Raw genomic sequence first — 57,671 nt, forward strand, 5'->3', positions numbered from 1 at the left:
ATTGTATTTTACATTAAAGTTATACGTTTTTAAAGATATGAATCGAATTATTTTTAATATTAATAAATTAATGTTCGTGTTTTATGATTTTAAACATAAAAAAAGAAGCTAAATAGCTTCTTTTTTGTTTTATATTTTTCCATCAGCGATTTGTTCAAGTAAATCACGTGAAGGTATAAAGAATAATTGTCCAGACAAAACATCTGAGAACGAAAGTAAGAAGTCCGCTGTATCAAGCATTTGTTGTAACATCAACTTCGTTACCGACCAATGTCTTGCGTAACCCATGAAGTATGTCCCTGTATTAGCTGATGCCGGCTCTGAATAAGGAACATTCATACGAATAATCTTTTGTTCTTCGCCATCAATTTCTACTTTAGAACTAACATTATGAGCATTATGGTATTTATCTTCATCATCTAATTCAATATCTGTGAATTTCTCACGACCAACTGCTTTTTCTTGTTCTTCGGTCTTCATGTTTTCCCAAAATGCCATATTATGCTTCCATTTTTGAGCAAAAGCATATGAACCATTAATGAAAAATGGATCTTCATCACCAATAATTGCATAGTCAGCAGCATCTTCAACTGCAGGAGCTTCTGTCCCATCGATGAAACCAATAATTGCGCGTCCTTCAAAATAACGGAATCCTTTAGTTTCATCAACTACTGTTGTGTAATCACTTAAAAAGCGCATAAATTGTGTTTGAGCTTCATAAACAACAGCTTCATTACTGGCTCTTATATGAAAGAAAATATCTCCTTCTGTTGCCGGCATGACATGTTCATCACTCTTCATTTCAGTAAATGTTTCTAATTCTTTAGGCTTCATAGCTGTTGGGAATAAATAATCCCAAGCCTTGTTACTAAAACCAATAGCAACTTTTAATCCTGACTCCGCAGCTAAATGTGAATCACGAATTCTTAACGAGCGAATAATCGCTTGTGATTTGTCCGCAAATTCAGCAATTGCATCACGTTCGCTATCAAAATTTTCACGGTTGAGTTTTAGTACAGTGAATTGTACGTGTTCCCCAACGTCTTTCCAAACATCTTGCGCCTTACTTGGGTCAATTGTTAACATCTTTCTATATACCTCCTAAAGTCCCTCAATTACTCTAGTTATTTAGAATGATTATTAATTAGTTCATCCTACTCATATAATATCATAACTTGGTTATGGAGTTGTCCCTTATTGCATAATAAAAAGTCAGCTAATTAGCTGACTTTTTATTTTAAATATTGGCGCAAAATTTCTCGCGCTCGACTTGTACTATATTTTTTCCCACTTAGGCTAACAGTCTTACCCTTGTCGTTAAAAAACTCTCCTGACATTTGGCTTAATTCATCATCTGTAACAATATCAGCCACAACTTCAACCTTATTATTCTTTACTTTTTTATTCCAAGTAGATAAGTCGGATTGAATATCCCCAGGGAAAAATGAGTTCACCGTTGTATTTTGTTCAAATAGTTCATCTGCTAACAACTTCATTAATAATGTTTTGTGCGTTAATAACCACATGCCACGTTGTGGTTTGGTTAATTGCTTCTCACTAATTGGCACTAATTTGATTGGTAAGGGCTTACCTGTAACAATAAATACTTGTCCACCATCCACAAGAGACCCTTTAAGATTCTCAGTTAACCAATAATGGCTTCTTAAATTAACATTAATATTATCTTTAGCTGTCTTAGGAATAATTCCAGCACAGTGAACCAACACATCTAGTTTTTGATGATCTGCCAAGAATTCTTCAGATAATTTCTTATTGTCTTCTTGATTGGATAAATCACCAATAAGATATGAAATATTATCATTTCCAGTTTCATGCATAATTTCCATCAGCGCAGTATTTGCCTTAGTATCATTTCTGCCAATAATAATGACCTTATCCCCTAATTTAGCAAAACTCTTAGCAACTGCTTTTCCAACTCCAGAAGTTCCTCCAGAAATCAGAACCGTTCGTTGTTTATTATTCATAAAAACCTCTCTTTAGTAATAATTTTAACACAAAACCTCTGTGTTCTCGGTAATCTATACTAAAGCCTGTCTAAACAAAGGAGATTCTACATGAAAATAACCATCGATTTACCAAATAACTTAATTAGTTCTATCAACAAACTCAATCCTTCAAAGAATGAAGATTTAGAGACCTTCATCATTAATTCAGTCACTGATCAAATAATTGATCTGCAAGATATCGAAGATATGTATAAAGACTTCAACAAAAAAGCCAACTAAATAGTTAGCTTTTAAATTATGATTCCATCACAGTGATCAACTTCATGTTGAATAATCTGTGCCGTGAATCCATTAAATTTTTGATTATGTACATTGAATTTGTCATCAAAGAAAGTTACTGTGATTTCTTCATAACGTGTGGTTGGACGTTGTCCATCTAATGACAAGCAGCCTTCATCTGTTTCAAAAGGTTTTTGCTTATTACTAATTGTCGGATTATACATAACAACAGACATAATACCCATATCAACAATAATAATCCGCTTATTAATGCCTATCATGTTGGCAGCCATACCTACACAATGATCCTCATGTTCTTTTAATGTATCTCTTAAGTCCTGTCCAACACTAATATCTGCTGGGGTTGCCGGCTTTGATTTTTGGTTCAGTTGCAAAACATTTCTATTAATATCTTTAATCATTACTATCTTCTTTTCTTTGATCTAAGTTACTTCTTAACAAACCTTCTAATACCCAGCTAATGCTATACACTGTTAGCGCTATACCGAACATCAAGAACCCCAATCCCATAACTCCTGGTGCATCACTTTCTTGAGCAAAGTTATAAAACATTGGCAAAATTCCAATCGAAAATATTGTAATAAACAATAAATTAGTAGAAATACGTTTCATCTTTGTTAACGAATCTTCGCTAACTAATTGCCCATGATTAATTAAGTTCAACAACTTATACAGAGTGATTCCTGTGCTTAGAGCCAAAATATCAATCAAGTACACCATCACTAATGTTAAATATACTGAATTTTTCCACATAATATCTGGGTTGCCGAGAACTACAATCATCGTAAAGACTGCTCCCATAATAAAGAATCCTAAAGTTGCTAGAATCACAACTATTTTTAGTAGATTAACTCGTTTTCTCACTTGTGATACGTCCTTCCCGCATCAATCATAAATGCGCGATAGATTTGTTCTGCTAATACTAATCTCATTAATTGATGAGGTAAAGTGAATCTTCCAAAAGATATTTCTGCATCCGCACGCTTTGATAATTCTTGACTAGTTCCTAATGATCCACCAATAACAAACGTAATATCACTTTTACCATAGGTAGTAAGATTAGAAATTCTCTCGGATAACTCTTCAGACGAAAGTTGTTCACCTTTAATCGCAAGTAAGAATACATACTCTTTGTCTTTTATCTTTTCTAGTATTCGTTGTCCTTCTGTTTGTTTGATTTTTTCCATTTCAGTTGTGCTTAGAGACTCTGGAGCTTTCTCATCAGAAACTTCAATTATTTCGAATTTCCCAAAAGCAGAAAGTCGCTTAGCATATTCAGCAATTCCTTGTTTTAAATACTTCTCTTTTAACTTTCCAACGCCGATTATTTTGATATTCATAGTGTCTCTTTTCCACAGGTCATTAATAAAAAGCGGAGAACAAATTAGTTTTTCTCACTAACTTTTCAAAAATATCTATATGTTGTGTACAAATTTTATTTGTAATACCAAATATTCTATCAGAAAAAAAATCAAAAAAATATACCACTTTTTTATCCACATTTAACATAGTTTGTTGACAACTTATGTGAAACGCACGTTAACGTTGATATAACAACATTCAGAACGTATGTTTTGTTTGTGAAATCGGCACTTATCCACAAACCAATATCTTGTGTGCAAAACTTTCTATAAAATAAGCATTATATCCACAGTGTTCACAGGGTTATCCACAATCAGTGCATAAATAACGACCTCTTATTAACAACTTGACAAAAATTTAAAAACTATACTTCCATAAAAAAACGTGAAACAGTTTCGCTTCACATTTTTTTATGCTGGAACATCTCTAATATCCCAACGAATTTGACCGCCGTATGAATCAGCTCGTGCTCCATTTATTATTTTCATATAAAGACCGGCATTTCCACCCCAATTGTTAGATACCGAATAATTGTTATCCACATTCTTATGTTTTTCCACAATCGTTGATGTGTCGTTCAACTGAAAATCACCAATCGCTGACTTATAATGCAATGCATCCTCTAAGACGTGATTGGTAGCAGAACCGGTTAACTCTTTTATTACAGTGACTCCTAATTGCCAATTTTGTTTTGAAGCTCTTGAATCAGTAATAGTTAACGAACCAGTTACGCTTTGTATAGGGAATGTTTTTTCGGTATAAGGAATTACTAAGTCATTACCAAAATTTATTTCAGTCGGCACTTCAGTTATTGAAAGACCACCTTTTTCAACATACTTTGTTGCGAATCTTTGTACTTTTGCTGCGGACAATGCTGTTGCCACTTCAGGTGGATCACTGCTCCATTTGTTAGTAATTTTACTATTAATTTTTTTGACATTAGAAAAACTAGCAGTTGGATTATTATCATTATCAATATCAGAGCCCCAGTAAGCTACATCTGTATTCTCAATAGTAAAATCAGTAGCAATTCCTATTGTAGTAATAAACGCTTTGTAATTAGCTCTTCTATTCTTTAAATCTACCAACTTAGGTCGATTTGCATAGAATTTATTAGTCCCTCCATCAAACGCCATTGCTCCATAGATTCCGTCTGAAGTTGCCTTTAGGGTTGCTCCCGGTTCCATAGTAATAGAGTTAATTCCAGTATCCATATTAATAGCAGGATAATCATGGTGATCAGTATTATCTAAGTCCATTGTTGATCCAGCTTTCAAAAGAATGGTTAATCCTAATGGATATTCTCCAAATGTTACTGCTGTATCACCATTTGCTCGAATAATATCAATCCCCCATTTAACTTTGAAGTTAGCATTGACTCCAATTGTTATTGCCTTATAAAAGCCCCAAATTGCTGGCCATCCTGCCTTACCGTCGGCATTTTTAGTTGTTGTGAATTCAACATTAGCACCATCGTCTACCAAGAAATGTCGCTTAAAAGCTGTATCTGTTATTAAGCTAGCAGTCGTATAATCAATTACTGCCCAATCCGTTCCATAGATATTCCCTATATACGTTGCATCTTTGGCAACAGTAAACTGTCCAAGTTCAAAATTCTCATAATATGTTGAAATATTATTAATTCCACTCATAGTCACTGCGCATTTATGAGCTTGAGCCACTCGAGAAACAGAATCTTTTTCTGCTGTAATATTACTAAACTCTAAGTCCCACTTACCTTCTCCTATGGTCGCAACATCAACAAAACCTTCTCCATATCGGCTATTATTAATATTTGCATTACTCAGCTTAAATGTATGGCTATTCACTAATATCCCCGCAAAACCTAACGAAATAACCTGTGCACCAATGTTCAGTTTATGATTATTGGCATTAATCGAAAGATCTCTATTAAGAGAATTAATTCGTTTACTACTTGTACCTATTCCATTAATATCAGCGACTATTTCAACTTGATTAACATTATCATTATTCATTGCATCAACAAATTCATCATATGTTGATACAGTTGCTATCGTTTGTTGATTTGGTTCTTCTACTTTTAATTCGTTTTCTTCAACATTATTTGTTTCTTCTGAAATTTTCTTTGGAATTTCAGACTCTGGTAACGCTTGGTCCACATCAATTGGTGAATCTTTTACTTCAGTAGATATAACTGGTATAGGAGATGAAAAAAAGAAGATAAAGTTCATCAAAACAATTCCTAAACTAGCAAATAATTGTTTTTTCATAACTTTATCCTCCTAATAATTAAGCTGGGGTGTCACTTAGTGACCAAACTAATGATCCTGTATATGCTTTAGCTTGTGCTGCTCCTGAAGGAACATATAATTGCACTCCCTTATTCTCATTGGCAGTGCCTGAGCCGTCGTCAGTTATTGCTCCATATTTTTGAATCCAAGTTAAGTATCCCTGACCACTTACAGCGGTCATAACTGGGACATCACTACCAGGTGTTAAATCTAATTTGCCAGTAAATCCAGTCGGAGCTACTTCTGCACTTGGAGATACAATTGATTGATCTTGAATACTAATAATTGCTCCTGTTAAGTCATCAGCTCCGGATTTTAACTGGGCCTCTTGCTTCACTGATAACTTCCATCCTAATCTTCCACCACGTTTGTCAGTAACTTGTACATAGTGTGGAACTTCTTTGTCTAAGTCCCCTTCACTCTTAACTACCATTGGTTTAGCAAATATCGTTTGATTAGCACCAGCTTCAAGCATGGTAGTTCCGAAATCAATACTGATTGGTGCTACATCTAAACTTAAGACTCCCCCTGTTCCTGGACGTCCTGGGTCAACTGGTTTTGTTGGATCGGTCGGGTCTAATGGCGTGTTTTCTGATGTATCTTCAATAAAAGTTGCGCTCAAGTTAGTATCTAAACTACCAACTTCTGCGGCGATTGCTGATGATGTTCCCATCAAAGCAACTCCGGTTAATAATACGAGTGAACTTAATTTTACTATCGTCATGATCTTATCCTCACCTTCATTTGTTAGACATACTCTAACTATTAACCTAATGATATCAATCAGAAATATATTATGCAATTTATAACACTATTATTATGAATAACAAAAAAAGCGATGATATTAATTTATCATCGCTTCTTTGTTATTTAATTAGATTCAACTTCTGTTAGAGTAAGTTCGGTAGTAGCCTGCTTCCCATCACGGTAATAAGTTACCGTTACCTTATCACCTATGTCATGACTATAAATAATAGAATGTAAGGTTGCTATGCTATCGACTTTTTTGTCATCAATCTTAGTAATGACATCATACTTCTTCAATCCTGCTTTACTTGCGGGCGCATTATCTGTTACAGATCCGATAAGAATTCCACCTGTAATACTACTTGGTAACTTAAAAGTATCACTTTGATCTTGCTTAGAAATTTGATCAAGTGTTAGTGCTCCGATCCCTAAAGATGGCCGCTTCACTTCACCATTCTCAACTAAATCATTAATAATCTTTACCACCTCATTACTTGGAATAGCAAATCCCATACCTTCTACTGAAGTTCCATCGTCGCTAGATGCTAACTTCATTGAATTGATTCCAATAATTTGCCCGCTTGAGTTTACTAATGGACCTCCAGAATTACCCGGATTAATTGCAGCATCAGTTTGTATAACTGTTGCTTGACCAATATCTTGACCAGTTGTTTGATCTTGAGTCGTTATAGTCCTACTTTTAGAAGATATAATACCTTCGGTAACTGAAGTTGCATAATCACTACCTAAAGGTGAACCAATAGCAATTACAGGATCACCTTCGGTAATTTTGTCAGAATCACCAAATTCTGCCGTTGCCGGAACTTCATCTCCTGATATTTCTATAACGGCTAAGTCAGTAACTTCATCAGTACCAATTAGTTTTCCTTCTGTTTTAGAACCATCCTTAAATATGATTTCTAACTTATCAGCATCGCTAACTACGTGATTATTAGTGACAATATATCCTTTACCGTCTTTATTTGAGTATATAGCTCCAGATCCTTCACCATATTTCTCTAACGAATCACTACTTTGAGAACTAGAACTACTTCCTCCGAATAGTTCGGCTAGACTATCACTAGCAGAGCTTGTTTTCTTTTGATAGTTGATAACAGACACTACCGCACTTGATACACTCTTAAAAGCTGCTCCCATTTGCGTTTTTGATTTTGTAGTCTCTACTGTTTCTGTTGTACCAGCTTTTTGAGTATTATTTATTGTACTCATATTTCTACTTACGATAACTCCTGATGCTGCACCTCCAAATAGTGCAGCTACAATGGCAATAATAATTGTTTTTCCAGTTGAATTAATTTTTCCCATTATATAAATTCTCCCTTTTGCATGATTACTAATTGTAAGTTTAAAACTTATAGCTTAAATTTACCTTAAAAAAGCTAAATTTGAAATTTATGAGATTAAAAAAACATTAGATCAAATATCTAATGTTTTTAAATTCCGTATAGTGGTTGCGCTTGTTCTGGGTCAGTATCACTAATATGAAAATCATGTTCCACACCTAAATCATGTTTCATCATGTCTTCAGCTACCGTACGATGAGCTAAATCTTTAAGATTATTATCTGGACTTAAATGTCCTAAAAATATTTGTTTGGTGTTATTGCCAATTATTTCTTCTAAAGTATTAGCTCCATCAAGGTTAGACAAATGACCTTGATCGCTCAAGATTCGTTGTTTCAACGACCAAGCGTAGTCACCGTTTCTTAGCATATCTAAATCATGGTTACATTCCATCAAATAAGCATCCGCAGATTTAATCGTATTTTTAATACGTTCAGATACATATCCTGTATCAGTCAAAACAGCAAAACTCTTGTTATCATAATGGACTTGATAAAACTGTGGTTCTGCTGCGTCATGCGACACCCCAAAACTCTCAATATCCAAATCACCAATTGTTAGTGTGCTTCCCATACCAAAAACATACTTGTTTTCACTGGGAACTTTCCCAATTTTAGAATTCATAGCATTCCAGGTACCCTCATTAGCATAAATTTGCATATCATACTTACGAGCTAATACACCAACACCTTGAATATGATCACTATGCTCATGTGTTACCAAAATTGAGTCCACTTCACTTAGATCTCTATCTATACTCTTCATAGCATTCTCAATTTTTTTACCCGATAAACCAGCATCAATCAATATTTTACTATTGGGTGTTTCTATATAAGTAGAATTCCCTTTACTACTGCTCGCTAATACACTTATTTTAAAATCTGAGGTCACTGTATGTCTTCTTTCTGCTGGTTTTTAATAATCGTCCCATTAAAAGCATTAACTAATTTTACGGTTTTGGCATTAGTATTTTTGTTCTCGATTTGAATATACCAAATCGGAATATAAATAGCACTCCCCTTCGCCGTCAATAATCTTCCATAATTTAATTTTGCATCACTTATTTTTGAATTATCAGGTATTTCTGACGCTGTGTAGAGATAATTAACTGCGTCTTTTTGCGAAATAGCATCTTGTTCTTCGCGCAAAACAGACGTCTTCTTTGTATATGTTTGACGATATGACGTAATTTGATTCCCTTTTTTATAAAAAGTTATCTGTGCAGCATCATCATATAGTTGTCCATATTGAATTTTTTGGGAAAAAACATAGTTTGTACTATTCGATAAAATCTCATTATATCTATATGATTTTTCAAAAAGTACATTCCCAGGAGTAGCAACAAAATTTTCCAATACTTCTACTGTATCTTTACCTTTAACATTAATAGGATTATTTAAAACGCTAGTGACAACATTATTGGATACATTTGCTTTTTGGTCTTTCAGTGTTTCAATACGTTGCTCCATTCCTTGATCGCTTTTCCCTGCTAAATAGTAGCCTTTTTTATCTTTAGAACTTAATTTTTCTGTAGTAATATTTGAGTTTTTCATTTCGGCCGCTATAGAGGTCTCATCAGCCTTACTGCTGCTAACAACAACACTTTGAGCTTGGCTAAAAGAAGTAAACAGGAAAACATCAAGGGCAATAAATACAACCAAAAAGATCATTTCAATTCTTCGAAAATCCATATCTAACTGCCCCCTATTCTATCAGATACACCAACCAATTCACTTAATGTGCTCCATTTATTCCCAATTCTAATAAAGTAACTTGGAGATAAATCAACAACATCAGAATTATCTTTATCAATCGTCCACTCATAACCTAAATCAATATCTTCAATCTTATCTATTGTATAGCCACCGTTTTTTAAATCTTCTATGATTTCTGCAGTGTTCTTCAATGTTACTGGTTTTTGATCAGATGGTATCGGAACTTGAATTACTTTATTCGAAAATTGCGCTATAGTTCCGGAATCTTGAAAACTGACTTTAACCGCACCTATGTCACTCTTCTTAAACGTTGGAAATCCTTCTACATATTCTCGATATACTAAAACTCTGTTCTTCCAATCAACATAAGCTAACTTAGCATTAGATAGCGGACTATTAATTTTGTTGATTAACTTATAACCGTTATTTAGCATTTCAGTTTTTGACTTAGGTAAATCATCTTTTGAATAGTCATAATAAGTTAACTGATTCTTCTTACTATCAGATACCAACCGTTGATATGAATTAGCACTATAAGTTGAAGTATCACCGCTTTGGCGAGTTGAAATATTGTTAGATCCTAGTAAGTTAGAAACATAATTGTTATCTTCTTGCTTGGTTACTAAATAACTATATGTGTTCATAACTACATGATCAACATAGTCAACACTTACAGTCTTATCTCTAACTACTAAATTGATCTTCAAAGAAATATCCGTATTCTTTAGCAGTTTTACAATTTCTTCTGAACTTCCAGAATTAACACTTAACTTATAAACAGTATGATTTCGGTCATTACCTAAATATATATTCTTATCTTTGTGATCGAAGTGAAATAACACCCGATTAAACATATACTTATCTTCTTTACTTAAATTATCTTGTTTAAGTAAATCACCATAATAGCTTACCGACATTTGTAAAGGATAAAACAACTGCAATGAATCTTTCGAATTAACAAATTTCTTGTATTTTTCAGTGTTATTTTTGGATAAGACTGATACTTTACCAAACTTCCAAGTGCTCATATCTTTTTGTACTGACTTAACAACATTATGTTTATTATTATAAACTAAGCGCTGATCTGTCCCATCATTCCAGATAATTTGCGATGGTGAATAGAGTTCTTCTTTTTGGACGACATTTTGTTTACTACTCTTTTTTTCTGCTACATCGGTTTTGGGCTGCATTTGGTAACGAGAATTATTAGTCAAAATTAAAAATGACAGCACAAAACTAATAGCAATTGCTACTACTACTAGTGTCTGAACAATTAAACGACTAATCTTCATCCCATTCACCTATCCCCTCGTTAGCATCATATGGTAATGATATATAAAATGTTGAGCCTTTGCCCTCAGATGAGTTAACCCAAACTTTACCTTTGTGTTCTTCTACTACTTCTTTTGAAATAGATAGTCCTAATCCTGTACCGCCTTGTTTTCTTGAACGAGCTTTATCAACTCGATAGAAACGGTCAAAAATCTTAATCTGATCATTACGTGGAATTCCCAATCCCTGATCATTAATACTGATAATAACGTGCTTATTAGTCTCTAACAACCGACAAGTAATAACCCCACCATCCGGTGAGTACTTAATAGCATTATTAACGATATTATCAATAACTTGCGTCATCTTATCCGTATCGATCTCAACCCACAAATCGTGTTTAGTAAATACACGCTTAATTGTGTAATCTTTAATTTTTGTACCATTTTCTTTTGCGTGTTCTTTATCTTTTGTTAGCATCATGTCAAAACGATTAAGAATGTAGTTGAAGAATTCATTGAAATTAACATATTCTAATTCCAGCTTAGAAGTCCCTTGATCCATTCGTGACAAACTAAGCAAATCATTAATCATACGAATCATTCGCTCTGTTTCTTCAACCGTTACTTTTAAGAACTTCGGTGCTAATTCCTTATCTTCCCATGCTCCATCGTTTAATGTCTCAACATAACTTCTAATACTTGTTAATGGTGTTCTTAATTCGTGAGAAACGTTAGAAACGAACTCTTTTCTTTCGCGGTCTACTCGTTGTTGTTCAGTGACATCATGTAATACCACAACTACACCACTTACAAACCCACTATCTCTTTGAATTAATGAGAATTCAGTATTTAAAATCAAATCATTATTATTGTTAGGAGCCTCAACCAAGATAGAATCTTGATCTTCCAAAATATCTTGGAAGGAGAATTCATCTTGAATCCCTAACACATCAACGATTGGCCTTTGAATAACTTCTTGGTCATCTTCAATATTCAAAAATTCCATCGCCATTTCATTGATAACGGTAATGTTTCCCCGACGATTAGTAGCAATAACTCCATCTGACATCTGTGAAAGCACAGAATCTAATCGACGACGTTCAGACTCCGAGTTTTCTGTTTCTTCTTCAACTTTAATGGATAAGTTATTAACAGCAAGAGCTAACTGCCCTAGTTCATCCTCACTATATACACGAACTTGTCCAGAATAATCTCCTTGAGACATCTGAATAGCTTGTTGTTTCATTTCATCAATTGGTCGTGTGATAGCTCGTGAAATAAAAATAGCAATCAATGCTCCCACTAATCCGGCAACTAACGAAGCCGATAAGAAGATAATAATTATATTGTTAATGTTCTTATATACTTGTTCCATGTTAGCTTGAACGTAAATAGCCCCGATAACATTACTCGAATCATTAACGGTTTTGACAAGCGGTTGTACCATGATGTAAGTACTACCAGTATCTTTGTCATAGACAATTTGCGTCAGCTTCTGATTGTTGTACATGGCAGTATTAGCAATCGCATCAGACTTCTTACCAATAGTTGATTGCTTATTTGCATCTGAGTTAGCAACTGTTGTTCCATCTTTATCCACCACCTGTATTTCAGATATGGATGAATTATCAATATCTCTTAAAGAGCTTTGAATCTTATCACCCATATCACTTTTGTGATTGTATAATTCAGTGGCAATTTGCGTTGATATTCCTTGGGGGATTTGAATAGACGATTCAAATGTTTGTACGTTTTGATGTTCAATTTGACGTACAAAATAAGCCCCAATGATTTCGATTGTGGCAAACAAAATCAAGATGAACGCAAAGGGAATTTTAAAATGGATTGAATGCATAAATTTTATTTTTTTATTCACGATTTTTCCTTATAAAAAAAGCCTACAAAACATTTGCAGGCTAGTCTTGGTCGCTTTCGATATTTTTTAAGTAATAACCAACACCACGACGTGTCATTAGCCAGTCTGGTTGACTAGGGTTATCTTCAATCTTTTCACGCAATCTACGGACAGTAACATCAACTGTTCGTACATCACCGAAATAATCATAACCCCATACTGTTTGTAATAAATGTTCACGCTTCATTACTTGACCCATGTGTTGTGCTAAATAATGTAACAATTCAAATTCACGATGAGTTAATTCAACTTCTTTACCATTCTTCTTAACTACATAAGCTTCTGGCAAAATTGTTAAATCACCAATTGTAATATCATTATTCTCTTCATCTTCAGCATCGGCACTAACTTGAGCAGAATTTTGACGACGCAAGGTTGCTTTAACACGGGCAACTAATTCACGATTGGAGAATGGTTTAGTTACATAATCATCAGCACCTAATTCAAGACCAATAACCTTATCAATCTCAGCATCTTTGGCTGTAATCATAATAATGGGTGTGTCACGAGTTTTGCGTATTTCACGCGCAACTTCTAAGCCATCCATAACTGGAAGCATTAAGTCTAACAAGATGATGTCAGGTTCAACTTCTTCTACTTGATCAACAGCTTCTTGTCCATCAAAGGCAGTAAACACTTCATAGCCTTCTTTTTCCATATTGTATTTAATAATGTCTGAAATCGGTTTTTCGTCATCAACAACTAAAACTTTTTTCGCCATAAAATCACACTCCTTAAGTGTTATCACTACTCATTATACTAATAATGAATGGATAAAACAAAAATCATAATGTATTTGTTAAAAAATATTGCGCAAAATGGCGTCGCTGTGGTAGTATATCTATTGTTGTATTACTGATAATATTTGGGTGGTTAGCTCAGCTGGCAGAGCAACGGACTCTTAATCCGTGGGTCCAGGGTTCGATCCCCTGACCACCCATATAAGTACTTTTAAAGGTTGTTATATCATGTTAAGGCATTGATATAACAGCCTTTTTCTCAACTTTGATAAATTTGATTGATTTTTATACTATGGGTAGTCAAAAAATTACACTGTTTCAGAATTAAACGTACTAAAATGAAGACTTTTGGGGCAAACAATATCATAGAATATAAAAAAGGAAAATCATTATCTGATTTTCCTTTTTTAATACTCACCTTCATAAGCATCTCTTTCATTATCAAAAATTCATAGAAACATTAATATACAAAATTCAGAATCGTGGATTATTTAAAGAGACTTTTTGATAAGAAGTATCCATATATATAGCTTAAAATTGAAATTATAAAACTAATGTAATTCATATACTTAATCAGTTTATAATGGCCATTCCCTTTATTATTAACTTTTAAAATATAAATAGGGCCTATTAGATCAATAACTGGAATTATTGCACAAACAGCTGTCATAACTAATAATAGCGTGCTGTTATTTTTGTATGATTTTTCAACGTTGGCCTCGTTTTCTAAAAGGACATCTAGTGACACATGATAAATCTTACTAAGTTCCTTAAGATTTTCGATACTTGGAGTTATCGTCCCATGTTCCCACTTCGAAATGGACTGTCTAGATATGTGCATGATATTAGAAACATCTGTTTGACTTAAGCCGTTCTTAATTCGGTAAGCTCTTAATTGCTCTGATAGATTCATAGAAAATCCTTCTTTTTTTAATATGTAAACAATTTGGTAACAGATTTAAACTCATTGTCCCTCCTATATTTCATTATAATGTCTCAGAATAAGTTTGCACTAAAAAATAATTAAAGGAGTACACTATGAAGAAATTTAAGGTTGTTACGTTATTCTTTACATTCATTATTTCAATTAGTTTCCTTGTACCAAGTGCTACAGCTCTTGCCAATGCAAAACAAACAAATACTGAAAGTAATCCTGCAATTATCTACAGCCAGAAAAAAAAAACACCATTACTGTAGATAGAAAGTTTAAAGATAAGTATGGAATGACTGAGTCTCAAGAAAGAATGCTTCAATCAAAGTTTAATGCATTACCACAAGATCAAAAAAATAAAATTTTACAAAATAATAAAGACCCGAAAATTGCACCTATAATTCTCTGGGCTATGAAAGTTCTAGCAGCTGCAGGACTAAGTTGGCTAGCATCTAAGTTGCTCAATTGGGGAGCACATAAATTTTGCAAAGCGTATAGAAATTCAAACTCAGTTACAAAATGGGTTTGCAGTGTCATTGACTAATGAAAATGAAAAATAAAGTTATCTTAGCAGTAGTACCACTATTAACAATAATATTAATCTTACTTAAGAGCATACCAGTAATAAAACAACAAATTTATATTTATGAAACAAGTAAACTTACTCCAATTAATAGTATTACGGCAAGAACTAACAAGACTATTTTTATTGGAAGAAAAACCTGTCCTTCTTGTCAAAAATTTATGTTAAGTAATTTTTTTGATAATAAACTCAGTAAGAAAACCTATTACATGAATACAGAGATGCTAAATTCAAAAAACAAAATTAATTTAATACTTAAGTGCAAAATTACTACAGTTCCCAGTCTTGTTAAGATTAAATCCGGAAAAATAATTTCTGTAAAACATAATTATTCAGAATTGAGGTAGTACAATGAAGTTATTTTTACAATATTTAATTGCGTTTATATTGATGAGCGCAATATTAAAAGTTGAATGGTTCAAAGAAAGATATATATTGCTTTTAATTATATTCATAGTAATTAACTATATTTTACATGTGCTGCTACGAATAGATAAATTTACATAGTATCGATTAATAATCAGACTCATTGCGTTGTCATGATATTAGATTGTATGCATCTTTTTATGCTAATAGAGAGAAGGTGATTAACTAAAAATATGCTTCTATAAATCAAATTTTTCAGTCGGTTATTTTTTAAAGAAGGGGAAAATATTATGAAAAAAAATAAAATTATTACGTCTGTGTTGATATCAGCATCACTGCTAGGAACAACTATACCTAGTTCTGTTGCATTAGCAAGTGTTAATCAAAATGACTTACCTGCTATGACAACCAAAGCAAACAATCAAGCAGTCAACAGTTTAGATAAATTTGTTGGCGTCAAAAATAATCAATACATTCTCGAGATTCCATCAGATTACAGAGTGAGTTCCGATACTTTAAAACAAGCAAAAAATCTCATAACGGATGCAAACAAACGAATTAGAGAAAATAATCTCATACTTAATGAGAAAACTAAAACTGCAGATAAAATCATTAATGTTCAAAGCTTTGGAAAGAACGGAATTTCAATTCACTGGAATTATGTACGAATTTATTTAAATAGAAATGTTGTCAGAGCAGCGGCTAATGGTGCAGGAAATGCTGTAGGGGCAGCTATTGGTGCTGCATTAGCTGCAAACGGTCTATCGGCTATGTTTGCAACTGCCGTGGGAGCTTTTATCGGATCAGCACTTGGTTCCTGGGCAAGTTCTAAAATTAAAAATGGAGCTTACTTTGATGTAAACTATTACTTTGGAATTAACAACTGGGGATGGCAATAATTTATAATAATGAAAAAAAACACAATTAATATTATATTAGATACTACTGTAATGATAATTTTTTATATTGTTTTTACAAAATTAGTAAATAAAAATACTTCAATCATTGAATTAGTAGTTTCTTCAACCACTATACTTATTGTTTATCCCTTAGTATCAATCTTATTAGGTAAATATTTAAGTAAAAAAGGAAAATCAGATAAATGATTTTCCTTTTTTAACTAATTAATTGGATAATATAATATAAATCCTAGGGCTCCGCCACTAACCACAACTATTATAAATATATAAAGCTCTGGTAAACTTAAATATTTATCTAAAATTGGATTCACAATTGAAACGTACACTACTACAATCATACATATTATCAAATTAATAAGTCTGTCTTTTTTCATCAAATAAACATTCTTTATCTTCGTATAACCAATGTAAATATATCAACTTAATTATACATCCATATATCTCTTGTTCAATAAATCATTAACATCAAAACAAAAACCTCTGAAACTAATCAGAGGTTTTTTATTATACTAAATCACATTCAAGCATATCTTAATTTAATCTCTTATTTCTAAATACCCAATAAGATGCGGATAACAATACTAGAACTCCTGCTACGGAAGCACTATTGCCAATTACGCTTGATTCACCCGTTTGAGGTAAAGTTTTTTCTGATTGTTTGCTTACATTTGATGAAGAAGGTTTAGATTGTGCTGATTTACCTGGCACTTCTGGAACATCATTATTAGACATATTGTCATTCACGGCCTCTGAATCATCAGTTTCTGTCTCTGGATTATTAGGTTCAATCGGATCAACTGGAATGTTTGGTTCTATTGGATCAATTGGCTCACTAGGTTCTACCGGATTAGTATCAGACTGAGTTTTTTTGTAAACATACGTCACAGTTTGTGAATCTGTTGTGTACACCCCGTTAATATTCCCTTCAACATGATCAAAAGTATAATCTTTTACAAACAATTGATTAGTTTTATAACTTTCGCCATTTAGTCCCGTAAAAGTTACATCATCATAAAGTCTATTTCCATTCTCATCAACGTACTTAACGGTAACTGTTCCCGCATTTTCATCTTTATCATATTGAAAAATAATTTTTGTATCCTCATATCCCAATGTTCCCTTTAATTCACCAGAAACAGCAACAAGATGATAACCTAAAATATCTTTTTGAAAATTAGTAGCATCATATATAGCTCCGACTCTACCAGGAATAGTTAAACTAGGTGTTATGTCATTACCCGACATATCCTGAAAAGCTATTATTAGTGAAGTCGTTTGGAATTCATTATTTTTAATATCTAAAGTATCAACATTTTTTATTGTTAAATCTCCTTGCTGATTATCTGCGGCATGTGCTGTACCGATTCCACTTGAAAGTAACATTGTTAATATCATTGCACTATATGTAATTTTTTTCATATTATTCCCCCTGAAATTCATTTACTATAACATCGTACCTGATGAATAAATAAATAAAAACAGACCTGTGAAACCATCTACAACGTTAAAAATCCAAATAAAAAACCGCTGAGTTTCCTCAGTGGTTTTTACCTCTATTTCCTATATAAAATGAGCTATTGTCCCTGATTCAATCATTATGTAAATTCCTAACAGAATGTACACAATCGCAGTTATCCACCTACCATAATCTTCTAAAATATCAGCAACCTTGGGAAGTTTAACCAATGTATAACCAATCCAGCAAAATAATGACAACATAACAAAGAATGTAATTAACACAATTATCACTTGTGCCGCATTCAATGTTACAAAGTATGGCACATAGATTCCAATATTATCCGCTCCACATGTCGCAATCGTTATTATTGCAACATTTAACATCAAACTTCTATCTTTGCCTAATGCTTTTTCAACAATTTCATCGTCATCTTCTTCACCTTTTATAAGAAGTTTAATCCCCATAAATATAGGTATTATTCCTAACAATCCTAAAATCCATTCATCAGGGACAAATTTCAATACAAAAGCCATTATTAATGACGTTGTAACTAAAATTGCTGTCCCTATGATGTCTCCAAAGTATACTGCCCATCTTTGTTTGCTAGTTTTTGCAGTTCCAAATACCAACATTAAGATAATCAAATAATCGATACTTGTCGAAATATATGCAGTTATGCTTGAAAGTACTATTGCTCCCATTGTTAATCTCCTAGTCTACATTACTAATACATTCTTCTTCCGTGCTCTCATTCCAGCCAATATCATTTCCAACTTGATCAATAACTTCTAATAGATGAAAAATCTTCTTACTTGTTAAAGAATATATGACATATTTCCCATCTTTTTTTGAAGTAATTAATCCACAGTCTTTCAGACAAGCTAATTGTTGTGAAATATTAGATTGTTTCGTTACTAACTTGTCAGTAATTTCCGATACTGACATATCTTTACTTTCTAACAATTCCAATATATTAACTCGCACTTCATTATTAAGCGCATGAACAACTTTTTTTCTAAATATCTCATTCATTCTTTATTTCCTCTTTATATTAATAAACATTAATATGTTAATCGTTAAAAGTCAAATAATTAAAAAAAAGATAGAGCAGACTGCTCTATCTTTTAATTTGTAAAATGTAATTCAGTTAGTTCACCAAGGTTAGTCGTGCCTACTAAATTTAACTTTTTAAAATAATCATCTTCTTGAAATAGCCGCTTACCTCTCCCCAAAAGATAAGGAGCGATTTGAATTCGCCATTCATCTATTAAGTCAGCTTTTAGTAGTGACGTCACTATACTTCCGCCACCAACTATCCAAATGTCCCCGCCCTCTTGTTCACGCAATTCTGTAACAAATTCAATTAAATCATTACTTATAGCTTTTGCTTGATCAAAAATTTTATTTTTGTCATGTGTTAATACAAACTTTTCATGATTAGGATATAAAGCCTGTCCATTCATTAGTTTAGTAGTTTCTTCATATGTAACTCGACCCATAATGATTGTATCAACTGTAGAAATGAATTCTTCATAAGTTGATTTCCCATCTAAATTAGCATCAAATAGCCATTGTAAATTATCATTACTATCAGATAGAAATCCATCTAAACTAATTGCACCATAAAACATTATTTTTCGCATTGATGAAAACCTCCAGTGAAGATAGTATATATTAACATCTTATTTTTTTACAAATATAAGCTAATAGGTACATGAATATTTCGTTACTAAATACGAGGTTAAGCATCATTGATTGCATACTTCTACTTATTATATGCTATTACAAATACCCAACTAAGGATTACAAATTATGAAGAAAATATTCAAAATAATACTTGCGGTGATTGTTGCATTACTAATCGGTGCCGGCATTTATGGTGTGGTTGTCTACCATGATGTAAAAAACACAAGTGATAAAATCTACCAAACTAAAGGAAAAGTTACAAATAAACGCTATGTTAATGTTAGTTTAGACGACAAGCAACCCTTCTCTGTACTACTAATGGGTACAGATACTGGAGATTTTGGTCGTCACGAAAAAGGGAGAACAGATACCATGATTCTAGCTACTGTAAATCCCGAAGAGAAGCAAACTAACATGTTAAGTATTCCACGTGATACTTTGGTAACTCTACCTAAATATGGTGGCAGTAAAATAAACGCCGCCTATACCTACGGCGGTATTCCTTTAGCCGTTGATACCATTCAAAAAGAATTCGACATACCTGTTGATTATTACGTACTTATCAATATGCGCGGTCTAAAGCAGTTAGTAAATGCTGTTGATGGCATTACCGTTAATAACAAACTTGATTTTAAATTTGGTGGTCATCATTTTAAAAAAGGTAAAATTAAACTTAATGGTGATGAGGCTCTTAAGTACTCACGTATGCGTCATGATGATCCACGCGGAGACTTTGGTCGTCAACTCCGTCAACAACAAGTAATTGAAGCAATTTTACAAAAAGCCATGTCAATTCGCATGTTAACTAAATATAATTCTTTCCTAAAAGTAATCGGTGACAACATGAAAACCAACTTAACGTTGCAAGACATGAATAAAATTCAAAACAATTATCGTAGTGCCAATCATTTCAAGAATAACCAAATAGAATCTGAGGAACAAAGAATTAATAACCTCTTATTCCAGGTGATTTCTGATGCTACTTTTAAACAAACTTCAGATGAACTTAAAGCTCAACTCTTTATTGAATAGTAGTTATTAAAATATCTCGTCAATACTTTTATCGATTTCTGAATCAACTTTTTTTAGTAGTTCTTTACCGTGTTCTGTTATTTCAACTTTGATCTTTCTCGTATCATTAAATTCGCTTGATAATCTAGATATCAAGCTTTTTTTATGTAAAACTTTCAACGAACGTGAAACTGACGAAATAGCAACTTGTAGTTCATTAGCTAATTCCGAAGGTGTTTCATATTCATTTTCATTAATGGATACCAACATACAATATTGCATAAATCCCAATCCATATTTGTTTGTTGGTTTAGACATTTTGTTTATCACTCTGGTATTTTCTAAATACCAGTTTCTAGCCTCGGTATGATCCTTTATCATAATTATTTCCCTTTCTTATCAGTAAACTATTTCTGAATATTCATAATTGCAAACTCTAATTTTTTAATTGAGTTATCAATAGTAATATTATCGATAGAGATAATAGATGCATCATCTGCTACTCGTTGTTTAACACCTTTGTAGCTCTTCTCATCAACAACAACAATATCCATATTTTGAATATCATATTCATTACTATTGAATGAAATTCTTTTGTCTAAATGCTCAGTTATCTTATTTCGCACTAAATACTGGTGAGTAATATCTGAGCTGTAAAAGAATCCAATTGTAATTGGTTTCTCATATTTCATTATCGGAATATTGGCTTTCAATATTGGGATAATGCTTGCTAAAGTCCTATCTAATTCTGATTCTGTTAAATTTAAGTATCTTTGTTTAAGCAATTCTTTTTCCATGAAAGTGTAAAAATTAGGTGCGTTTTTAACTTCATCATGTAAATACTTTTGTATTTTTTCATTGCTTCCTTGATGTGTAAATTTCCTCTGAGAAATGATAATCCCCGTCAATAGATATGTTAGTTGACTACTCATTATTTGATATTCATTTTGATACTTGTTAATGAGACTTCTTTGTAAGTTTCGAACAAAATTATATTCACTTACTTTATTAGTTTTAAAGAAAAGAAGTTCTTGCCTAATTGCCTCTTCATCTCTTGTTCCTAACATTGATGTGATAATCAAGAAGCACAAATATTTTGATTCTGTATCAATAATTTCTTTGTCTATAAGCTTAAACTGATTTGACACAAATCCATAAACTTCAAAATAGAACGGATGATTAACAATCCATTGATAATCTTGAAATTCATCATCTATGTATTTATGCTGCCGCATTCGAATAACGAAATATGCACACATAAATCTCCATGAGATATCTATCAATAAAATTAACGTTGGCATTGATTGCTTGATTCAAATCTTCAACTCGATGCTCAATATTTTTTTGACTGATATTTTCCATCGGCCATTGGTAATTGCCATAGACATTTTTTAGTAATTCAAAATAGAATTGTCTAACTCGCAATTCGCTTCCAATTAATCTTCCTTTATTGATATTAATTTTCAAATCAAAGGTATTTAATATCGGCAAAATTCGTTGGATTTTTCTATTTAATGTAGCAATACTAATATAGTTATCAATACAAAAACCAACAATTGTTAGCTCTGAATTAAATAGTATTTCTTTAATAAATAGAAAAGATAAAGAACGTTCATAATAAAATATTTCTAGTTTCTTCCAGGTGTCCGGAATTTCTTCTAAACAATATCCGCGTCCACTAGTACTTTTAATAACATACTCATTGTCGTAAACATTCTTCAAATCTTCATTAATTGTTTTTATTAATGAAGTTATTTTTTTTGTACTGAAATTAGTCATTTCTGCCAGTTCTTCACCGTTGACCCATTGATCAACGGATTGGCTTAGAAATTTTATTATTTCTAGTCTAATTGAGTCATCTTTTTCTAAAAAAGAATTCATTTTTCTCCTTTCTAACACTTTGGATAAGTGTATTTAAAATTAAGACCTAATATTTTTTTCAACAACTAACCTTCTTCATCAGAGTAAATAATCTCTTCTAATGAATTGACAAGAAATTTTGGAAACCAAAATTTAACGTCTTGATGGTGTGTATACCCCTGTACATCAGTAGTCATTGATATATTATTATCGGTTAAATCATTAAGCAAATACTTTATATGATCTTCATAGGTATGTTCGTTTTTTGAGTAATTAAGATATACTTTTTGATTATTCATCTTATTCTTTACTAGATTTGGGAGAATATAATTCAATTTTTTAATGCTTTCTGTGGAGTCATCTCCCATGATTGACAACAGAATTGGATTTTTTATTGGATTATCAGTTAAGTAATCACCTAAGTAATACTGGGGTGCTCCGGCAATAATATAATCTGCGTCAATTAAACTGCCAAACATTAATGCCGCATAACCACCTTTGCTAGATCCAACACAAATTACTTTTTCGAATTTTTTGTTTGAAGTAATCTTACTTATCAGATGTAATACTGATTCTTGAACATTACGTTCACCGTTCTCACCTAAGTAATAACAACCACGCTTTTGATATCCAAAATTATCTAAAATATATAGTTTGTTAGCTTTGATATCTTTTAAAGTTCGCAGGTAGTTATATGTTGCTTCATAACCTGTTCTTGGAAAAGCACTGAAGATAACTATTAATGTTGAACTCTTTTTGTTTTGCTCAAAAATATAATTCAACTTCGTATGTTTAAACTCAATCTGCTTACTCTTTAAGCGGAAATATAATTTAAGTAGTTTCTTTCTTATCATACTGATCCTCATTTAAAAATTGCTTTCTATTCAAAATAATTGCAGCGGCTAAGCCAAAGGCAATCCATACCGTACGCATTTCGAAAATACTACTACTTCCAACCGACACAGAGATAAATCCAACTAGTGTCAGTAATGGATAACAAAATATATATTCAGTACGCTTAAAGTAGAGTCTAATTGAATGAAATCCCATATATATTAGAACTACTAAAAACCCAAACAATCCAACAAAACCGGTATCAAACAATATGGCTAATAAAAAATTATGCATTCCCATACTTTGACTAGCCGCAGGTGGTAAGTTCATATATCCATTCAGTAAATAAAAAACATCTTTTTGCGAACTACCAACACCCACACCTAGTGGATGCTTGATAATTGAATCAAGCGCGTAGCGATAAATTTTTAACCGTTCAGCTGTTGAATCCATTTTTCCGTGGAATGTCGATTCAACACGTACAATTAATTCTTTGATATCCAATACACTGTAAGCATCTTGTTGAAAAATCCATGCCAAGGTCATTATCGTAATAACAATAATTCCATTCTGTAATTTAATATATTTAATTACTAACAGGAGTAAGATGACAATAAATGCGACGAATCCAGTTCTTGAATTAGTCTGGATAATTAACAAAAGATTAACTACTAGTACTATAGGAATAGTTATAATTAAACCAATCTTTCCCTTAATCGTCTTATCGTCAAATGCTAGTAATAAGACTACTAAATACATACTAATAAAAGCCGCAAAGTCATTGGTATTAACAAACATCCCTGTTGGTCTCGTATCATAACCACTTAGATATGCCGTTGAAAACTTTAAATGAACGTTCATAAAATATTCGCCAATTAATGAATAGCATAAGATCAAAAAGTAATTTAACGATAACAACTTAGCTACCTGGCGAATTTTTACTTCACTATTGAAATAGTAAATTGCAAACATAATGAAATAAGTTATTTCAAATTCAAAGTACAACGCACTCAAACTATTAACTGGATAATCTGACCAAAAGATAGAAATCGTAGAAAACAATATCCAAATTCCTAATCCTAAAATCACATACCGTAATTCCTTATTAACTGTCATCTTATTTTTACCAAATAAGAACAATAATAAATGAAGCGGTAAGAGTAGTCTGAATAAGAACAGTGATGACAGCCCTGGAATTGCTAGATATGGTCCCCAAAAGGCTGCAACCAAAACAACTAAGAATAAGTAATAATCCAAGTTATGTTTATAGGTTAAGTAAAATATTCCCGTCAATATTGCTACGACAATAATCATTCCAACTTGCTTTGGTGCTATTCCGGCAACTATACAAACTATATACAGCATTACACTTGGATATAATTCTTTGACTAGGCTAGCCATCAAAAACAACTCCTAGTAAACTACTTGATTGTGCTTGAATTAACTTCTTGAATTTATTTAAGTTTTCTTTCTTTTCAGCATTAGATTGAGTTACTAAAATCACATCGTCAGCACATTGATACAGTACTTCAGATAAGAATGAGTCACGCTCCTCAGATGTATTAATTACAATCAAGTCATAGACTGATTTATAAACATCAATTATTGTTTTTAAATTTGAAAACTTTAGAATAAATTGATTTTCATCGGTGACTGATCCAGCAGTTAATATTTGTAACTGGGGTTCAATATCATTAATCGCATCCATCACATGATCTTCGTTATCTAAAATATTAGTCAAACCAACAGTATTTTTATTGAACTGAAAACTCTTAGTTAGGCTTTGTTCTTTAAAATCACAATCAATAATAAGTGTGTTTTTTCCTAAACTGCTATTAGCTTTCCCAATATTTCTGGTGAAAGTCATTCCATTGTTTTTCTTATTATTAGAACAAACCAGTAAAACTTTACTTGTTGGTTTTTCAAAAAATAAATCCAAAATCCGTAAAAGATTACTTTTATCATCTAGCTGATTTGTTGAAAAACCAAGATTGTATCTTCGAGAACTATTTTGGTCTTTAAAGTTTGATTCACCATTCTTATTTTTACCAAATATAAAACTCACAATTACCACCTCACAACAAATTTATTTTTAACTCGTCCCAAATATCTAACACCTAGTTTGTTTAACTCTTCAGGAGAATCTATTTGTTGATCCCTAAGTGTTACTAAAAGTAAATAAGAAACACTAATAACAAACCAAACTACAATATCTAATATGTACTTAATCAGCACAGAATCTTTAGTTGGTGTATCAGGTTTTGCCAAGATTGACACTTCAATATTAGGGAAGAGCCGTGGTAATTCAGTTTTTATTTCTTGTGATAACACCTTCATTACCTTGCTAACTAATTCTTTGTTGGTATCAGAATAGTTAACTTTGATAATCAGAGAATTGTTATCAGAAGAAACATTTAAATTTGACTCTATTTCTTTTAACTTACTATGAGGTAACTTCAATTTTTTGTTTATTTTTGTCATCATTTGATTACTCTTGATAACTTCAGAATAAGTATTCATTAATTGAATATTAGTCTTCATATCTTCACTTTGAACCGCACTGTTTTTTTCATTTTTCATATTAACCAAGACACGCATATCAGATGAATAAGTGTCTTTAGAAACGAAAGTTCCATATACGTATGTTGTTCCAAGTATTAAAACAAAAAACACAATCAATAAAGTCACACTATTACGAAGATTTTTTATAAACTTTTTTATTGTTAAGTTCTCTGAATTAATCATTATTGTTAACCTTATTCTCGTATGATTGAATCAATTTTTTTTCTTCAATTTTCCAATTGTATTTATTTTTAAAAGCTTCTATTCCATTTTGTCCCATTTGTTTGCGACGTTTTTCATTCTTCATTAAGTATTTAACTTGATCTACCATCAAGTCGACATCCTTGGGGTTATAATCAACTCCACAATCGTCTTCAACACAAATTTCATGAAAGGCTGGAAAATCACTAGCTATAAATGGAAGTCCGGCTGCCATATATTCTAAAATCTTGGTCGATAGTGAATTGATATTATTGGGTGTTGGTTGCAATAAACATAACCCAACATCAGAATTTCGATAGATATCCCAGATCTTTGAATATGGCATTCTTCCTAAGAAATGAACGGCATTTTGTAAATTTGATTTCTCAACGTACTCTTTAACAACATCTTTATTCTCATTAATAGGGCCAACTAAGTTGAGCTGCACATCTAGATGGTGAACATTAATTATCTCTGCCATCAAATCTAACATCTCATATAAGCCACGTTGTCTAATCAAAGCTCCGACATATACCAGAGTAAAAGGTTGATCACTCTTGCTTTGGGATACGGTAAATTCCTCAGGTTCATACTTGGGATAGTTCAAAACATCAATACTATCAAGATTCAAATCCTTGTAATTATTTTTGTAAGATAGTTCAGCAAAAATCACTTTGTCACAATAACGCATTAATTTTTTTTCTGTATGAGCAACTCTTTTTGATAGCCAGCTTCTCATGAATTGTGGAATCCAAGGCTTAGTTAAAACAGCCGCTGGTAAATGCTCATGCATATCATACGTAATAAAAACTTGATTCTTTAGTTTTCGTTTAATTGCACGTGCAACATATAACAACTCCGGATCTTGAATATGTAAGAAATAGTCCGAGCTATTGATGAATTGTCGATAGAATTTAATCCAATAAATCCAGCGTGTAAGTCGGGATCGTCTTTTTAAATAATTTAATTTTAAATTATCAGTTTTTAACAACCCCAAACTCTTATTTTCACCATCAGCAATAGCATAAAAATCAACCTTGAATCCATCGTTTGCTAATGACATAGCTTCTTTAAAAAAAATTCTTGTATCTAACCATACATGTACCGAACTTATCATCATCACGCGTTTAGTATTACGTCTTTTTTTATTCAACGTTTTGACCTTCTTCTTCAATACATGTTTGTAGCAATTGTTCAGCCAATAATTGTGAGTTAAACTCTAACTCAACTTTTTGGCGCGCTGCCAATCCTATTGATTCTAAGATTGCTTCATTTTGGTACATTTCCCTGATAATTTTGACAGCCGTCTTAACATCACCTTCATCTACCAACCAACCATTCTCATTATCATCAATCAGCTCTGGTATCCCACTATGTCGCGTTGCTAACACTGGAATACCTGTGGCCATCGCTTCCATCAAGACTACTGGGATACCTTCGGTATCACCATTAGCACTTGTTTGACTCATCATAATAAAGAAATCACTAGTATATAGATGTCTTAGGACCTCACGTTGAGTTCTAGAACCTAATAATGTAACTCTTTCTTCTAAAGATTCATCAGCAATTTGTTGTTTCAACTCTTCTTCTAATGGACCACTACCAACAATGTTTAATTGCACATCAATTCCTAAATCCACGAGCCATCTAACAATTTTGATAGTGTTATTAAATCCTTTTTTTTCAACCAATCGTCCTACACTTAACAGACGTAACTGTTCGACTCTTGAACGTTTGATATAATCAAACATTTCTAAATCTACACCCATATGGTGAACAGAAACCCGATTACTATTTGCTCCATCAACAATTAGTTTTCTTTCGAACAGTTCACTAATTGCCAGAATTTTGCTCTGTGAAGCAAATAGTTGTTTATAAGGAAGTAACCCATTTTTCTTTACGAAGGCTGTTATATCAAACCCATGAAAGAAAGTGATTAATTCGACTTTAGGAGCAACTCCAATGCTTTGTAAGTTTGCAAACGCAGCTCCGTTAGGACCATAGTGAGCAATTACTGAATCAAAACTTTGAATCATAGAAACCTTATTTAAAAGTTCCAAACTTCGTAAGCTAGATACTCGATCGAATTTTTTCTTATTCCAAAGACGAGCGGCCTTAATTGGATGAAATAAAATAGTTTTTAAAATCTTTAATCCTCGTATCATCTTATTATTTGTTGGATTCAAGTATGTTACTTTGTCCAATAAGCGATATTTGGTAACTAGCCTATGTACTTCACTCATATCAGCCTTTTTGTAGGCGATTATTCGTACGTCTACTCCAAGGTCAATTAAGTTAGTTATCTGCGATAGAATAAATGTTTCTGATATTTTGGGAAATGATGATAATAAAAAGACGACTTTCATTTATCTTCCTCTTTACTTCTTTTGTATAATTTTGTGAATTCTTCATAACTCATCAGCACTAATTCAACTTCATTGTTGGAAACAATAAAGAGTGGATGGTTTAAAGATTTTTTTCGAACATCTCCCCATTTACGTTGTACATTGGTAGTCGTCGTTATGTATTTGGGATTTATCTTTAAGTTAATGATCCTTCACCCCTTCATTCCAAATTAAACTTTTCAGTTTTGCCATTTAATATTTCCAAAAAATCGTTATACGAAATAATTACAGTTCCTATGCTGTCTTTTTCCATAATAAATAACGGATTCTTTTTGGCTTTTTCTTTAACGGCACCAAACATTTGGTAAACTTCTTTGTTGCTAATTATTTGACTTGCAGTAATTTTGGGTTGTTTAATGATACTTTCCCCCTTTTCCACTTAAAAAAAACTTCCTCTGGAAAATCCAGGTCAACAATCCATAAACAAACATTCCAATCAGCACTAATATTATTAGTTTAATAAGTCTGTTAGTATGGATGCTTGGTCCTATCATGATAATGACTCCCGCCATAATTAAGCTATTAACGGTACACATAACTAATTGATAACGATTATCAGATAATTGACCAATTTCTTTGACTAAACTCTTTCTTGCTAAAATTGTAGCGACTAATGTAGCAACTAATGGCGATGCCATTAATGCCCAGATTCCAATTATTTTTACCCCAATTATCAAAAATAGCATCTGGACAATTATCGAAATAATTGAAATTTTGACTGGAGTTTTCGTATCTGATCGACTATAAAATACTCGATAATAAAACTCTTTAAAAACAATCAATGGCAATGCTAAACTTCCAAAAATCAGAAATTGCCAGACATCTTGGGTGTCAGCCGCAGTGAAATCTCCTCTTTGAAAAAGAATAGAAATAACTAGCGGCCCTAATGTAATTGCACCTGCTACCATTGGAATAACAATTAAATTGGTCAAACTAATGTAGTAACCTAATTGCTTCTTAGCCTCCGATAGCGGCTTATTCTGAAACACAGTCACCAACTCTGGATACAAGACACTTAACAAATTCAAGATGATAAGCGTCTGCATAATATTTAAAATCTGATTAGAATATACAATTATTGAAACCACTCCAACTCCAAATGATCTTGCAATGATATTTGGAATTATCAGTGAAACCTGATAAATAGTTGAATTCAAAACAATTGGAACTGTTAATCGAAATAATTGTTGAGTCTGATTATTTTTGTAATCGATAACCCATTGATGCTGATATTCAAGTTCTCTGTTACTCACTCTCAAAGCAAAATATTCGATGAGATATGAGAACGAGATCAGAATAGTAGCAAGATGAATAGTTAATTGATTGTGAAAATAAATCAATCCCATCAAACTAAATATTGTGGATAAAATGGCCGCAAATTTAATCGAGAAAAACTTTCGACTAACTTGCAACATAGAAGTTTGAAAATTGGAGAAGAATCTAACATACTGACCAATCCCTAAAACAAACGACAATTCCACCATAATATTCCAGAAATTATCTTGATTATTCCCAGATATATTTAGATAAACAATACTCCCAAGTGAATAAATCCCTAATAGTATAAGAACGATTAAACCCATACTATTGATATAGCTATTCATTACTTTCTTGTCTTCTTTTGTTTTTGCTTTTGTTAAGAAAGGAATGAATACTGTCGCAATCGCCGACCCAAAAATATTAGTGATACAAACCATCAAAGTATTGGCAAAATTAAATGCATCCATTTGATTACTAGTACCAAAACTACTAGCCATTATTGATGCTCTAATCAAAGTCATCCCTTGATTAAAAATTGTTAGGACGGTGACTACTCCAAAAATTTTCAAGAATTTATTTTTCATATTCGCTCACTAATCATTTTTTCTAACGACTTTTGCAGGTGACCCAAAGGCCACGCTATTTGCAGGTTGGTCTCTTATTACTAGCGATCCCGCTCCTATTAGTGTGTTCTTACCAACAGTTAAACACTGAATAATGACACTACCAGCCCCAATGAAACAAAGATCTCCGATTGTAACTTCCCCTGTGATTGTGACATTAGGAGAAAGCGAAACGAATGAGCCTAACTGACTCTTATGTTCCACAACACTTGCTGAATTAACAGTACAGTGATCGCCAATTCTGACTCCACTATGCAAAATTGCATATGGAGAAATCAGATTACCGGTACCTAGTTCTACATCAGTGTCAATGTAGGCAAGGGGATGAATAACATTGACATAACGCTGTCTTGGAATCTGAACTCGATCAAAAATTTGTGATCGAATTCTCCCTTCACCCACTGCCAAGATAAACACTGTTTCAGGATTTTTTAATAACTCAACAACTTCTGAAAAAGGAGCGAAAAATAAATCATCCTCTATTTTTATTGAAGTGAATTTATCATCACAAAAACCCACAACTTCATATTTCCCCTGATGTCTAGCGACTTGAGCGACTACACTGCTCAAGCCCCCAGCGCCTAATAATACTAATTTAGGCTTTTGAGTTTTTCCCTTTAAAACTCGTTGCATTAATGAATCCATTTTGACTAATCCCTTCACGTGTTATTACTTTAAGAATCGTCAGTAAAAGAATTTTAGAATCTAATATAAAACTTTGATGGTCCACGTAATAGCAATCCAATTCAAACTTTCTTTCCCAACTTATTGTGTTTCTTCCGTTTACTTGCGCCCAACCTGTGATTCCCGGTCTAACTTCAAGTCGTCTTCGTTGTTCATCAGTGTATCTATCAAGATAACTTGCATTCAACGGACGCGGTCCGACTAAACTCATTTCCCCTAGAAAAACATTAACCAGCTGTGGTAATTCATCCAAACTACTTGAACGCAACAATATACCAAATGATGTAATTCTTTCTTCATCACTCAACAATTCCCCATTGTTGTCATACAAAGTTCGCATAGATTTGAATTTAATAATCTTGAATGGTTTCCCATCTTTGCCTGATCTGGTTGAAATAAATATAGGGTTTTCTTTGAACTTAAAAGCGATGACAATAGCTTCAATTAGAATCACCGGACTCAAAACTATTAACAATAAGAATGAAAGTATTAAGTCTAAAAACCTCTTAAGCATTAATTAATTCCCCTTCTCCCAATTGTTTGGTATTCAATTTCTGGATCATCGGTAGCATTAAGTAAAGCCCCTCGTCCGTCCAAGATTAATGCTCGTCGCATTTTATCTTTGAACGTCTGTAATTGAATTCCCTTAATTTCTTTCCATTCAGTAATAACTAAGGCAGCCTCGCTGTCTTGTAAACAATCAGAAATATTTTCGCTATACGTAAGTTTCCCCCCAAAAATATTTCTAATATTATTTGTTGCTTCAGGATCATAAACATGAATTTTTGCTTTGCGATCAAGCAATTCATTGATAATCCTAATAGATGCAGCGTCTCTAATATCGTCGGTTTCTGGTTTAAAAGCTAATCCCAAAAGACTTATCTTTTTACCCGCTAAAGCAGGATAAATATCATCCAAATAAGAAACGAGTTTGACTTGTTCATCTTGATTAACTTTTATTGCTGACTTAATAATTGATGAATCTACATCATGTTGTTCAGCAATTTTGGTTAATGCTGATGTATCTTTTGGAAAACACGAACCACCGTAACCGATTCCTGCCTTTAAAAACTTGTTTCCGATTCTACTGTCTAATCCCATTCCGCGAGATACGGTTTGAACATCAGCACCGACTGCTTCACACAAATCTGCAATCATATTGATATAACTAATTTTGGTTGCCAGAAATGCATTTGAAGCATACTTAATGATTTCAGCACTTTCAAAATTACTTCTGACAACAGGTGCATGAAATGGTTCGTTAATTTCTTCCACCATATCTAATGCAGCTTCATCATCAGATCCAAGAATTATTCGTTCAGGATGAAAAACATCTTCGATAGCCGATCCTTCTCGTAAGAACTCCGGATTGGATACAACCGTAAATTTGTAATCTGAATCTTCATTCAACTTTTGTTCAATTGAAGCATTAGTACCAACAGGTACTGTGCTTTTTGTAACAATTACCATATCTTGATGGCATTTATTCTTAATATCTATTACCACTTGATTAATAAAAGTTAAGTCTGCCGTGCCATCTTCTGATTGTGGTGTTCCGACAGCTAAATAAATCGCATCAAATTGTGAATAATCAACTTCTTGACCAAGCTTAAAAGTTAAACGATTCTGTTCAACGTTTTCTTCAATTAATTCTTCTATTCCCGGTTCATATATTGGTGATTTGAATTGTTTAAGCTTAGTAATTTTTTCTTCATTGTTGTCGACACAAGTTACAGTATGTCCAATTTGTGCTAATGACACTCCTGTAACTAAGCCCACATATCCTGTCCCTATAACGCTAATTTCCATTGTTATCGCTCCCTAGATAACTTTCGACTAGAACGTTTTCGACTTTTTGCACTTCTTTTTCAACTGCATATTCTTTTTTCGCTAACTGTTTAATCTTCGGAGATAATTTACTCAAATAGTCTTTTTCAAATTGTAATTCTTGTAAAAGATCCGCTAACTTCTTCGGTTTTGTTGGATCAACATAGTATCCAATCTGATTTTTTTCCACAATATCTTTTGTCCAACCAGCTGAATTGACAATAATTGGTTTGCCAGCGGCTAATGAATCAAAGAACTTATTGGGTGAATTAGTAGCTAAAACTGGTAGGTTTTTAAAGCTGGTCATCGTAATATCGGCTATGGATGTTAAACTTGGAATTTTTTCTCTGGCAATAAAACCGGTAAATATCACGTTTTGTAGGTTATTATCGTTGCAATATTTTTCCAATTCCATTTTTACCATTCCGTCACCGGCTATCATAATGACCACATCATCGATTTTGTTTTCCTGCAAAATCAAAGCAGCTTTTACTAAATAATCCAACCCATTTGCTTTGCCCATAGCACCAATATGTGCCAATACAAACTGGTTATCTAATTGATATTTGTGTCTAATATCTTCAACAAATTTCTCATCTATATTCTTTAAGCTGAATAGTTCAAGATCCGAAAAATTTGGTACCAACGTGATTTTGCTCGCTGGTATTCCCGTGCTCTCTATTCCCTCAGTCATCCCTGGAGAAAGGCTTATAATATGTTCCGCATTTTCATATACGGCTTTTTCAAGTTTTTTCATTATCCATAAAATCAACTTATTGTTAATAACTCCCATTTGCTTGGGAGCTTCCGGCCACAAGTCACGAACTTCAAAAACATATTTAAGTTTTTTGAATTTATATAACATTAATGTTGGAATCGCAATGGTTAACGGTGTAGATGTGGAAAAAACTAAATCTGGCTTAATACTTTTGGCTTCGTGATATGCAAACAATATATATTTGACAAATGATAGAATCCTTCTTCTAAAAGACATGCGATTTGAATATTTGTTTCGTTGCGCAATTACCTTGATTCCCTCGGTTGTTTTGTAGCTAACTTTTCTTGAATATGGTATTTCATTTAGTTCATCTTTGATAAATGCATCGGTTGTTATAACCGTTACATCATGTCCCTGACTTACTAAATATTTTGCGATTTCATAAGAACGTGTAGAAGTAATCGATTTTCTAGTTGCAAAGTATTGATGCAAATATGTTATTTTCATTCTTTTATTTTAATGTTCCACCTTAAATCACTCTTACTGTCGACAGGATGATAAATTAAAGTGAATTTGTTTAGATCTTTGGGCATTTCATAATATCCATTGCCTGTTGTTTCCTTGCCAGGTTTTATGGTTTCAGCAAAATTAATTCCTTCGCCCATGTAATAATATGATTCACCTGATTTGATGATAAAATCACTAGCACCAACTACAACTTCTTTTTTTGAAGTATTCTTGATGCTGTATTTGATTTTGACAATTTTATTTTTGCCTTTTTCACTATCATCTGAGATCTTAACAGGTGTTATTTGAATCTCTTTGGTTTTTTTCATCACATTAAGCTGTCCTTGATCATCAGAAGCTTTTTGTGATTGAGCATTTGAACATCCTGCAATCGTTGCTACAGTAAGAACACTCAATACAAAATAAAATATTTTACGCATTTTTTTTTAACCCCTTGGTAAAAACATAGGCACATGAAACTCATGCGCCTATATTCTTAATTGAATTCGAAAGTATTAGTCGGATTAAGCAACGGCTGTTACTGTTTTTGAAACTACAGTATTGTAGTTACTGTCAACACCAACAACTTGTAAATATGCACCGGCTGGAATGTTAAGGTATTGTAAACCTTTTAATTCATAAGTGTGGTTAGCTGTGTTTAATGAAGCATTCTTAACAGGTTCTCCATTTAGAAGAAGACGTACAGCTTTAATATCTTTACCGTATGTACCTGACATTGAGCTTTGACCAACTTTATAAATTTGTGGAGCTGTAAGTGAGTAGTCGTTGTTAGGGTTTGTTTCACTAACTTTAACGTCTACAGAAGCTCTTTGTTTATATTGTGAGTCAACACCAACTACTTGAACTTTGTCGCCTTTTTTAATAAGTCCGATAAGTCCTTTGGCTGTCCATGAACCGTTGTTGTTATCAGCTTGTTTTACAACTTCACCGTTAACTACAACACGTACGTGAGCAATATCTTTACCGTATGTACCAGTCATTGTCTTTTGACCAAGAACATAGTCTTTAGCAGTCAATTTGTAATCGTGAACAATGTTACCAGTTGTGTTTACGTTGATTGAGTTAACTTGTTGATATTGTGTGTTAACTGCAACAACTTTGATTTGATCATTGTTTTGAGTAACGTATTTGTTTACGTTTGAGAATGTGTATGAACCATTCTTAGTTCTTGCTTGTGCAACAACTTTTCCGTTAACGAATAAACGTACTTTGTATACATCTTTACCATATGTACCGTTCAATGTTGATGAACCTAGAGCATATGTGTTTGCTGTTAGAGCATAATCTTTAACTGTGTCACCTGAAACTGAAACAGATTTTCTGTTTTGTTCTTTGTAAGCACGGTCAACAGCAACAACTTCAACTTTTTGGTTTTTGCTTGTTACAAATTTGTTAGCATTCTTAAATGTGAATGTTCCGTTATTTGTAGTAGCTTGTGCAACAACTTTTCCGTTTACGAATAAACGTACTTTGTATACATCTTTACCATATTTACCTGTAAGTGTTGAGTTACCGATTTTATATGAGTTAGGTGTCAATGAATAATCTTTGTTTGTTGAAGGATCGTCACCTGTTATAACAACGTTCTTTCTGTTTTGTTCTTTGTAGGCTTTGTCAACTGCTACAACTTGAACGTTTTGGTTCTTGCTTGTTACATATTTGTTAGCATTCTTGAATGTGAATGTTCCGTTATGTGTTGAAGCTTGTGCAACAACTTTTCCGTTAACAAATAGTCTTACTTTATATACATCTTTACCATATACACCGTTAAGATTTGCATCTCCCAAGTGATATGTGTTTGGTGCTAGTGAGTAATCTTTTGCAGCTTCTTTAGTAACGTGGAAGTTGATTGTTTTTGTTGTCTTCAAACCAACTGAATCAGTTACTGAGTAAGTTACAGGGTAGTAACCTTCATGTTTTGTATTTACTTGGTTACTTACAACTTTAAGTTTGTTAGTAATGAAACCTTCTTCTTTATCCCATGCTTTAACACCTTTCAATGCAGCAGCATCGTCAAAGTTTGAGTTCATAGGAACAGTTGTATTAACACCATCTGTTTGGATTACTGGAGCTGTATCGCCGTAACCAGGATCCATTTTTTGTAATGGAATATCAACGTGACTATCTCTATTTCCTAGAGTCCAGTCAATAACATTGTTGTTACCAGCTAAAGCACTTTGGAAATGGTAGTATCCATCGTGTGAGTCAGCAATACGTACACCTGATTCAGTAATGGCTTTACCTAAATCAACACTCATATCAAGAGTAACGTGTGGGAATAATCCAATAACAACTGAAAGTGCTGGGTCATTAAAGATTAATTCGTTATTTACTGTATCAACACGGATATCTTCTGATTTGTATGTATAGTTAGCCCATGGAATACCAAGGTTCCATGCACGGAAGTGACCTGAAAGAGCTCTACGGAAGGCATCTGTTTTTGCTAATTCGCGGAATTCTTCAGGAAGTTTAACGCGGTAATATGTCTTATCAGCAATACCGATTGATGCGATTGATTGGATATCTGTTTGGAATCCAAGTGTTCCGGTTGTAACACCGTCTGCTAGGTGTAAACCTTTATCAGCATCACCAGAGTATGTCATTTTACCCCATGTGATTAGGTTCAAGTCAGTTGGTTTTGCAACTACTGAATCTTGCTTTGTTTCTGAGTTAGAATTTGCCGATGAATCAGTTGTTGTAACACCTGATTTTTTAACAGCATTTTCTTTATCAGAACTTGCATTTTGTACGCTTACTTCTGTGTTACTGCTTGTTGCAGCTTGTACAGGAGTAACGACAGTTGTCCCCAATGTAGCCAGCATTGCACCATAAGTGGCAATCTTGACTGTCTTGCTTAATTTTTTAGCCATTTCTTCCTCCAAGAAAAATATATTTTGTTCATATTGAACGAAGTAAATACTACTCATTAACAACTTGAATTTATCATCAGAAGAGTTCTTAAGTTACGGAACTATTTGACGAAACACATACAAATAAAGGTTTTTGGAATTTTAGCAAAACACAGCAAAAAACGAATAATTCTTATGAATTACTCGTTTTTCTGTTTATATATTAAATTATCAATATTTTAATTTCTTCCTATTATATATTCATTATTAATATCAAGAATATAATTAGATTTGCAACAACATATGAAATAGGATATTTTAATTAGACATATTCTTCTATTTGAAGTATCATAGTCTTCGGTGCCAAACCTCGGTATACCTTAAACGTATACCCTTAAAAGCTGTTATATCAGATTTTTCTGATGTAGCGGCTTTTTTTCGTCCATACTTTTCTTTAATAGAGCTTAAAAAAAGACCGTGTTATTGAATCAACCTGAAATCTTCATAATTTTAACTAATAATTCAAATTCTTTCATTTAATATTCTCATTTACATACTTTTTATTTCGTAAATTATTGATTAAATACTCTTAACCAATCGAAAAGAGGTACCTGTAATGAAAAAATTCTCCAAATCAATTCTTACAATTAGTTTAACAACTTCAATGATGATTGATAGCTTCCTATTAACTCAAGTTCAAAAAGTATCAGCTGATACATTTACTAGTTCAACACAATCAAATCAATCTACTCCACTCAAGCTTTATAAAGCTAGTGAAGTAAATAACACAGACATTCAACTAGTTGCTAGCTCCACAAAAGACACAACTAACTTCGATGATTCACTACAAAATACAATTAACAAGACGGAGGCTTAATTATGAGCAAATATATTACAAAAACTATAGTTATTAACGTTAAAGAAATACCTTACACCATAAAACTTATCTCTAATTCTAACAGCGATGAAGCAGCTACGATTCATGCAATCACTCTTAAAGCAAAACTAAACAGTTATCTAGCTATCAATGAATCACTATCAAATATTAATCTTATAAAAAATATTTTTGAAAAATTCCTTCGACCACTTCTTGATCGAAGAACATTAATCGCCGCAGCGGTTAATGGTGGTGGTGACATTCAAACAGGCGTTGCAAAAGGACAAGACTATATCTGGAATATAGCAATTGAGAACCCCGAAAATGTTAAGAATAATATCTATACTTACCATCTACAAAATGGTGCCATTGCTACAGAAAGTCTAAAATCTGAATCATCAGATTCCAAACAACCGCTTCTTAAACAGGCAACTATTATTGCTGCCAACCTAATTGAAGCCAGTGATCTAGCAACTAAAGCACTGACTATGGGTGAACAGCAATTTGCCAAATTATCAAAACGACTGGCGCTTCATGGAATTCTGATAAATCAAAAAAATACGCTAACAGTTCTAAATTAAAATAAAAAGACCTCTAACGAGGTCTTTTTTTGTTTTAATATTCTGTTAGTAGTTGCTTATAGATATCAATGAAATCTAAATACATTTGTTTTTCTACATATTCATTGGGTTGATGACAAACATTTGGCTCACCTGGGCCAAATACAATAAATGGAAATTCTACGTCTTTATTCTTTAATAAATTAGATGCGTCTGTAACTCCTGGAGATACCATTTTAGGAATGTCATTCTTGAAATATTTTTCTCCGATGGATTTTGCAGAATTTATTAATTTATTGTCTTTACTATGTTGAACCGAGTTAAGTGACATGTAAACATCCATGTCCACTTTTGCACCCTTTTTGTTTTCATCATCGACTAATTCTTGCATGATTTTGGTTACTTCGTGATTATTAAACTCAGGAATTGTACGAACATTAATTTCAGCCACTGCTTCTTCTGGAATTGAATTAACCTGATTCCCGCCATTGAATACAGTAGTATTGAAGCTTAAATTGCCAAGTAATTGGCTCTTCTTACCAGTTGATCCGAATTGTTTGTTAGCTGCACTTAAAATGTTAAGTAACGGATCAATCGCATTATATCCTAAGTCAGGCATCGAACTATGTGCAGCTTTGCCTTGTGAAGTTAATTTGATATCCATCGATCCTTTGTGAGCATACACCAAGTTATATCCTGAAGGTTCACCAATAACTAAAGCATCTACATCATCCATAGTGTTTTGTTCAAAGAATGTTTGTGATCCTTGTTCACCTATTTCTTCACCAACAGTAGCCATTAAGCGAATTGTTCCAGATTTGAGCAAGTTGAATTCTTTGATGTCAATCAATGCAATAATAAATGCGGCAAGTCCTGACTTCATATCAGTAGCACCACGGCCGAATAGCTTACCTTCTTTTTCAGTTAGTACAAACGGATCTGTATCCCATCTTGATAAATCTCCGGGATCAACAACATCCATATGCCCCGAAATACCAATAACTGGTTTTCCGCTACCAACTTCAGCTATTAAATTCACACGATTTTTTGCTACCGGCATTACTTGTGTGGATATATTGTGTTTCTTAAATAGTTGCGAAATATAATTCGCAACTTGTTCTTCACCATCATTAACTGATTTGAATTTTACTAAATCGGCTAGAAGCTCCACTTTTTGTTCATCACTAAAGACTGATTCCATAACCAAAGCATCTCCTTTATTTTGATTTCTAATTTGAGTGTAGTTGCGCTTTTAATATTTTGCAACAAACTAAGCTCCAGATTTTTTCATTAATTGGTATACTAAACATATATCAATAAGCTGACTGGAGAATGTTATGAGAATCACTATAATTGGAGCTGGGCCACGGGGAATGCTTGCTCTTGAAAGAATTATTTCTTGGAATAATTCTGATCCTCAAAACGAGAAAATAGAAATCATCATTTTGGATCCATATGGTGCGGGTGGTCGCGTTTGGACAATTGATCAACCTTACGAATTAATTATGAACACTGCTGCACAAGATATAACTTTATTTTCAGACCAAAGCGTCGATATGAAAGGTCCCGTTAATTTAGGGCCAAATCTTGCTCAATGGGCGATTAACTACGCGACAGATTATTTAAAAGAAAATAATTATTCACAAAGTTTTTTGAATGAAGTTAAGCAAATTACTCCCAACAGCTATACTTCACGAGCTTTATTCGGTGCATATATTAAATGGTTTTATGCTGAACAACTTAAAAGAACTAACGAAAATATTTCAGTAAATTTAATTACTGAAGAAGTTATTGATGTTATTAAAACCGACTCTGAATTCAAAATTCAATTTGCAGATAAAGAAATTATTAGTGATATTGTAATTGCTTCGTTAGGTAACTTATTTAATAATCCGACAAAACTGGAATCTGAATTTTCAGACTTTGCCAATGAAAACAAGTTAATCTACGTACGTCCAAATTTTGCCAACGAAGTTAATCTAGATCAAATTACCAAAAACAACACCGTAGCAATTAAAGGGTTAGGATTGAACTTCTTTGATTTAATGGCACGTCTATCTTATGGACGTGGTGGTAAATTCAATTTGGAAGATAACGGAGAATTAACTTACATTCCAAGCGGCAACGAGCCAAAAATAATTGCTGGATCGCTACATGGACTACCAAATCATTCCAAAGGTATGAAACAAAAAGCACCTGGCGAAGAGTATCTACCTAACTTTTTAAATATGCCGACTTTACGACGATACAAAAAAGGTTCACTTAGCTATGAAGAATTTTGGTCAATGATTAAAAACGAAATGAGTTATGTGTATTATTCACATCTTATTGAATCATCTTATTCAAACCAAATAGATAAAGAATATTTCCAATTGAACTTCTTACAAAATCCTGACGAAGCTGTTAATAGCCTGGATATTTCGCCAACTGAATTGATCAATTGGGATACTTTTGTTTATCCAGATGATGCTAACAAAGCTGATAATTTTGACGAGTATATTCAAAACTACGTAAAAAACGACTTCCAAGAAGCAGTTAAGGGAACAAAAACTGGTCCATTGACTAGCGCATTAGAAGTCTTACGTGATATCAGAGCTAATATAAGGTATGTTGTTGAAAATGAATTACTATCAAAAAACGACTACGTCGATAAATTCTTGAAGCAATTCAATTCAATCAATAATTTATTATCTATGGGACCTCCTACTTCTCGATTAAAAGAATTACACGCCTTATTGAAGACCGGAATAATTGAAATTATTCCCGGTGAAATGGCAGTTAAACCAGACGACTCAAGATTTGTTGTCACAAGCAAATTAAAAAACTCTGCTAAATATACTGCAGACGTACTAATCGAAGCACGAATTCCTAAAGTTTCACTAAATGATACTAATAGTAAATTGTTAAATAATTTATCAAAAAACAATTACCTTAAGAATTGGGAATTTAAAAAAGAAGATGGCGAGATTTTCTCTTGTGGAGCGGTAGATTTTAATCGACCTACTAGTCAATTAATTGATGCAGATAATAATATCGTCAATAATTTCTATTTCTGGGGTGTGCCAACAGAAGGTAAAAACTGGCTAACAACCGCTAGTCCAAGACCTTACATCAATGATCTAAGTATAAGAATAATTGATAATATAATAGGAAACATTTGGAAGAACAAATAAAAAACCAACCTTTTACGGTTGGTTTTTTATTTGTTTTGATTTAAAGCAGAGACGTCATTTTTAATGTCTTTATTATAGTTTCCACCCGAAACTTTGGTGAATTCTTCTAATGTTTTTATATTCTTTGTGTGCATTTCTGTAGCATATTTCACACCTATATAACGCAAATGCCATTCTTCTCCCATGTAACCAGTAATTTTAGTCTTATTACGTGGGAATCTAATAATTAATCCGTATTTATACGCATTGTTTTCTAACCAAGAATACATTTCGTCATTCGTAGGTAATTCTCCACTGGTTCCTAACAAGTCAAAAGCCAATCCGGTTTGATGATCTGAATATCCAGGACGAGCAGAATAAGTATCTGCTTTTTGACTTCCCTCTTTATTAACATAATCATCATATATTTGTTTTTGATAATCGTATGAACGATAACCTGAAATTTCATTAGCAATATCAAAACCCTTTTTTTGCATTGCAGAAATAATTTTATCCTTTGCTTGATTAGCTTTTGGCAAAAGTCCTGAACCATTAGGATTGTTATTTAGAAGCTCACCTTGATATGGATTATAGTCAGATGTTAATGGATGTTTTTTATTAACCACTATTAATAACGGTGAATTAAGTTTTTGAGTTTTATTCTTCTTAACCTTTGAAATTGTCGTTTCTTGCGGCTTTTTTGTATTGATTGCAAATGCCCCAATAATAGAAATCGACACCATCATGATAATGGCCATAATAAAATAAGTTCTTTTCATATGCTACCTCATAAATGATTATAGCTTAATGTATGAAAAAATCATTATTTCAATCTGGTAATAAATATTCGGGGCAATACCATGTTAAACAATTAATCGACCCACCCATCGTGGATATCTTATCCATATTCACTAGTTGAATTTTTTTATCAGTATATTGTCTGACAATATCATAAACTCTTTGATCATTTTTTAATCCATATTGCGGCAAGTATAAAACGTCAGCTGTTTCTAAGATATTTACATACAAGCCTTTAGCCGACGGTATTTCTTCATCATATTGATTTTCTTCTGTATAACTTGATGGTATTTCTACTATTTCAATTGAAGGTGATGTTTTTTTTATTTGCTTTTTGACTTCTTCTTTCCCAATAAAATCACTCATTAACAAAATATTACTTTGAATAAAATGCACTTGTCCGTCAGCATGTCCTAATACATCTCCCAGCTCCTCATTAATTAAAATAATGTTATTAAGATGCAATTCTTCTTTTAACTTACTAATAATTTCTCTTTTTGTATAGTCAGGATTATCTTCTAAGATCCGTTTTGTGATAATAGCAGTATCTTTACCATTAAACACAAAATTCCCACCATCCAAAATTAAATTCACTTCTCGATATTCAAAACCTTTATTATCAAGCCAATCAAGAAAGTCATCATTCAACATACGACTTTGACTTGTTTTTAAGTATTGTGGTGAATACTCAAATTTCACTAGACGATCTGTAACTACTGGCGCAACATCACGAATCCATATATCTCCATATTTAACTTTTTTGACTGCATGTCTTTACTAAATGAACGTAAATCATTTTTGAAAGGCGCATAATATGCATCGCTAATTTCTGGTTTACCCGTATAAATAGCCCCTTCAGAAATCTTTGGCGTTATTAAACTATTCCAAAATCCTATCATTACAATAACTCCTAATATATATTTTTTCATATTTCCTCCTTTGTCACTAAATCATTATATAAAGTGAATTTTTTATATTTTTTAATAAAAAATATAAAACCGGTATTACGGTATATTTTGCCTATTGACAAGGATTTTTATAAATAAATATATATTTAAATAATATGCAAATTACGTATTATTTTTCAGAAAATCTGACATTTTCTTGACATTATCCAATTCCAGAACTAAGATAATATTTGTTTATGCCCTAAACTAATTTTTAAAGGAGTATTCAAATGTTTCAGAACTTATTCAAAAACCGCACTCATTTAGTCGGTTTCATCGCCTTTTTGGTGATTATCCCCATACTATTGTTACTGATTGTGTTTAATTTTATTAAGTACGAACAAGATGTGAATATTAAAAATATGAATATTGCGGTCGTTAACAAAGACGTTCCTGCAAAATTCAAAGGTAAAACAGTCAACGTTGGTAAGGAAGTACAACAAACTTTAGCAAAAGACAAACAGGTTAAATGGCAATTCGTAGATGCCAAAACCGCAAAGAAGAATCTTGCTAACGGTACTTATGCAATGCAAATAACTTTACCAAAGGATTTCTCTAAGAATGTTACAACTGCCTTAGACAAAAATCCTAAGATTAGTTCATTAAATGTTGCTACTTCACAAAAGAATAACTACTTAGCTGGTATGATTACTTCTCAAGTAACCGAACAACTTAAAGGTAAAGTTATTAAAAGTATTCAAATTGCCTATGATGAAGCTGCTTTATCTGCTTTAGGCCAATTAGGTGATGGTGTTCAACAAGCTAGTGATGGTGTTCAAAAACTTGATGATGCTTCAGGTCAATTAAATGATGGAAGCAAACAAATTTCTGACAACATGCATGTTTTAAAAAATGGTACTCAACAACTTGCTGATGGTGCCGCACCACTTCAAAGTGGTGTTCAACAATTAACTGACGGCGCTCACCAACTGGATAGTGGAATCGATCAACTTGCTTCTGGATCTGGCTTACTTAACAGCAAGCTAGCGGATGCATCTAAACAAATTGATAGTCAACTAAATAGTAATGCTGCTGATTTAAGCAGATTACAAGCGGGATTAACAGCCTTGAATGAAGGTATTCAAGAAATGAATTCCCAAATCAATGCACCCGAAAATGACAATTCTGCAATTATCACTTCAGATATGACGACTCTAGGTGGCCATATCCAAACTACCGGTGATTTATTGCAAGATACTGGTAACAAACTTTTAGATGTTAAAGCTCGTGTTTACGACGCAAGCAATCCCGACAGTGTTGTTAGCCAATTAACAGCTATGCACGAATATATGATTAATGACCCTGACTTTAAAGAATTCTTGAAATCTCATATGCTTTTCGGGTTAAAAATCAATGCTTATTCAACTAAAGTTACTCAACAATTAACAACAACAGGTAACGATGATATGTTGCCTGTTAACGACAACTTAACTGCAATGGGACAAGAGTTAACGGCTTCAGGTGATTTATTAAAAGGTGATATCACTAAGCAGTTAACATTTACCCAAGATAATATGGCCAAGTTAAAAGCTGGTATTAATCAAATGGCTGCTACAGATCAAGCTCCACTTGCTCTTAATGGTGCTAAACAAGCTATTGACACTTTAACTGCCGGATTGAATGAAGTTAATGCTGGATTGAAACAACAAGGTTCTACTACTGATACAATGGGTGGAATTCAAGCTACATCTATGATTCATGATGGATTAGTACAAGTTCAAGCTGGTATCAAAGGAACAAAGAACAAACAAGGACTTGTTTCTGGACTAACAACATTGAATAATAGTGCTCCTACATTAGTTTCTGGTATTACTCAACTTAATGATGGAGCTGGAAAATTAGCAGATGGATCAGATCAATTAACTTCTGGTCTTGGCCAAGCTGGAGATGGAATTAGCTTGCTAAACGTCAAATTAAAAGATGGTAGCAAACAAGTTAGCGGTCTTTCAACAGGTAAAGCTAACGTCAATCACTTCGTTACACCCGTTACTGATCAAACACTTTCAGTTCAAAAATCTTCAGGTAATTTAATCAATACGTTTGCTCCATTAGTTCTTACTTTAGTATTCTTTGTTGGTGCTATGTTAACTCAAATCTCTCTCTTCCGTTATACAAACGGATTATCAGAATCTGGACTTAAACAAAAAGTTCTAGTTGTGAGTGGAGTAATTATTGCTCAATCAATCTTAATTGATATCTTTGCGAAGATTTTCGGATTGAACATTGCTCAACTTTTCAATTTTGTAGTAATTAGTTTATTAACAAGTGCGGCATTTACTCTTGCATGTCTTGCATTAGACAAACTATTTGGAACAATGGGATTATTATTTGCTCTAACTTTATTGTTCTTACAAATCATTATTACTGGCGGTTTATTCCCTAACGAAATGCTTTCAGCATTTTACAGAACCTTAGCAATCTTCTTGCCAGGTACTTACTCGATTAGCGGATTAGAACAAGCTGTTAATGGTAACGGAACACAAATGATTATTAATAGCATAATTCTCATATTATTCTGTGCAGTATTCTTCATAGCTCTTTTCGGAAAAGAAATTATGGCTAAATTTAATAAATCAGATGCTGTCAAAGCATAATAAAAAGACCTCGATTAGAGGTCTTTTTTTGAGCAGTTCAATAGGTAAACCACCAACTCTTTTGTATACTCAACTAGATTAGGAGATGATATTATGGCATTAGAAAATTTGCACAAATGGGCTTTTTTGTATTTTTCACCTGACTTCTCACCCGAGAATAACACGGTCATTAATCGTAATATAGCTGGTAACTGTGAATTCATCACGATTGGATTTGACCCAAAAGCTAAGACTGATGGCACTATTATTGAAACTGCGAAGAAGTTACGTAATGAAGGTGTGCAATTTATTGAATTGTGTGGCGGTTTTGGCCCCACTTGGACCACTAAAATTAATGAAGCCCTCGACTTTGAAATTCCCGTTGGCGCGGTTACTTATGGGCCAGAATTTCGTCAACAACTGTTTAATATTATGAACTAAAAAAGACCTCGATTTGAGGTCTTTTTTATTTTATCCAAAAATGAATTTATCAAAGGCGTGAGCTATGCCATCTTCATCGTTAGAATGTGTGACAAAATCTGCCGCTTTTTTAGCAACGTCTGAACCGTTGCCCATGGAAACTGCAGTGCCAGCAAACTCGAACATAGGTAAATCATTTCTTTGATCACCAATAGCCATGATTTCATCAGGTTGAATGTTTAATTTGTTTGCCAAATGTTTAACTGCATTTCCTTTATTAACATTCTTATGCATTACTTCTAAGAAGTTGGGAGCAGCTCGAACCACATAGAATCTGTCATCAAATTCTTTACGAACTGCTGCTTCATTATCATCAAGTTGCTCTGGTGTCCCACAGAACACTGCCTTAACAATTGAAAAATTGCTTGGCATTTCATCAACTTCACGAATCATGATACCCGCAAGGTTTTCATAAGCCTGAATTACAGTAATAACATCAACGTCACGATTGCTTGTATAAATAACACTGTCATCATCTAAAACATTGTATGGTAGTTTATTGTTTTTAGAGAACTGATCAACTTCACGATAAGTTTGATTATCTAGCCCTTGTTGTTCAATAACTTGTCCGCTAACGGTCTCAATCACACTTCCGTTAAAAGTGATAACATACTGATCATCACCTGAGATTCCCAGTTCATTAAGATAAGGAGTCACACCAGCTAGTGGACGTCCGGTACATAGAACAACCTTAATTCCTTCTTTGATAGCTTTTTTAATGCTAACCTTTGTTGATTCCAGAATCTTAAGATCCGAACTTAATAATGTATCATCAATATCAATGGCAACTAATTTAATTGTCATGTATAAAACTCCTTAAATAAATATAATATATAAATGATATCATACATAACAAAAACACACCCGGGATGGGGGTGTTTTTAATGATTTAGCAATATATTCCCCAGGAAATACTCAATTTATTAGTTCTGTACTTTTATTGTACTTAGTGATAAAATCCTTATATAACAGCGTTTATAGGATATAAAATATGACTTTAAATAAAAAAGAAATTTCAGAGCGAATTACACAAATCCGCAAGGATAATAATTTAAGTATGCAAGATTTCGCTGACTTAATTGGCGTAAGTGGCAAAAGCACGATTAATGAATGGGAAAAAGGACGATCAATTCCCTCCAAAAAAACTCTCGCTAAAATTACTGACAAGCTGAATATCGAAGCTAACTATATTTTATATGGAAATTTTAATGATTATATTCGTGATTTACTAATAAGTGTTATCCATGAAAAAACAGATGAACAATTATCTTCAACTTTTTTTGACTACTTAAATAAAATTGATGCCTTATCTAGATTTCGATCCTACGAAGAGTCGCAACCCATTGAAACTATTCAAGACCAAATACGAGTCCGTGAAGAAATTATGAACTTAGCTATCAATTCAACTATTGATGATAATATATCTGAATTATCTGATTTCTTAATTGAACATCAAGTTAATTTTGGTAGCTCAACATCTTTAATTTTAAAAACCATCAATAATTATTTTCTCAAAAAACTTAATAAGTTAGAATTAACAAAGCATAATTACATACAAGAACTAATCAGTAATTCTGACTTAATTAATTACAACTTAGACTCTCTTAATACCGATGATGCTGAAAAAATCAAAAAAATTGTCGATAATTTTCATAAAGAGTTATTACAATTAGATTATTAGTTAACTTAGGAGACTTATTATGAACTCATCTTCACCTATTCACGAACGTACAATTGTTGCCGAACTGCTTGCTATGGCTTCAGGCAGTATTGACGCTTATTCTTATCTAACACACGGTCAAGTATTTGCCGGTATGCAAACTGGTAATCTGATTTTGATGGGAATTAACTTAGCAGAATTCAAATGGGCAATGGTAGTTAATTATTTCATTCCTATCTTGGTATATATTTTTGGGACAACAATTACTAAATATGCCAGTATGAAGTTCACTAACTACCACGGAATATCACGTCAAGAATTAGTTCTTGGTGTTGATATCTTCCTATTAATAGTAGTCGGCTTACTTGCGGATCGCGTACCTTTACTTTTGACTTCTCTTTTTATGTCATTTTGCATTGCTATCCTATTCACTGAATTCAACAAAATACACGGTATGCCGCTCACCGCTGTAATGATGACCGGTAACTTCAAAAAAATGGGTAATTTTATTCTAGAAGGTATACTAAAAAAAGATACTACTTTATTACGTCGCGGCTTCCGTACCTTTAAAATTATTCTCGCCTTTTTTATGGGTGTAATTATTAATGCAACTTTAGTAAGATATTTATCTTTCCAAGCTATATTCTTCAGTGCTATTATATTAGCTATCATCTTATCTACTATTACATATGAAAACAGAAAAATTATAAAAGAATTCGCTGAGGAAATATCTTGATACGACAATTATTCGCAAAAAAAGATTTAACTAACAAATTCGACGAATCATCTATTCAATTAGAAAAAACCTTATCCGCCAAAGATCTTATTTTCATGGGACTTGGTGTTATCATTGGTGCCGGTATTTTCATTACCCCGGGAATTATTGCTGCTAATAATGCTGGTCCGGGTGTTATGTTTACTTATATATTGGCCGCTATTGTTTGTATACTAGTAGCTTTTTGTTATTCAGAATTCTCATCAGCCATCCCATTATCAGGTAGTGCATATACTTATGTTTACTCTGTTTTTGGTGAACTAACAGCTTGGATAGTTGGTTGGGCAATCTTTTCAGAGTATCTATTTGCTGAATCTTCTGTTGCTGTTAGTTGGTCTGCTTATCTACAGAATTTCTTAAGTGGTTTCGGAATTAAATTACCAGCCGCCTTACAATCAGCTTACGGTGCTGGTGGCACTACTACTGGACGCTTTGATATTTTAGCCTTTACTATTGTTTTCTTAGTGACAATATTATTGTTACAGGGATTAAAAGAGTCGGTTACTATTAATAAAATCATGGTTTATATCAAAGTATTCATCATTATTTTATTCATTGTCGTTGCTATTTTTTACGTCAAACCTAGCAACTTCACTCCTCTATTACCTTTTGGTGCTTCAGGGCTAGGTCAAGGAACATCAGTTGCCTTTTTCGCATTTATTGGTTTTGACATTATCTCAACAGCCAGTGAAGAAGTAAAAAACCCCGGACGCGATATGCCGATAGGAATTATCTCTTCACTCTTAATTTCGGCATTATTATATTCATTGATGGCTTTTGTTCTTGTTGGCGCTGTTCATTACACTCAACTTAACGTTGCCGATCCAGTATCATTAGCCTTACGCATAATTCACCAAAACTGGGCAGCTGGTTTAATTTCTCTTTGTGCGGTTCTAGGAATGACCACCACATTGATTGTAATCTTATATGGTGGAACGAGAATGTTCTTCGCTATAAGCCGCGATGGTTTATTACCTAACAAACTTAATAATCTCAACAAAAATAACGTCCCAACATATAGTACTATCATTTTTGGATTGTTAGCCGGTTTAGTTGCCGGGTTATTACCAATAGATAAGTTAACTGAACTAGTTAACATCGGTGCATTGTTAGGCTTTGCCGCCGTATCCATTGGTGTAATTCCCTTACGACGCAGCGAAAACACTAAATATCTAAACCCAGCCTTCAAAACTCCAGGCTACCCAATTGTTCCTATAATATCCTTTTTACTATGTATCTACCTAATGCTTAATCTACAAACATTTACATGGATTGCTTTTGGTCTCTGGTTATTATTAGGTTTAATTATTTATATTTGTTACGGTTACAAAAATAGTAAATTACATAAATAAAAAGACAGCCATTAATCGGCTGTCTTTTTTAGATTTCTTTTGCAAAATGCCACGTTTCAAATTTTGTATTTTTTGTAGAATGGTTAACTAGCTGATAACCATTTTTTTCATAAAACTTAGCGTTAGTAGCTGTATTAGTTGAAAGAACAATCCGACCACCTTTTCGTTTTTTAACTATTTGATCTAGTTCATCTAACAATAATGAGCCAATACCTTTCCCTTGAGATGAAGGTTTAATAGCCAACGAATCAACATACCAAGATATGTCCTGGGAAATAAATTCGCCATCCATTTCTTCAATAATTCTAAAAAAATCTATTAAACTTCTTATATTAGAAGGCTTAAACATACCCTTTTTTGAATTAATTAGGTAACTCATCACTCCCGGTTCTTTATGTTTATCATCCTTTACTAATATTACTCCTTGAATAGACCCATCGTCTGCTTCAGCAACATAGCTACCGTTGATTTTTTCAAAAACTTTAATATTTGCCGTAAATAATTCGCTCAAGAAATCTTGGCGATGTTCTTTGTCAGGTAGAAAAGCAATGAACACTGGATACTCAAAGAAGGCTTCAATTAATACTTGCGTCATTTGCTTGTGGTCATTAATTGTAGAAGGTCTTACTCGCATTCATTTCTCCTAAAAACTAGTTTAATATGAATTAATTATAACCCATGATAAACTGGAGACAAAAGACCACTAAAGGAGAATTCCAATGACAAAATCATCTGAATTTATGAATGTTTTAGAAGTTGATCCTGATATTATTATCGACTTGCGTTATGCAACAGAAAATAATTTTACTGGTAAAAAAATCTACGATTTCACTACCGCAATTTCTCGAACTGGGACCGTAAAAAAACTTGGTATTGCTGCATCTATTCTCAAGAAACAAGGTTATCGTATTAAAATATGGGACGCCTATCGACCTGTTAGCGCTCAAGAGAAGCTCTTTGAAGTTTACCCTGATCCTAACTTCGTATTACCTCCAAATCCTAATTCCAGTCACCAAAAAGGGGTAACTTTTGATTTGACCATAACTGATATGGCAGGTAATGAATTACCTATGCAATCAAAATTCGATGAATTTAACGAAACAGCAAGTCGTTCTTACAAAGGACGTACCGCCGAACAACAAATCAATTACGATATCTTGAATAACGCCATGACAGAAGCTGGATTTGTTGGATATAGCGAAGAATGGTGGGATTATCGTGATTCTCAAATGGATGAATACGGTCCAGCAAGCGCTAATCCGGATGATTATAAAATATAGTTACCCATCAACTTTGGTACGCACCAATTAAAAATTTCAGTTGCGATTTCTTCCGATTTTGGTATGATTTATCATTAGAAAGATAATGAGGAATGATAATGACAGACTTGGCATACCAAAAAATCATTAATGAACTTAAAAACGCAATTCATGATGGCAAATACGCCGATACAATGAAACTACCCGATGAAAGATCTCTTAGTGAACAATACAATGTAAGTCGTAGTACCATCAAACGTGCTCTTAGTGTTTTGTCACATCGAGGAATTATTTTCAAAAAACGCGGTTCAGGTACCTTCATAAATCCACTATATTTAAAAAACAATAACTTCTTTAAATATAATGGTAGTAATTTGGGAATTACTGATAGTTTTAACGTCCCCGGAAAAACACAAAGCATCAAAGTTCTTTCATTCGATGTTATCAAAGCGGACGAAACTACTAAACGCGATCTATTCCTTAAAGATGACGATTTCGTATACAAAATCGAACGTCTGCGTTATTTAGACGACGAACCTTTCCTAATTGAAACAAGTTATATTCCTATCAAACTATTCCCTGACTTAAATAGTGATATTGCTAAAGATTCAATTTTTAATTATATGGAAGAACAAAAAAACTTAAAAGTTACTAATTCTTATTTAACTATTTCTACAGAACCTTCTAACGAAAATGATCAAGCTCAACTAGCTCTTAAAGATGTTGAACCTGTAGGAATTATGTCTGGTATTTTCTTCTTAAATAACGGTACACCCTTTGAAATATCAACAATGCGTGTCCATTATAAATATATGAAATATGATACATTCATAACAGTTTCCTAAATTGGTACGTATCAATTTACAAAATGGTTGACTTTGTCGACCATTTTTTTTATTATATGCTAGTAAACAAAAATAATAACGAGGTGCATTCATGACAGATTATTCAAGTAAAGAATATTTGGCAAAAGTTGATGCTTACTGGCGTGCAACAGATTACGTTTCAGTTGGTCAATTATATTTAAAAGACAACCCTCTTTTAACTAGAGAAGTTGTTAAAGATGACGTTAAAGTTCATCCAATTGGACACTGGGGAACAATCTCAGGTCAAAACTTAATTTATGCTCACTTGAACCGTTTAATCAACAAATACGATTTAAACATGTTCTACGTAGAAGGCCCTGGTCACGGTGGTCAAGTTATGGTTTCTAACTCATACCTTGATGGTAGTTATACAGAACTTTACCCAGAAATAACACAAGACGTTGAAGGTATGAAGAAATTGTTCAAACAATTCTCATTCCCAGGTGGTATCGCTTCTCATGCTGCTCCTGAAACACCTGGTTCAATTCACGAAGGTGGAGAATTAGGTTACTCATTATCACACGGTGTTGGTGCTATCTTTGATAACCCAGACCAAATCGCTGCAGTTGTTGTTGGTGATGGTGAATCAGAAACTGGTCCATTGGCTGGTTCATGGTTCTCAAACACATTCATCAACCCTGTAACTGATGGTGCTGTACTTCCAATCCTTGATCTTAACGGATTCAAGATTTCTAACCCAACAATTCTTTCAAGAAAAACTGACGAAGAATTGACTCAATACTTTGAAGGTATGGGTTGGGATCCAATGTTCTTCGACGTTACAAAAGAAGCTGACTACCATGCTAAAATGGCAGAAGTTTTTGATGCAGCTATCGAAAAAATTCAAGCAATTCAAAAAGATGCACGTGCTAAAGGTGCTGACAACGTTGAAATGCCTCATTGGCCAGTTGTTATTGCTCGTATTCCTAAGGGTTACAACGGTCCTAAGGAATGGGATGGTGTTCCTATTGAAAACTCATTCCGTGCTCACCAAGTGCCAATTCCTGTAGACCAAAACCACATGGAACATGTTGACAAATTGGTTGAATGGTTGAAATCATACCGTCCAGAAGAATTATTCGACGAAAACGGTAAATTGATCCCTGAACTAGCTGAAATGGCACCTAAGGGTGACAAACGTATGTCAATGAACCCTATCACTAATGGTGGTGTGGATCCTAAAGCTCTTGACTTACCAGATGAAACTAGTTACGAACTTAAATTTGATCGTCCAGGTACATTGATGGCCCAAGACATGATCGAATTAGGTAAATACCTACGTGATACAATCAAAAACAACCCTACTAACTTCAGAATGTTCGGTCCTGACGAAACAATGTCAAACCGTCTAGGCGCTATGTTTGAAGAAACAAACCGTCAATGGTTAGAAGGAATTAAAGAACCAAATGATCAATTCTTAGCAGCTAACGGTCGTATTCTTGATTCACAATTATCAGAACACCAAGCTGAAGGTTGGTTAGAAGGATATACATTGACAGGACGTCGTGGAATCTTCGCTTCATACGAATCATTCCTACGCGTTGTTGACTCAATGCTTACACAACACTTCAAGTGGTTGAGAAAAGCCGTAGAACAAAACTGGAGAAAAGATTACCCATCTCTTAACATTATGGCTACATCAACAGCTTTCCAACAAGATCACAATGGTTACACTCACCAAGATCCAGGTATCATCACTCACTTAGCTGAAAAGAAACCTGAATTCATCCGTCAATACTTCCCAGCAGATACTAACTCATTGTTAGCTGTTATGCCTCAAGTATTGTCAGACTTCAACAAGATTAACTTAGTTGTTACATCAAAACACCCAAGAAACCAATTCTACTCAATGGACGAAGCAAAAGTCCTTGTAAAAGATGGATTGAAGATTATTGATTGGGCATCTGACGAAGGTGAACCAGACGTTGTTATTGCAGCAGCTGGTACAGAACCTAACTTGGAATCACTTGCAGCTATCAAGATCTTGAGAGAACAACTACCTGAACTTAAGATTAGATTCATCAACGTTGTTGATCTATTGAAACTACGTTCACCAAAAGTTGATCCTCGTGGACTATCAGATGAAGAATTCAACAAATACTTCACAACTGACAAACCAGTACTATTCGCATTCCACGGCTTTGAAGGATTCATCAAAGATATCTTCTTCGACCGTGACAACCATAACTTAAGTGTTCATGGTTACCGCGAAAACGGTGATATCACTACACCATTTGATATGCGTGTTCTTAACGAAATGGACAGATTCCATATTGCCGAAGACGTTGCTGTTTCAGTAATGGGCGACAAAGCATCTGACTTTGCAGACGCTATGGAAGCTAAAGTTGACGAACATAACAAGTACATCAGAGAATTTGGTGATGACCTACCAGAAGTTACTAACTGGACATGGTAATCTAAAATCATTCAACCTGAGTATTAGATATATAAATAAAAAACCTCGACAATTATGTCGAGGTTTTTTTGTGCATTTGCATTAAAAACATACTTATATGATAATGACATCAAACATCAATAGAAAGTAACCAATAATAATGAAATCCAATAAACAAAAACTTAACATCATTGTTTTAACTATTACACTTATCATTGTGGCATACACTGCGGGCTATAATTATCATACCAATACAGTAGAAGCACAACGCCAAGAACACGTTAAACAAGATGATGTAAAAAAAGAAATTGCAAAAATTAATAAAACATACAAAAATGATGACAAATTAACGACCGATGAACGAATTGATCGTATTAAAAATCTCAGCAAAGATAAGTCTGCATATAGAAGTAAGATGAATGCCTACGATGAAGTGATTAGTTTTTATAATCATAAAATCAAAAGCCTTCGTGCTCCTATTATTAAAGAAAACAAAAAAGTTTATTCTAAATTAAATTTGAAGACAAAAGAAATTAAAAAGCTAGATATTTCACAAGTAGAAGAATCAAAAAAATCTCTTACTGATTTAATTAGTACCGTCAAAAGTCAAAAGACTGTAGTATATGAAGGTGATACTAAAGCTTTTATTAAAAAAATAACTAAATTAGAAAAGAAATATCAAGCTCGATTAGATGATCTAAAAGTAGACGACACAAACGACTACTATAGTGATTATGCTGGTACAGAAACAACAAATACCGAAGCTTCATCATCTAATGATTCAAGTTATACCGGTTCTTATAGTAATGGTGGTGGATACGGTTATTCAAACGGAGCCTCTAACAATTCAAACAGTGGTAGTGGTGGTGGTTCGAACACTTACAACCCAGGTGACAATTCTGGTACTGGCAATGGTACTGACTCAGGTTCTAATAATGGTGAAAACAATGATACTGGATCTGGCGACGATACAGGTTCTACTCCCGGTGATGACGGTAGCGATAATCCTGGTGAAGACAACGGCGTAGTTCCAATTTAATATAAATAAACCCTCGATATGGATTTAATCCAATATCGAGGGTTATTTTTTGAACAAAATTGTTTTATCACTTAATTCATATAAAACTCCTGAACTTAGAACTTTAAATATTTCTTCATTAACTTCATTCTTTATTTTTGTCCCAGTTACTTTGAGCATACTTTTACTATCATCATAACTAATACTTCCCATAGAACTAAGTGGTTCTGCGTTGACGGATGAAAACATTCCAGTAAAAAATTGTTTGAAGAGTCCGCTTTTTTTATTGGTCTTTTTAATAACTAAATTCACTTCAAAATTATCATATAAAGCATCTACTGCCTTATCTGTTAAGACAAATTCTTCGTCGTCAGTGCTTATTAAATCTTGCAAACTACTAATCTTTTTCATCATTCTCCCCCTCAATTACGCTAAATACATGATTCCGGGAATTAAATAAACAATTAAAATAACTAAAAAGAAAACTGAAATCCATAACCAAATTTTTGAACTACGAACTTTATATAATACAAAGAACAAAATAGTTGTTATAGCTATTAGAATAAGTCCTAAAACAAAAGTAATATGTGACATGTAATTATCTCTTTTCTTATTGTATTTTTTTCAAAACAACTAGCTCACAATACAAATTTTTTCCATTTACGAATTTTAGTTTTGAAATTTGTAAACGGTGCTACGGTATTGATATGAATCCACTTATATAAAGGCCACTTCGCTTTTGTGGTTGCCCACTTCCGTTGTTCGGGTTCAAATAATTCTTTATCACTTAATGTTTCTATCCAAACACATAAATCATTAACCTTATTATTTAATCTCCCTTATAATAATTCACTATTCTTACTTAATATTATAATAGTACGTTTCATTTAACAAAATCATTAATTAGAACTACACTGAGATTGTACATAAATTAAAATTCAAATGGAGGATTTAAGCAATGACTGATGTAGAAAAGACACTAACTTTAGACAAGAAAATGAACGAAGTTTTTGATTGGAGTGATGATACTACTCCTGTTCGCGACGCTTTGTGGAATCACTTCATGGAAAACAATAATAAAGATACTCTCAAAACTCTCGACGAAGTGAAGAAATACACAGAAATGCCTGATAATGAAGTTGCAGGTGCCGCTGAAAAATTACTTAAGAAATAAAAAAAGTCGACTAACTAGTCGTCTTTTTGTTTACTCTTTTTTAAAAATAAAAAGCTTACTGAATACATAATTAATAATCACAATTATTACATTATCTATTAATTTCACAACTAAGCTATTACCGTCCATTAAAGTAATTCCGATATATAGAATTACGGCTTCTACTCCTAATGAGAAGATTCTTGCAGCAAAAAAACTTGTGATTTCTTTGATAATAATCGATAGATCCCAGCTTTTCGAAGCAAAAACAAAGTACTTATTAGTGAGATATGCAAAAACAACAGACAAAAACCACGCGATTAAATTTGCAACTTGGTAGTTTAATGGCATAACTACTGTAAAAAATGCGTAAACAACGTAATTAACAGCCGTTGTAGCAACTCCAAAAATAATATAATTAATTAATTCTTTATACTTAATGTACAAATTTTTCATAACAAATTCCCTTTTTATCTATGTATTCACTAATCATACCAGTAATCTTATACCTCGATAAATTAAATTTTTTCTAATGAAATTCTTAAAATCTATTCTTTGCACACTTGCGATGTTGTATAATGAATGAGTTATTTTATAAAGGAGAAATTTATTTATGGAGAATACAGAAAGTTCACGTAATCTGAGATGGTTTAATATTGCGTTAATTTCTTTTACTGCTGTTTGGGGACTCAATAATGTTATGAACAACTTTGCTCAACAAGGGCTAGTTGTTATCGTATCTTGGGTCTTAATGATGCTATTTTATTTTATTCCTTATACTTTGATGGTTGGACAATTGGGATCAACTTTCCAAGACGCTGATGGTGGAGTTTCATCTTGGA

63 protein-coding genes, 1 tRNA gene and 1 pseudogene (1 of these 65 cut by a window edge) are annotated in these 57,671 nt (G+C 33.1%); 20 read left to right on the forward strand and 45 right to left on the reverse strand.

The window, feature by feature from the left end; genetic code table 11:
• Window positions 1–129: 129 nt before the first annotated feature.
• Both RD055328_RS06485 and RD055328_RS06490 read right to left on the reverse strand, forming a co-directional pair.
• Window positions 130–1,086, reverse strand: coding sequence for a Dyp-type peroxidase (locus RD055328_RS06485; RefSeq protein ID WP_244087980.1), 957 nt, complete (start codon window positions 1,084–1,086; stop codon window positions 130–132).
• 146 nt (window positions 1,087–1,232) lie between these two features.
• On the reverse strand, window positions 1,233–1,985 hold the full coding sequence (locus tag RD055328_RS06490; protein WP_244087981.1) for an SDR family NAD(P)-dependent oxidoreductase: 753 nt from the start codon (window positions 1,983–1,985) through the stop codon (window positions 1,233–1,235).
• Window positions 1,986–2,075: 90 nt separating this feature from the next.
• Between RD055328_RS06490 and RD055328_RS06495 the strand changes: the two genes are divergently transcribed.
• Entirely contained in the window at window positions 2,076–2,246 is a 171-nt protein-coding gene (locus RD055328_RS06495; RefSeq protein ID WP_244087982.1) for a hypothetical protein, read from the forward strand.
• Window positions 2,247–2,257: 11 nt separating this feature from the next.
• On the opposite strand, the gene RD055328_RS06500 is transcribed toward RD055328_RS06495, so the two are convergent.
• From RD055328_RS06500 to yycF, 11 genes are all read right to left on the reverse strand, one after another.
• Complete coding sequence (locus RD055328_RS06500) at window positions 2,258–2,668, reverse strand: peptide deformylase (RefSeq protein WP_244087983.1); 411 nt, start codon at window positions 2,666–2,668, stop codon at window positions 2,258–2,260.
• Entirely contained in the window at window positions 2,661–3,131 is a 471-nt protein-coding gene (locus tag RD055328_RS06505; RefSeq protein WP_244087984.1) for a DUF2975 domain-containing protein, read from the reverse strand. The genes RD055328_RS06500 and RD055328_RS06505 overlap by 8 nt, the downstream gene beginning before the upstream one ends.
• The gene (rlmH, locus tag RD055328_RS06510; protein ID WP_244087985.1) at window positions 3,128–3,607 is read right to left on the reverse strand and encodes a 23S rRNA (pseudouridine(1915)-N(3))-methyltransferase RlmH; all 480 of its coding nucleotides are present in this window, start codon (window positions 3,605–3,607) and stop codon (window positions 3,128–3,130) included. Before rlmH ends, RD055328_RS06505 begins: the two co-directional genes overlap by 4 nt.
• A 432-nt stretch (window positions 3,608–4,039) precedes the next feature.
• On the reverse strand, window positions 4,040–5,881 hold the full coding sequence (locus tag RD055328_RS06515; RefSeq protein ID WP_244087986.1) for a pectate lyase-like adhesive domain-containing protein: 1,842 nt from the start codon (window positions 5,879–5,881) through the stop codon (window positions 4,040–4,042).
• Window positions 5,882–5,900: 19 nt separating this feature from the next.
• Window positions 5,901–6,626, reverse strand: coding sequence for a WxL domain-containing protein (locus RD055328_RS06520; protein ID WP_244087987.1), 726 nt, complete (start codon window positions 6,624–6,626; stop codon window positions 5,901–5,903).
• Between the two features lie 146 nt (window positions 6,627–6,772).
• Window positions 6,773–7,975: a S1C family serine protease gene (locus tag RD055328_RS06525; RefSeq protein WP_244087988.1), complete on the reverse strand. Its 1,203-nt coding sequence runs from the start codon at window positions 7,973–7,975 to the stop codon at window positions 6,773–6,775.
• A gap of 128 nt (window positions 7,976–8,103) precedes the next feature.
• On the reverse strand, window positions 8,104–8,904 hold the full coding sequence (locus RD055328_RS06530; protein ID WP_244087989.1) for an MBL fold metallo-hydrolase: 801 nt from the start codon (window positions 8,902–8,904) through the stop codon (window positions 8,104–8,106).
• Complete coding sequence (locus tag RD055328_RS06535; RefSeq protein ID WP_244087990.1) at window positions 8,901–9,704, reverse strand: two-component system regulatory protein YycI; 804 nt, start codon at window positions 9,702–9,704, stop codon at window positions 8,901–8,903. The genes RD055328_RS06530 and RD055328_RS06535 overlap by 4 nt, the downstream gene beginning before the upstream one ends.
• A gap of 2 nt (window positions 9,705–9,706) precedes the next feature.
• Complete coding sequence (locus RD055328_RS06540; protein WP_244087991.1) at window positions 9,707–11,020, reverse strand: YycH family regulatory protein; 1,314 nt, start codon at window positions 11,018–11,020, stop codon at window positions 9,707–9,709.
• Window positions 11,010–12,878: a cell wall metabolism sensor histidine kinase WalK gene (walK, locus tag RD055328_RS06545; RefSeq protein WP_244087992.1), complete on the reverse strand. Its 1,869-nt coding sequence runs from the start codon at window positions 12,876–12,878 to the stop codon at window positions 11,010–11,012. The genes RD055328_RS06540 and walK overlap by 11 nt, the downstream gene beginning before the upstream one ends.
• 40 nt (window positions 12,879–12,918) lie before the next feature.
• Entirely contained in the window at window positions 12,919–13,638 is a 720-nt protein-coding gene (yycF, locus tag RD055328_RS06550; RefSeq protein ID WP_244087993.1) for a response regulator YycF, read from the reverse strand.
• A gap of 146 nt (window positions 13,639–13,784) precedes the next feature.
• Between yycF and RD055328_RS06555 the strand changes: the two genes are divergently transcribed.
• Window positions 13,785–13,857: transfer RNA gene (locus tag RD055328_RS06555), tRNA-Lys, on the forward strand.
• 287 nt (window positions 13,858–14,144) lie between these two features.
• Here the strand turns inward: RD055328_RS06555 and RD055328_RS06560 are convergent.
• Complete coding sequence (locus tag RD055328_RS06560) at window positions 14,145–14,570, reverse strand: helix-turn-helix domain-containing protein (RefSeq protein ID WP_244087994.1); 426 nt, start codon at window positions 14,568–14,570, stop codon at window positions 14,145–14,147.
• 125 nt (window positions 14,571–14,695) lie between these two features.
• Here RD055328_RS06560 and RD055328_RS06565 point away from each other — a divergent pair, with 125 nt between their 5' ends.
• From RD055328_RS06565 to RD055328_RS06575, 3 genes are all read left to right on the forward strand, one after another.
• Window positions 14,696–14,854 carry a hypothetical protein gene (locus RD055328_RS06565; protein WP_244087995.1) on the forward strand — a complete coding sequence of 53 codons (159 nt, stop codon included), beginning with the start codon at window positions 14,696–14,698 and terminating at the stop codon, window positions 14,852–14,854.
• A gap of 26 nt (window positions 14,855–14,880) precedes the next feature.
• On the forward strand, window positions 14,881–15,132 hold the full coding sequence (locus tag RD055328_RS06570; protein WP_244087996.1) for a hypothetical protein: 252 nt from the start codon (window positions 14,881–14,883) through the stop codon (window positions 15,130–15,132).
• Window positions 15,133–15,827: 695 nt separating this feature from the next.
• Complete coding sequence (locus RD055328_RS06575) at window positions 15,828–16,436, forward strand: hypothetical protein (RefSeq protein WP_244087997.1); 609 nt, start codon at window positions 15,828–15,830, stop codon at window positions 16,434–16,436.
• Between the two features lie 552 nt (window positions 16,437–16,988).
• Here RD055328_RS06575 and RD055328_RS06580 read toward each other — a convergent pair.
• The 4 genes from RD055328_RS06580 to RD055328_RS06595 form a co-directional block, all read right to left on the reverse strand.
• Entirely contained in the window at window positions 16,989–17,876 is an 888-nt protein-coding gene (locus RD055328_RS06580; protein ID WP_244087998.1) for a MucBP domain-containing protein, read from the reverse strand.
• 141 nt (window positions 17,877–18,017) lie between these two features.
• Window positions 18,018–18,617 carry a CadD family cadmium resistance transporter gene (locus RD055328_RS06585; protein ID WP_244087999.1) on the reverse strand — a complete coding sequence of 200 codons (600 nt, stop codon included), beginning with the start codon at window positions 18,615–18,617 and terminating at the stop codon, window positions 18,018–18,020.
• A gap of 10 nt (window positions 18,618–18,627) precedes the next feature.
• On the reverse strand, window positions 18,628–18,948 hold the full coding sequence (locus RD055328_RS06590; protein WP_244088000.1) for a helix-turn-helix transcriptional regulator: 321 nt from the start codon (window positions 18,946–18,948) through the stop codon (window positions 18,628–18,630).
• Between the two features lie 92 nt (window positions 18,949–19,040).
• A complete protein-coding gene (locus RD055328_RS06595; RefSeq protein WP_244088001.1) occupies window positions 19,041–19,559 on the reverse strand; it encodes a dihydrofolate reductase family protein in 519 nt (172 codons plus the stop codon).
• Between the two features lie 169 nt (window positions 19,560–19,728).
• Here RD055328_RS06595 and RD055328_RS06600 point away from each other — a divergent pair, with 169 nt between their 5' ends.
• The gene (locus RD055328_RS06600; RefSeq protein ID WP_244088002.1) at window positions 19,729–20,634 is read left to right on the forward strand and encodes an LCP family protein; all 906 of its coding nucleotides are present in this window, start codon (window positions 19,729–19,731) and stop codon (window positions 20,632–20,634) included.
• 6 nt (window positions 20,635–20,640) lie between these two features.
• Here the strand turns inward: RD055328_RS06600 and RD055328_RS06605 are convergent, their stop codons facing one another.
• The 17 genes from RD055328_RS06605 to RD055328_RS06685 form a co-directional block, all read right to left on the reverse strand.
• The gene (locus RD055328_RS06605) at window positions 20,641–20,931 is read right to left on the reverse strand and encodes a MarR family winged helix-turn-helix transcriptional regulator (RefSeq protein WP_244088003.1); all 291 of its coding nucleotides are present in this window, start codon (window positions 20,929–20,931) and stop codon (window positions 20,641–20,643) included.
• 89 nt (window positions 20,932–21,020) lie between these two features.
• Window positions 21,021–21,848, reverse strand: coding sequence for a hypothetical protein (locus RD055328_RS06610; protein WP_244088004.1), 828 nt, complete (start codon window positions 21,846–21,848; stop codon window positions 21,021–21,023).
• On the reverse strand, window positions 21,835–22,494 hold the full coding sequence (locus RD055328_RS06615) for a helix-turn-helix domain-containing protein (RefSeq protein WP_244088005.1): 660 nt from the start codon (window positions 22,492–22,494) through the stop codon (window positions 21,835–21,837). The genes RD055328_RS06610 and RD055328_RS06615 overlap by 14 nt, the downstream gene beginning before the upstream one ends.
• A 65-nt stretch (window positions 22,495–22,559) precedes the next feature.
• The gene (locus RD055328_RS06620) at window positions 22,560–23,327 is read right to left on the reverse strand and encodes an accessory Sec system protein Asp2 (RefSeq protein WP_244088006.1); all 768 of its coding nucleotides are present in this window, start codon (window positions 23,325–23,327) and stop codon (window positions 22,560–22,562) included.
• A complete protein-coding gene (locus tag RD055328_RS06625) occupies window positions 23,305–24,708 on the reverse strand; it encodes an O-antigen ligase (RefSeq protein WP_244088007.1) in 1,404 nt (467 codons plus the stop codon). The genes RD055328_RS06620 and RD055328_RS06625 overlap by 23 nt, the downstream gene beginning before the upstream one ends.
• Entirely contained in the window at window positions 24,701–25,372 is a 672-nt protein-coding gene (locus RD055328_RS06630) for a hypothetical protein (protein ID WP_244088008.1), read from the reverse strand. Before RD055328_RS06630 ends, RD055328_RS06625 begins: the two co-directional genes overlap by 8 nt.
• Before the next feature lie 2 nt (window positions 25,373–25,374).
• Window positions 25,375–26,052 (reverse strand): YveK family protein, encoded by a 678-nt coding sequence (locus RD055328_RS06635; protein ID WP_244088009.1) that lies wholly within the window; start codon window positions 26,050–26,052, stop codon window positions 25,375–25,377.
• On the reverse strand, window positions 26,045–27,223 hold the full coding sequence (locus RD055328_RS06640) for a glycosyltransferase family 4 protein (RefSeq protein WP_244088010.1): 1,179 nt from the start codon (window positions 27,221–27,223) through the stop codon (window positions 26,045–26,047). Before RD055328_RS06640 ends, RD055328_RS06635 begins: the two co-directional genes overlap by 8 nt.
• Entirely contained in the window at window positions 27,216–28,436 is a 1,221-nt protein-coding gene (locus RD055328_RS06645) for a glycosyltransferase (RefSeq protein ID WP_244088011.1), read from the reverse strand. The genes RD055328_RS06640 and RD055328_RS06645 overlap by 8 nt, the downstream gene beginning before the upstream one ends.
• A gap of 199 nt (window positions 28,437–28,635) precedes the next feature.
• Window positions 28,636–28,854 (reverse strand): hypothetical protein, encoded by a 219-nt coding sequence (locus RD055328_RS06650; RefSeq protein ID WP_244088012.1) that lies wholly within the window; start codon window positions 28,852–28,854, stop codon window positions 28,636–28,638.
• Window positions 28,829–30,319, reverse strand: coding sequence for a murein biosynthesis integral membrane protein MurJ (gene murJ / locus RD055328_RS06655; protein ID WP_244088013.1), 1,491 nt, complete (start codon window positions 30,317–30,319; stop codon window positions 28,829–28,831). The genes RD055328_RS06650 and murJ overlap by 26 nt, the downstream gene beginning before the upstream one ends.
• Before the next feature lie 9 nt (window positions 30,320–30,328).
• Window positions 30,329–31,003 (reverse strand): acetyltransferase, encoded by a 675-nt coding sequence (locus RD055328_RS06660; RefSeq protein ID WP_244088014.1) that lies wholly within the window; start codon window positions 31,001–31,003, stop codon window positions 30,329–30,331.
• Window positions 30,954–31,556, reverse strand: a complete 603-nt coding sequence (locus RD055328_RS06665) for a sugar transferase (protein ID WP_244088015.1) — start codon at window positions 31,554–31,556, stop codon at window positions 30,954–30,956. The genes RD055328_RS06660 and RD055328_RS06665 overlap by 50 nt, the downstream gene beginning before the upstream one ends.
• On the reverse strand, window positions 31,556–32,851 hold the full coding sequence (locus RD055328_RS06670) for a UDP-glucose/GDP-mannose dehydrogenase family protein (RefSeq protein WP_244088016.1): 1,296 nt from the start codon (window positions 32,849–32,851) through the stop codon (window positions 31,556–31,558). Before RD055328_RS06670 ends, RD055328_RS06665 begins: the two co-directional genes overlap by 1 nt.
• Window positions 32,841–34,094 (reverse strand): glycosyltransferase family 4 protein, encoded by a 1,254-nt coding sequence (locus tag RD055328_RS06675; protein ID WP_244088017.1) that lies wholly within the window; start codon window positions 34,092–34,094, stop codon window positions 32,841–32,843. Before RD055328_RS06675 ends, RD055328_RS06670 begins: the two co-directional genes overlap by 11 nt.
• Window positions 34,091–34,534: a DUF4352 domain-containing protein gene (locus tag RD055328_RS06680; protein ID WP_244088018.1), complete on the reverse strand. Its 444-nt coding sequence runs from the start codon at window positions 34,532–34,534 to the stop codon at window positions 34,091–34,093. Before RD055328_RS06680 ends, RD055328_RS06675 begins: the two co-directional genes overlap by 4 nt.
• A gap of 84 nt (window positions 34,535–34,618) precedes the next feature.
• The gene (locus tag RD055328_RS06685; protein WP_244088019.1) at window positions 34,619–36,985 is read right to left on the reverse strand and encodes an immunoglobulin-like domain-containing protein; all 2,367 of its coding nucleotides are present in this window, start codon (window positions 36,983–36,985) and stop codon (window positions 34,619–34,621) included.
• Between the two features lie 595 nt (window positions 36,986–37,580).
• On the opposite strand from RD055328_RS06685, the gene RD055328_RS06690 reads away from it, so the two are divergent.
• Together RD055328_RS06690 and RD055328_RS06695 are read left to right on the forward strand one after the other, a co-directional pair.
• On the forward strand, window positions 37,581–37,841 hold the full coding sequence (locus RD055328_RS06690) for a hypothetical protein (protein ID WP_244088020.1): 261 nt from the start codon (window positions 37,581–37,583) through the stop codon (window positions 37,839–37,841).
• A gap of 2 nt (window positions 37,842–37,843) precedes the next feature.
• A complete protein-coding gene (locus RD055328_RS06695) occupies window positions 37,844–38,422 on the forward strand; it encodes a hypothetical protein (RefSeq protein ID WP_244088021.1) in 579 nt (192 codons plus the stop codon).
• 34 nt (window positions 38,423–38,456) lie between these two features.
• On the opposite strand, the gene RD055328_RS06700 is transcribed toward RD055328_RS06695, so the two are convergent.
• The gene (locus RD055328_RS06700; RefSeq protein ID WP_244088022.1) at window positions 38,457–39,602 is read right to left on the reverse strand and encodes an ArgE/DapE family deacylase; all 1,146 of its coding nucleotides are present in this window, start codon (window positions 39,600–39,602) and stop codon (window positions 38,457–38,459) included.
• A gap of 136 nt (window positions 39,603–39,738) precedes the next feature.
• Here RD055328_RS06700 and RD055328_RS06705 point away from each other — a divergent pair, with 136 nt between their 5' ends.
• On the forward strand, window positions 39,739–41,574 hold the full coding sequence (locus tag RD055328_RS06705; protein WP_244088023.1) for an FAD/NAD(P)-binding domain-containing protein: 1,836 nt from the start codon (window positions 39,739–39,741) through the stop codon (window positions 41,572–41,574).
• Between the two features lie 26 nt (window positions 41,575–41,600).
• On the opposite strand, the gene RD055328_RS06710 is transcribed toward RD055328_RS06705, so the two are convergent.
• The 3 genes from RD055328_RS06710 to RD055328_RS06720 are packed head-to-tail and all read right to left on the reverse strand — an operon-like array spanning window position 41,601 to window position 43,280.
• Window positions 41,601–42,332, reverse strand: coding sequence for a M15 family metallopeptidase (locus RD055328_RS06710; RefSeq protein ID WP_244088024.1), 732 nt, complete (start codon window positions 42,330–42,332; stop codon window positions 41,601–41,603).
• A gap of 49 nt (window positions 42,333–42,381) precedes the next feature.
• Window positions 42,382–43,092, reverse strand: coding sequence for an agmatine deiminase family protein (locus RD055328_RS06715; RefSeq protein WP_309295424.1), 711 nt, complete (start codon window positions 43,090–43,092; stop codon window positions 42,382–42,384).
• Complete coding sequence (locus RD055328_RS06720) at window positions 43,065–43,280, reverse strand: hypothetical protein (protein WP_244088025.1); 216 nt, start codon at window positions 43,278–43,280, stop codon at window positions 43,065–43,067. Before RD055328_RS06720 ends, RD055328_RS06715 begins: the two co-directional genes overlap by 28 nt.
• 248 nt (window positions 43,281–43,528) lie before the next feature.
• Here RD055328_RS06720 and RD055328_RS06725 point away from each other — a divergent pair, with 248 nt between their 5' ends.
• Together RD055328_RS06725 and RD055328_RS06730 are read left to right on the forward strand one after the other, a co-directional pair.
• A complete protein-coding gene (locus RD055328_RS06725) occupies window positions 43,529–45,892 on the forward strand; it encodes a YhgE/Pip domain-containing protein (protein WP_244088026.1) in 2,364 nt (787 codons plus the stop codon).
• 93 nt (window positions 45,893–45,985) lie between these two features.
• A complete protein-coding gene (locus tag RD055328_RS06730) occupies window positions 45,986–46,312 on the forward strand; it encodes a DUF6506 family protein (protein WP_244088027.1) in 327 nt (108 codons plus the stop codon).
• A 30-nt stretch (window positions 46,313–46,342) separates the two neighbouring features.
• Here the strand turns inward: RD055328_RS06730 and RD055328_RS06735 are convergent, their stop codons facing one another.
• Window positions 46,343–47,155, reverse strand: a complete 813-nt coding sequence (locus RD055328_RS06735; protein ID WP_244088028.1) for a Cof-type HAD-IIB family hydrolase — start codon at window positions 47,153–47,155, stop codon at window positions 46,343–46,345.
• A 187-nt stretch (window positions 47,156–47,342) separates the two neighbouring features.
• Here RD055328_RS06735 and RD055328_RS06740 point away from each other — a divergent pair, with 187 nt between their 5' ends.
• The 3 genes from RD055328_RS06740 to RD055328_RS06750 are packed head-to-tail and all read left to right on the forward strand — an operon-like array spanning window position 47,343 to window position 50,138.
• Window positions 47,343–48,032: a helix-turn-helix domain-containing protein gene (locus RD055328_RS06740; protein ID WP_244088029.1), complete on the forward strand. Its 690-nt coding sequence runs from the start codon at window positions 47,343–47,345 to the stop codon at window positions 48,030–48,032.
• Window positions 48,033–48,051: 19 nt separating this feature from the next.
• Window positions 48,052–48,747: a YoaK family protein gene (locus RD055328_RS06745; protein WP_244088030.1), complete on the forward strand. Its 696-nt coding sequence runs from the start codon at window positions 48,052–48,054 to the stop codon at window positions 48,745–48,747.
• Window positions 48,747–50,138: an APC family permease gene (locus RD055328_RS06750; protein ID WP_375708076.1), complete on the forward strand. Its 1,392-nt coding sequence runs from the start codon at window positions 48,747–48,749 to the stop codon at window positions 50,136–50,138. The genes RD055328_RS06745 and RD055328_RS06750 overlap by 1 nt, the downstream gene beginning before the upstream one ends.
• 28 nt (window positions 50,139–50,166) lie before the next feature.
• Here RD055328_RS06750 and RD055328_RS06755 read toward each other — a convergent pair whose 3' ends face one another.
• Entirely contained in the window at window positions 50,167–50,772 is a 606-nt protein-coding gene (locus RD055328_RS06755) for a GNAT family N-acetyltransferase (RefSeq protein WP_244088032.1), read from the reverse strand.
• Window positions 50,773–50,857: 85 nt separating this feature from the next.
• Between RD055328_RS06755 and RD055328_RS06760 the strand changes: the two genes are divergently transcribed.
• The 4 genes from RD055328_RS06760 (at window position 50,858) to RD055328_RS06775 (ending at window position 55,697) form a co-directional block, all read left to right on the forward strand.
• Window positions 50,858–51,418, forward strand: coding sequence for a M15 family metallopeptidase (locus tag RD055328_RS06760; RefSeq protein ID WP_244088033.1), 561 nt, complete (start codon window positions 50,858–50,860; stop codon window positions 51,416–51,418).
• Between the two features lie 98 nt (window positions 51,419–51,516).
• Window positions 51,517–52,242 (forward strand): GntR family transcriptional regulator, encoded by a 726-nt coding sequence (locus tag RD055328_RS06765; RefSeq protein WP_244088034.1) that lies wholly within the window; start codon window positions 51,517–51,519, stop codon window positions 52,240–52,242.
• 91 nt (window positions 52,243–52,333) lie between these two features.
• On the forward strand, window positions 52,334–54,679 hold the full coding sequence (locus RD055328_RS06770; protein WP_244088035.1) for a phosphoketolase: 2,346 nt from the start codon (window positions 52,334–52,336) through the stop codon (window positions 54,677–54,679).
• 139 nt (window positions 54,680–54,818) lie between these two features.
• Entirely contained in the window at window positions 54,819–55,697 is an 879-nt protein-coding gene (locus RD055328_RS06775; RefSeq protein ID WP_244088036.1) for a hypothetical protein, read from the forward strand.
• Between the two features lie 42 nt (window positions 55,698–55,739).
• Here the strand turns inward: RD055328_RS06775 and RD055328_RS06780 are convergent, their stop codons facing one another.
• The 3 genes and pseudogenes from RD055328_RS06780 to RD055328_RS06790 all read right to left on the reverse strand — a co-directional run.
• Entirely contained in the window at window positions 55,740–56,087 is a 348-nt protein-coding gene (locus RD055328_RS06780; protein WP_244088037.1) for a hypothetical protein, read from the reverse strand.
• Window positions 56,088–56,102: 15 nt separating this feature from the next.
• Entirely contained in the window at window positions 56,103–56,270 is a 168-nt protein-coding gene (locus RD055328_RS06785) for a hypothetical protein (RefSeq protein ID WP_244088038.1), read from the reverse strand.
• Between the two features lie 44 nt (window positions 56,271–56,314).
• Window positions 56,315–56,509: pseudogene (locus RD055328_RS06790) on the reverse strand (ClbS/DfsB family four-helix bundle protein); the annotation flags it as partial.
• 125 nt (window positions 56,510–56,634) lie between these two features.
• On the opposite strand from RD055328_RS06790, the gene RD055328_RS06795 reads away from it, so the two are divergent.
• Window positions 56,635–56,850 (forward strand): hypothetical protein, encoded by a 216-nt coding sequence (locus tag RD055328_RS06795; RefSeq protein WP_244088039.1) that lies wholly within the window; start codon window positions 56,635–56,637, stop codon window positions 56,848–56,850.
• A 30-nt stretch (window positions 56,851–56,880) separates the two neighbouring features.
• On the opposite strand, the gene RD055328_RS06800 is transcribed toward RD055328_RS06795, so the two are convergent.
• A complete protein-coding gene (locus RD055328_RS06800; protein ID WP_244088040.1) occupies window positions 56,881–57,285 on the reverse strand; it encodes a GtrA family protein in 405 nt (134 codons plus the stop codon).
• Window positions 57,286–57,442: 157 nt separating this feature from the next.
• On the opposite strand from RD055328_RS06800, the gene RD055328_RS06805 reads away from it, so the two are divergent.
• Window positions 57,443–57,671, forward strand: the 5' end (the start) of a protein-coding gene (locus RD055328_RS06805; RefSeq protein ID WP_244088041.1) for an APC family permease. The gene runs 1,214 nt beyond the window's last position; only the first 229 of its 1,443 coding nucleotides appear in the window; it begins with the start codon at window positions 57,443–57,445; its stop codon lies beyond the right edge, outside the window.

The organism is Companilactobacillus sp. RD055328 (assembly GCF_022835675.1).
Lineage (GTDB): Bacteria > Bacillota > Bacilli > Lactobacillales > Lactobacillaceae > BQUT01.

Bases quoted from the DNA above. Each gene is read 5' to 3' on its own strand.
- RD055328_RS06485 (WP_244087980.1), bottom strand. From the start codon at position 1,086: ATGTTAACAATTGACCCAAGTAAGGCGCAAGATGTTTGGAAAGACGTT.
- RD055328_RS06490 (WP_244087981.1), bottom strand. From the start codon at position 1,985: ATGAATAATAAACAACGAACGGTTCTGATTTCTGGAGGAACTTCTGGA.
- RD055328_RS06495 (WP_244087982.1), top strand. From the start codon at position 2,076: ATGAAAATAACCATCGATTTACCAAATAACTTAATTAGTTCTATCAAC.
- RD055328_RS06500 (WP_244087983.1), bottom strand. From the start codon at position 2,668: ATGATTAAAGATATTAATAGAAATGTTTTGCAACTGAACCAAAAATCA.
- rlmH (WP_244087985.1), bottom strand. From the start codon at position 3,607: ATGAATATCAAAATAATCGGCGTTGGAAAGTTAAAAGAGAAGTATTTA.
- RD055328_RS06515 (WP_244087986.1), bottom strand. From the start codon at position 5,881: ATGAAAAAACAATTATTTGCTAGTTTAGGAATTGTTTTGATGAACTTT.
- RD055328_RS06520 (WP_244087987.1), bottom strand. From the start codon at position 6,626: ATGACGATAGTAAAATTAAGTTCACTCGTATTATTAACCGGAGTTGCT.
- RD055328_RS06525 (WP_244087988.1), bottom strand. From the start codon at position 7,975: ATGGGAAAAATTAATTCAACTGGAAAAACAATTATTATTGCCATTGTA.
- RD055328_RS06535 (WP_244087990.1), bottom strand. From the start codon at position 9,704: ATGGATTTTCGAAGAATTGAAATGATCTTTTTGGTTGTATTTATTGCC.
- RD055328_RS06540 (WP_244087991.1), bottom strand. From the start codon at position 11,020: ATGAAGATTAGTCGTTTAATTGTTCAGACACTAGTAGTAGTAGCAATT.
- yycF (WP_244087993.1), bottom strand. From the start codon at position 13,638: ATGGCGAAAAAAGTTTTAGTTGTTGATGACGAAAAACCGATTTCAGAC.
- RD055328_RS06560 (WP_244087994.1), bottom strand. From the start codon at position 14,570: ATGAATCTATCAGAGCAATTAAGAGCTTACCGAATTAAGAACGGCTTA.
- RD055328_RS06565 (WP_244087995.1), top strand. From the start codon at position 14,696: ATGAAGAAATTTAAGGTTGTTACGTTATTCTTTACATTCATTATTTCA.
- RD055328_RS06570 (WP_244087996.1), top strand. From the start codon at position 14,881: ATGACTGAGTCTCAAGAAAGAATGCTTCAATCAAAGTTTAATGCATTA.
- RD055328_RS06575 (WP_244087997.1), top strand. From the start codon at position 15,828: ATGAAAAAAAATAAAATTATTACGTCTGTGTTGATATCAGCATCACTG.
- RD055328_RS06580 (WP_244087998.1), bottom strand. From the start codon at position 17,876: ATGAAAAAAATTACATATAGTGCAATGATATTAACAATGTTACTTTCA.
- RD055328_RS06585 (WP_244087999.1), bottom strand. From the start codon at position 18,617: ATGGGAGCAATAGTACTTTCAAGCATAACTGCATATATTTCGACAAGT.
- RD055328_RS06590 (WP_244088000.1), bottom strand. From the start codon at position 18,948: ATGAATGAGATATTTAGAAAAAAAGTTGTTCATGCGCTTAATAATGAA.
- RD055328_RS06595 (WP_244088001.1), bottom strand. From the start codon at position 19,559: ATGCGAAAAATAATGTTTTATGGTGCAATTAGTTTAGATGGATTTCTA.
- RD055328_RS06600 (WP_244088002.1), top strand. From the start codon at position 19,729: ATGAAGAAAATATTCAAAATAATACTTGCGGTGATTGTTGCATTACTA.
- RD055328_RS06605 (WP_244088003.1), bottom strand. From the start codon at position 20,931: ATGTCTAAACCAACAAACAAATATGGATTGGGATTTATGCAATATTGT.
- RD055328_RS06610 (WP_244088004.1), bottom strand. From the start codon at position 21,848: ATGCGGCAGCATAAATACATAGATGATGAATTTCAAGATTATCAATGG.
- RD055328_RS06615 (WP_244088005.1), bottom strand. From the start codon at position 22,494: ATGAATTCTTTTTTAGAAAAAGATGACTCAATTAGACTAGAAATAATA.
- RD055328_RS06620 (WP_244088006.1), bottom strand. From the start codon at position 23,327: ATGATAAGAAAGAAACTACTTAAATTATATTTCCGCTTAAAGAGTAAG.
- RD055328_RS06625 (WP_244088007.1), bottom strand. From the start codon at position 24,708: ATGGCTAGCCTAGTCAAAGAATTATATCCAAGTGTAATGCTGTATATA.
- RD055328_RS06635 (WP_244088009.1), bottom strand. From the start codon at position 26,052: ATGATTAATTCAGAGAACTTAACAATAAAAAAGTTTATAAAAAATCTT.
- RD055328_RS06645 (WP_244088011.1), bottom strand. From the start codon at position 28,436: ATGAAAGTCGTCTTTTTATTATCATCATTTCCCAAAATATCAGAAACA.
- murJ (WP_244088013.1), bottom strand. From the start codon at position 30,319: ATGAAAAATAAATTCTTGAAAATTTTTGGAGTAGTCACCGTCCTAACA.
- RD055328_RS06660 (WP_244088014.1), bottom strand. From the start codon at position 31,003: ATGGATTCATTAATGCAACGAGTTTTAAAGGGAAAAACTCAAAAGCCT.
- RD055328_RS06665 (WP_244088015.1), bottom strand. From the start codon at position 31,556: ATGCTTAAGAGGTTTTTAGACTTAATACTTTCATTCTTATTGTTAATA.
- RD055328_RS06670 (WP_244088016.1), bottom strand. From the start codon at position 32,851: ATGGAAATTAGCGTTATAGGGACAGGATATGTGGGCTTAGTTACAGGA.
- RD055328_RS06675 (WP_244088017.1), bottom strand. From the start codon at position 34,094: ATGAAAATAACATATTTGCATCAATACTTTGCAACTAGAAAATCGATT.
- RD055328_RS06680 (WP_244088018.1), bottom strand. From the start codon at position 34,534: ATGCGTAAAATATTTTATTTTGTATTGAGTGTTCTTACTGTAGCAACG.
- RD055328_RS06685 (WP_244088019.1), bottom strand. From the start codon at position 36,985: ATGGCTAAAAAATTAAGCAAGACAGTCAAGATTGCCACTTATGGTGCA.
- RD055328_RS06690 (WP_244088020.1), top strand. From the start codon at position 37,581: ATGAAAAAATTCTCCAAATCAATTCTTACAATTAGTTTAACAACTTCA.
- RD055328_RS06695 (WP_244088021.1), top strand. From the start codon at position 37,844: ATGAGCAAATATATTACAAAAACTATAGTTATTAACGTTAAAGAAATA.
- RD055328_RS06700 (WP_244088022.1), bottom strand. From the start codon at position 39,602: ATGGAATCAGTCTTTAGTGATGAACAAAAAGTGGAGCTTCTAGCCGAT.
- RD055328_RS06705 (WP_244088023.1), top strand. From the start codon at position 39,739: ATGAGAATCACTATAATTGGAGCTGGGCCACGGGGAATGCTTGCTCTT.
- RD055328_RS06710 (WP_244088024.1), bottom strand. From the start codon at position 42,332: ATGAAAAGAACTTATTTTATTATGGCCATTATCATGATGGTGTCGATT.
- RD055328_RS06720 (WP_244088025.1), bottom strand. From the start codon at position 43,280: ATGAAAAAATATATATTAGGAGTTATTGTAATGATAGGATTTTGGAAT.
- RD055328_RS06725 (WP_244088026.1), top strand. From the start codon at position 43,529: ATGTTTCAGAACTTATTCAAAAACCGCACTCATTTAGTCGGTTTCATC.
- RD055328_RS06730 (WP_244088027.1), top strand. From the start codon at position 45,986: ATGGCATTAGAAAATTTGCACAAATGGGCTTTTTTGTATTTTTCACCT.
- RD055328_RS06735 (WP_244088028.1), bottom strand. From the start codon at position 47,155: ATGACAATTAAATTAGTTGCCATTGATATTGATGATACATTATTAAGT.
- RD055328_RS06740 (WP_244088029.1), top strand. From the start codon at position 47,343: ATGACTTTAAATAAAAAAGAAATTTCAGAGCGAATTACACAAATCCGC.
- RD055328_RS06745 (WP_244088030.1), top strand. From the start codon at position 48,052: ATGAACTCATCTTCACCTATTCACGAACGTACAATTGTTGCCGAACTG.
- RD055328_RS06755 (WP_244088032.1), bottom strand. From the start codon at position 50,772: ATGCGAGTAAGACCTTCTACAATTAATGACCACAAGCAAATGACGCAA.
- RD055328_RS06760 (WP_244088033.1), top strand. From the start codon at position 50,858: ATGACAAAATCATCTGAATTTATGAATGTTTTAGAAGTTGATCCTGAT.
- RD055328_RS06765 (WP_244088034.1), top strand. From the start codon at position 51,517: ATGACAGACTTGGCATACCAAAAAATCATTAATGAACTTAAAAACGCA.
- RD055328_RS06770 (WP_244088035.1), top strand. From the start codon at position 52,334: ATGACAGATTATTCAAGTAAAGAATATTTGGCAAAAGTTGATGCTTAC.
- RD055328_RS06775 (WP_244088036.1), top strand. From the start codon at position 54,819: ATGAAATCCAATAAACAAAAACTTAACATCATTGTTTTAACTATTACA.
- RD055328_RS06780 (WP_244088037.1), bottom strand. From the start codon at position 56,087: ATGAAAAAGATTAGTAGTTTGCAAGATTTAATAAGCACTGACGACGAA.
- RD055328_RS06785 (WP_244088038.1), bottom strand. From the start codon at position 56,270: ATGTCACATATTACTTTTGTTTTAGGACTTATTCTAATAGCTATAACA.
- RD055328_RS06795 (WP_244088039.1), top strand. From the start codon at position 56,635: ATGACTGATGTAGAAAAGACACTAACTTTAGACAAGAAAATGAACGAA.
- RD055328_RS06800 (WP_244088040.1), bottom strand. From the start codon at position 57,285: ATGAAAAATTTGTACATTAAGTATAAAGAATTAATTAATTATATTATT.